Here is a 57,069-nt window from a genome sequence, read left to right as displayed (position 1 = left end):
ATTCCCAACGACCGGGTCACGCGCGTCGCCGAGGCGGAGCGGGCCACCTTCGTCGCGCGCAATCCGAAGTCGGCCGCGCTGGCCGAGAGCGCCGGGCGCCACATGCCCGGCGGCGTGCCGCTGCACTGGATGAAGGACTTCGGCACGCCGTTCCCGTTGGTGGTCGATCGTGCCGAGGGCGCCGAACTCGTCGACGCCGACGGTCACCTTATGGCGGATTTCTGCCTCGGCGACACCGGCGCCATGTTCGGCCACGCCCCCGCCCCCGTCGTCGCGGCGATCCGCGCGGCGGTCGGCGACGGCCTCACCGCCATGATGCCCTCGCCCGACGTGACCCGCGTCGGCGAGGGGCTCGCCGACCTGTTCGGCCTGCCGTTCTGGCAGGTGACCCAGACCGCCTCCGACGCCAACCGTGCCGTGATCCGCTGGGCCCGTGCGATCACGAAACGGCCGCGCCTGCTCGTCTTCGCCGGCTGCTACCACGGGCAGGTCGACGACGTCTTCGTCGCCCGCGACGAAGACGGCCGCACCGTCAACCGGCCGGGCCTGCTCGGTCAGGTCGTCGACCTCTCGGCGACCACGGTCTGCGTGCCCTTCAACGACCTTGCCGCCGTCGAGCGCGAACTCGCCCGCGGCGACGTCGCGCTGGTGCTGACCGAGCCGGCGCTGACCAACACCGCCATGGTACTGCCGGCGCCGGGCTTCCTCGAGGGTGTCGAGGCGGCCTGCCGCGCCGCCGGCACCCTGTTCTGCCTCGACGAGACCCACACGATCTCCACCGCCCGCGGCGGCTACACCCGCGCCCACGGCTTCGCGCCCGACTTCTTCGTGGTCGGCAAGCCGATCGCCGGCGGCCTGCCGGCGGCGGTGTTCGGCTTCACGGCGGCGGTCGAGGTGGCGATGCGCCGGGTCGACGCCGAGCGGCCGCACGGCTATTCCGGTGTCGGCACCACGCTCTCCGGCAACCGCCTCCAACTCGCCGCCATGCGCGCCTGCATCGAGGAGGTGATGACCGCGGACGCCTACGCCCACATGCTGACGCTCTCGGCCGTCCTCGCCGACGGCCTCGCCGCGGCGATCGCCCGCCACCGGCTGCCCTGGTCGGTGACCCGGCTCGGCGCCCGCGCCGAGATCGTCCATTCGCCGACCCCCCTCCTCGACGGTGCCCACGCCGCCCGCACGGTCGACCACGACCTCGAAGGGGTGATCCACCTCTTCCTTCTCAACCGCGACGTCCTGGTGACGCCGTTCCACAACATGACGCTGGTCTCGCCGGCGACGACGCGGGCTCATGTCGACCGCCTCGTCGTCGCCTTCGACCAGGCGCTCGACGCACTCGCCGGGTGAAGTCCACCATGTCCGCCGTCACGCTCGCCGAGGTCGCGGAGGCCGAGGCCTTCCTCGCCGCCAATCCGGACGTCGTCCAGGTCGAGTGCTTCCTGACCGATCCCTCCGGCGTCCAGCGCGGCAAGGTGCTGCGCCGCTCCGAAGTGCTCGGCGCCTATCGCAACGGCCGCCCGCTGCCCTGCTCGATCCTCTCGCTCGACATCCGCGGCGCCGACGTCGAGGAGACCGGCCTCGTCTGGGACGAGGGCGATTCCGACCGGGTCTGCCGCCCGGTCGCCGGCTCGCTGACGCGGGCGCCGTGGCGGACGACGCCGACCGCCCAGTTCCTGCTGACCTCCTACGAGACCGACGGTCGGCCCTCCGAGGCCGATCCCCGCCACGCCCTCGCCCGTGTCGTCGAGGCCTGCCATGCCGCCGGCTACCATCCGGTCGCGGCGGTCGAGACCGAGTTCTACCTGGTCGACGGCCGTGCCGCCGCCGAGGGCCGGCTGACGCCGCCGGCAGCCCCCAACGGCTTCCGCCCGACCGATCTGCAGGCCTATCTCGTCCAGGACCTCGCCGACTTCTCCGCCTTTCTCGACGACGTCTACGCCGCCGCCGACGCCGCCGGCCTGCCGGCGCGCACCTTGATCTCGGAATACTCGCCGGGCCAGCTCGAGATCGTGCTCGAGCACCGCACCGATCCGCTGCGCGCCGCCGACGACGCCATCCTGTGGAAGCGCCTCGTCAAGGGCGTCGCCGAGCGTCACGGCCATCTCGCCACCTTCATGGCCAAGCCCTACGCCGACTTCTCGGGCTCGGGCACCCACCTCCACGTCAGCTTCGCCGACGCCGAGGGCCGCAACCTGTTCGCCGGCGCCGAGCCGGCCGGCAACGCCCTCTTGCGCGCCGCCGTCGCCGGCCTCGAGGCGACCATGGCGGAATCGATGGCGTTGTTCGCGCCGAACGCCAACAGCTACCGCCGGTTCAAGCCGAACTCCTACGCGCCCGTCGGGCCGGCCTGGGCGATCGACAACCGCTCGGTGCCGATCCGCGTCACCGCCGGGCCGCCGCACACCCGCCACCTCGAGCAGCGCGTCTGCGGCGCCGACGCCAACCCCTATGTCGCGCTCGCCGCCGTGCTCGCCGGCATGCTGGAGGGCGTCGAGAAGGGCCTCGCGCCGTCCGAGCCGATCACCGGCAACGGCTACGCCCAGATCCCGCCGTCGCTGCCGCGCCACTGGCCGGACGCGCTCCGCCGCGCCCGCGCCTCCGACTTCCTGAAGCGCCGCCTCGGCGAGCGCTTCGTCGACGTCTTCCTCACGATCAAGGAAGCCGAGTGCGACCGCTTCTTCGCCGAGGTCTCGGACCGCGACCTCGCGTGGTACCTGCGCCTCGCCTGACTTGGGTCCCGCGGTCTTGATCGCATCGGCCGCCGCCCTTATCCAGGGACGGAGGCGGCCGGGCGCGGCAGGGGGCGCACGGCCGCGGGGCGGGAGCGGGTTCGAGCCTTCATGGCCAGGGTCGGGATCAGGGACGTCGCCGCGCGCGCGGGCGTCTCGGTCGGAACGGTGTCGCGCGTCATCAACGACCATCCCTCCGTGACGCCCGAGGTCCGGGCGGCGGTGAAGGCGATCGTCGCCGAACTCGACTACCGCCCCGACACCTTCGCCCAGAGCATGCGCCGGCGCACCAGCCGCACCGTCGGCGTCGTGGTGCCCGACCTCGCCAACCCCTTCTTCGCCGAGATCCTGCAGAGCGCCGAGCGCGCCGCCCGCACCGCCGGCCACGACGTGCTGTTCGTCTCCTCGCTGGAGGACCCGGACGCCGAGGCCGACCACCTGCGTACCCTCGCCGGCCGCAAGGTCGACGGCATCGTACTGGTCCCGAGCGACGGCGCGCACCGGATCGACCCGCCGAAGGGCGTCCGCCTCGTCCTGGTCGACCGCATGCTGCCGGGCTTTCCCGGCGTCTCCGCCGACCATCGCGGCGGCGCCCGCACGGCCGTCGAGCACCTGATCGGCCTCGGCCACCGCCGCATCGGCTGCATCGCCGGCCCCGCCGGCGCCGGGCCCGCCCGCGAGCGCCTCGAGGGCTATCTCGACGTGATGGCGCCGCGGATGCCGGCCGGCCCCGAGGCCGAGGGCCTCGTCGTCTACGGCCCGTTCGACTATTCCGGCGGCCGCCGTGCCGCCGCCTATCTGCTCGACCGCCCGGCCGCCGAACGGCCGACCGCGATCTTCGCCGGTTCCGACCAGCAGGCGATCGGCGCGCTGCGCGCCGCCGCCGACCTCGGCCTCGCCGTCCCGCGCGACCTCTCGGTGGTCGGCTTCGACGGCGTGCCGCTGTCCGACCTCGTCAACCCGCGCCTGACCACCGTGGTCCAGCCGGTCGCCCGCCTCGCCGGCGCCGCCGTCGAGATGATCCTCGGCACCCGCCCGCTGCCCCCGCCCGGCCAGCCGCTCCTGTTCGGCTGCGACCTCGCCGAACGCGAATCGACCGCGCCGCCGCCGGTCGCGGGCTGAACCGGGGCTCGCAATCCCGTACGAGCTGCCGACGAGTCCGGACTCGTGCGGGCAAGGTCCGGTTCCTCCCGCGGCGCGGTATCGGTTTCGCTTTGTCGGACGGCGGCGAGCGGCTATCAGGAACGCCCCCGGTCGGCGGTGCGGGATCCGTACCGTCGCCGCGACGTTCCTCCCGCGGCCGGGCCGCCGGGGTGTCGCGGCCGATCTCCCCTCGAGCGACGCGAGCCGCCGATGACACCGCCTCCGCCCCTCGACGACGATGCGCCGCCGCTCGGCGAACCGCTGGTCGACGCCGAGCTCGAGACCGATCCGCCACCGCCGCCGACGCCCGTGCCGGTTCCGGGCGGCCGTCTGCTCGTCGGCGCCGCGCTGGTGCTGGTCGCCTTCAACCTCCGGACCGTGTTCTCCTCGCTGTCCTCGGTGCTCCCCGACATCGCCCGCGACCTCGGCCTCGACGGCCTGTTCGTGGGCCTCGCCACCACGCTGCCGGTGCTCTGTCTCGGCCTGTTCGCGCCCTTCGCGCCCCGGCTCGCCATGCGCTTCGGCGCCGAGCGCGTGGTCCTCGTGGTACTGTTCCTGATCGCCGCCGGCGCGGCGCTGCGCGCCCTGCCGCTGCCGGCTGCGCTGCTCGGCGGCTCGATGCTGGCCGGCGCCGCGATCGCCTGCGGCAACGTCCTGCTGCCCGGCCTCGTCAAGCGCGACTTCCCCGACCGCGCCGCCCTGATGACCGGGCTCTACACCATGGCGCTCTGCGGCGGCGCCGCCGCCGCCGCGGGCCTGACCGTGCCGATCGAGCGCGCCACGGGATCGTGGTCGCTGGCGCTCGCCGCCTGGGCGCTGCCGGCGGCGGCCGTTCTGCCGCTGTGGCTGCCGCTGCGCCCGCCCGCCGGCGCCGCCGGGCGCCACGCCCGTCCGGCCGTACGCGGCCTGCTCGCCGATCCGCTGGCGTGGCAGGTCACGCTCTTCATGGGCCTGCAATCGGCGCTCGCCTATTCGGTGTTCGGCTGGCTCGCCCCGATCCTGCGCGACCGCGGCGTCGATCCGCTCACCGCCGGCGTCGTCGTTTCGGTGTCGGTGGCGTTCCAGACCGCGTCCTGCCTCGTCGCCCCGGCGATCGCCGTCCGCGGCCGCGACCAGCGCGTGATCGACGTCGTGCTGGTGGCCTTCGCCGTCGCGGGCCTCGTCGGCTGCCTGTTCGCGCCGCTGCCGGCGATGTGGGTGTTCGCCGCGGTGCAGGGCATCGGTCAGGGCGGGCTGATCGCCGTCGCCATGACGCTGATCGTGCTGCGCTCGCCCGATCCGCACGTCGCCGCCCAGCTGTCGTCGATGGCGCAGACCGTCGGCTACGTGCTCGCCTCCGGCGGTCCGCTGCTGGTCGGTCTGGTGCACGGCCGCACCGGCGGCTTCGCAGCGACGGTCTGGATCTATCTCGGCATCGGCGCGGTCGCCGCGGCCGCCGGCTGGGGCGCCGGCCGGGCCCGTCTCGTCAGGGTGCGTGCGGAGGTCTGACGCAAAGGCCGACATCTGCCGGGCCGGAGGGACCCCTCAGCGCGCCAGCAGCGCCTGGATGTCGGCCGCGCCGGCAGCGGAATAGTCGAGGTCGGCCTCGATGTGGTCGATGTGCTCGCGCATCAGCGCGCCGGCGAGCGCCCCGTCGCGTCGGCCGAGCGCCTCGACGATGCCGCCGTGCTCGTCGCGGGCGCAGCTCGACGCGCCGGAGCGGCCGTAGAGGGCGATCACCAGCGAGGATCGCGCCACCAGGTCGCGCAGGAAACGCGTGACGAGGTCGTTGCCGGCGATCGCCGCGATCATCAGGTGGAGGTCGCCGGAGGCGCGGATCTCGGCGCGCCGCGCCGTCGGACCGCGCTCGGCGATCGCCGCCGCCTCGCGGGCGAGATGGGCCTCGAGCGCCTCGACGTCGGCGGGACCGATCCGCTCGGCGGCGGCGATCGCGAGGCCCGGCTCGATCATCCGCCGCGCCGCGAAGACCTGGCGCGCCTCCTCCGGCGTCGGCCGGGCGACGAAGGCGCCGCGGTTGCGCTCGAGCGTCACCACCCCGCCGACCGCGAGCGCCTGCAGCGCCGCCCGCACCACCGTCCGGCTCGCACCGAAGGTGGCGCCGACTTCGTCCTCGACCAATCGCGTGCCCGGCGCCAGCCGCCGGTCGACGATGGCGTCGTAGAGGGCGTCGCGGATCGCGTCGCTGCGGGAGGAGGGGGTGTCGCTCGGCGCCGTCATCGGGTGGGATCTTCGCTCGTCGGCCGAGCATCCCCGCCGGGCCCGACCGCCGCAAGCGGGATCGCACACGATCGCCGCTCAAATTGTATACGATCTCGGGGTCGTGCCGGGGCAGTCGCCTCTATTTTGGGCGGCCCGTTTCCCGTGCAAATTCGTTCTCCCGCTCCGGCCCGCCCGAGAACGCCGCGTTTGCGCGCCTTCCCGCGGCCGAAACACGCTTGGCACATCGGTTGCTGATGGAGACCCCGTTCCTCGAGGGGTACCGCATGTCCAAGGCCGCCGACATCGAACTCGCCCTGGTGACCAAGCGCTACGGCACCACCACCGCCGTCGACGGGGTCAGCCTGAAGATCAAGGCCGGCACCTACTGCTGCCTGCTCGGCCCGTCCGGCTGCGGCAAGACCTCGACGCTCAGGATGATCGCCGGCCACGAGACCGTCTCGGACGGCGACATCCTGCTCGGCAACACCGTCGTCAACGACCTGCCGCCCGCCCGCCGCGGCACCGCGATGATGTTCCAGAGCTACGCCCTGTTCCCCCATCTCGATCTCGTCGACAACGTCGCCTTCTCCCTGAAGATGAAGGGCGTCGACAAGGCCGAGCGCCGCGAAAAGGCGCTCGCCATGCTGAAGCTGATGGAGATGGACGTCTACGCCGCGCGCCGGCCGGCCCAGCTCTCCGGTGGTCAGCAGCAACGCGTCGCGCTCGCCCGCGCCCTGATCACCGACCCCCAGGCGCTGCTGCTCGACGAGCCGCTGTCGGCGCTCGATCCCTTCCTCAAGGTGCGCATGCGCGCCGAGCTGAAGAAGCTCCAGGCCGGTCTCGGCATCAGCTTCATCCACGTCACCCACAGCCAGGAGGAGGCGATGGCGCTCGCCGACCTCGTGGTGGTGATGAACGGCGGCCGGATCGAGCAGGCCGCCCATCCGCGCGAGGTCTTCAACCGGCCCGCCACCGCCTTCGTCGCCCGCTTCATGGGCGAGCACGACGTGATCGAGGGCCGCGCCACCGGCCGCGCCGGCGACGACACCCGCTTCGAGGTGCCGGGCGGCGCCGTCTTCGCCGCCCCGACCGCCGCCGACAACGGCGCCCCGGTCGCGATCGCCATCCGCGCCGACAAGATCCGCCTCGCGGAAGGGGAGGCCGGCTACGGCTTCACCGGCCTCGTCTCGGCGGTCGAGTACCGCGGCGCCACCGTCCAGGTCTCGGTCTCCGCGCCGGGGCTCGAGGACTTCTCCGTCTCGCTCGACGAGGCGGACTTCTTCCGCACCCCGCTCGCCGTCGGCGACGCGGTGCCGTTGTCGTGGTCGCGCGAGCACGTCCACGTGCTGGCCTGACCGGGAAGGTCGAGAGGGGAGGGGCGGAACGCGCCCCGTCGAGACGAGAGCAGGGGATCAATCGATGACCGACACCACCAGGACGCCCGAGACCAAGGGCCTTTCGCGCCGCGCGCTGCTCAAGACCGGTGCCGCCGCCGTCGGCGTCGCCGCCGGTTCGGGCGCCATCACCGGCTTCCCGACGATCTGGGCGCAGAACATCAAGGACGTCACGCTGCGCCAGTTCGGCACCGGCGTGTCGAACATCAACGCCATCGCCGAGAAGTGCAAGGAAGACCTCGGCTTCACGCTCCAGATGACCGCGCTCGACTCCGACGCCGTCTCGCAGCGCGCCGTCACCCAGCCGGACAGCTACGACATCGCCGACATCGAATACTGGATCTGCAAGAAGGTCTTCCCGGCCGGCGTCATGCAACCGCTCGACGTGTCGAAGATGAAGTACTACGACAAGCTCGTGCCGCTGTTCATCAACGGCAAGCTGACGCCGGAGAGCACCATCGCCCAGGGCACGGCGCCGCACACCGTCGGCTTCGTCACCGGCGCGGATTCGGTCGAGTTCGCCAAGGAGCCGACCAACTGGCTCACCATGATCCCGACGATCTACAACGCCGACACCCTCGGCATCCGTCCGGATCTCGTCGGTCGTCCGATCAAGAACTGGAAGGACATCCTCGATCCCGCCTTCAAGGGCAAGACCTCGATCCTGAACATCCCGTCCATCGGCATCATGGACGCGGCGATGATCATGGAGTCCGCCGGCCAGATCAAGTACGCCGACAAGGGCAACATGACCAAGGAAGAGATCGACAAGACGATCGACTTCCTGATCGAAATGAAGAAGGGCGGCCAGTTCCGCGCCTTCTGGAAGACCTTCGACGAGTCGGTCAACCTGATGGCCTCGGGCGAGGTGGTGATCCAGTCGATGTGGTCGCCGGCCGTCGCCGCCGTCCGCTCCAAGGGCATCCCCTGCGTCTACCAGCCGCTCGAAGAGGGCTACCGCGCCTGGGGCGGCGGCATCGGCATCGCCAAGCACCTCTCCGGCCTCGAGCTCGAAGCCGCCTACGAGTACATCAACTGGTACATGTCGGGCTGGGTCGGCGCCTACCTCAACCGCCAGGGCTACTACTCGGCCTGTCTCGACACCGCCAAGCAGTTCATGGAGCCCTACGAGTGGGCCTTCTGGATGGAAGGCAAGCCGGCCGAGAAGGACATCCTCTCGCCCGAGGGCAAGGTCATGGAGAAGGCCGGTGCGGTGCGCGACGGCGGCTCCTTCTACGACCGCATGGGCAAGGTCGCCTGCTGGAACTCGGTGATGGACGAGGACCGCTACATGGTCCGCCGCTGGAACGAGTTCATCGCGGCCTGACGCCGCTTTCCCGGGGCGGCCGCCGGCCGCCCCGGGCCCCTCCCTCCACGGACCCGCAGGCGCCCATGACCCTCGCCTCCCGCATCGCGCCCTATCTCCAGGCGACGCCGCTGGCGGCGATCCTCGGGGTGTTCCTGCTCGTGCCGCTGCTCACCATCGTGATGGTGAGCTTCTGGGACTACGATTCGATCCGCATCTACCCGGATTTCGTCACCTTCAACTACGAGGAGACGCTGTTCTCCTGGGTGACCTGGAAGATCTATCTCAACACCATCAAGTTCGCCGTGATCGTCTGGGTGCTGACGCTGGCGATCGGATTCTGGGTGGCCTATTTCCTCGCCTTCCACGTCCGTTCGGTCGGCATGCAGCTGGTGCTGTTCCTGATCTGCACCGTGCCCTTCCTGACCTCGAACATCATCCGCATGATCTCGTGGATCCCGTTCCTCGGCCGCAACGGGCTCCTGAACCAGATGCTGATGCATCTCGGCGTCGTCTCGCAGCCGCTCGAGTTCCTGCTGTTCTCGGAATTCGCGGTCGTGCTCGCCATGGTGCACCTCTACACGCTCTTCATGGTGACGCCGATCTTCAACACCCTGATGCGCGTCGACCGCGCGCTGATCGAGGCCGCCCGCGACGCCGGCGCCTCCGGCGCCCAGATCCTCTGGAACGTGATCCTGCCGCTCGCCAAGCCCGGCATCGCCATCGGCTCGATCTTCGTCGTCACCCTGGTGATGGGCGACTTCGTCACCGTCCGCTTCATGTCCGGCGGACAGTCGGCCTCGGTCGGCCTGATGATGGCCAACCAGATGAGCCTGCTGCAGTACCCGGCCGCGGCGGCCAACGCGGTGGTGCTGCTCGCCGTGGTCCTGATCATCGTCGCCGGCATCCTCCGGATCGTCGACATCCGCAAGGAGCTCTGAGGCCATGAACTCCGAGAAACGCGGCCCCGGCTTCTACGCCCTCGCGGCCTTCTTCGCCCTGTTCGTGCTGTTCCTGTACGGGCCGCTGTCGACCATCGTCATCCTGTCCTTCCAGGGCCCGGACGGAGGCCTGACCTTCCCGATGAACGGGGCGTCGCTGCACTGGTTCGGCAACCTGTTCGAAAAGCAGGCGGTCGGCGACTTCGGCGGCTCGTTCACCCGCTCCTTCGTGCTCGGCCTGATGGTGATGGTGACGACGGTGGTGGTGTCGCTGCTCGGCGGCCTCGCCTTCCGCCGCCGCTTCGTCGGGTCGGCGGCGCTGTTCTACCTCGCGATCGCCAGCCTCGTGGTGCCCTCGATCCTGGTTTCGCTCGGCATCGGCCTGTTGTTCCAGGTCACGGGCCTCCGGCCGCAATGGTACTCCTCGGCCTTCGGCGCCCACCTGACCTGGACGCTGCCCTTCGGCCTCCTGATCATGTTCGCGGTGTTCAACCGCTTCTCGCCCGCCTACGAGGAGGCCGCCCGCGACCTCGGCGCCTCGCCCTGGCAGACCTTCGTCCACGTGGTGCTGCCGATGATCACGCCGCCGCTGGTCGGCGTCGGCCTCTTCGGCTTCTCGCTGTCCTACGACGAGTTCGCGCGCACGCTGATGACCGCCGGCTCGTTCAACACGCTGCCGCTCGAGATCTACGGCATGACCACCAACGTCACGACGCCGGTGCTCTACGCCCTCGGCACCGTGACCACCGCCTTCTCCTTCACCGTGATCCTCGGCGCGCTCGCCGCGATCGCCCTCGTCAACCGCCGCCGGGCCCGCGCCGCCAGATGAAGATCCTCGTCCTCAACCCCAACACCACGGCGTCGATGACCGAGACCATCGGCGTCGCCGCCCGCGCCGCCGCCGGCCCCGGTACAACCGTGGTCGCACGCACCTCGTCGATGGGGCCGGTCTCGATCGAGGGCTACTACGACGAGGCCTTCGCCGTGCCCGGCGTGATCACCGCCGCGGTCGAGGCGGAGGCGCAGGGCTTCGCCGCCCTGATCGTCGCCTGCTTCGACGACACCGGGGTCGAGGCGGCGCGCTGCCGCGTCGCCATCCCGGTGATCGGCATCTGCGAAGCCGCGCTGCTCGCGGCCTCCCCGCTCGCCAAGCGCATCGCCGTGGTGACGACGCTCGGCCGGGCGATCGTGCCGATGACCGAACTCGTGCACCGCTACGGCTTCGCCGAGCGCGTGAAGGTGTACGCCGCCGACATCCCGGTGCTCGCCCTCGAGGACCCGGCCTCCGACGCCCGCGCTCGGATCGAGGCCGAGATCACCCGCGCGCTCGACGGCGGCGCCGAGGCGATCTGCCTCGGCTGCGCCGGCATGGCCGACCTCGCCGACCGCCTTCAGGAGACGTTCGGCGTGCCGGTGATCGACGGCGTCTCCGCGGCCGTCACCGTCGCCGAGGGCCTCGCCCGGCTCGGCCGCCGCACCTCCAAGCGCGGCACCTACGCCCCCGCGATCCCCAAGCCCTACGTCGGCCAGCTCGCCGCCTTCGCGCCGGGCTGAGCGGCGGGCGGGCCCGGACGAATCGTCCGGGACGGCATCGTGATCGACCAGAACGAAAAGCCCGGCCGTTCGCACGGCCGGGCTCTGTCGCATTCGTCGCCGCCGGCAGGCCCGTCGGGACCTGCCGGCGGCCCGTTCCCGTCAGGGCACGAGGTCGAAGCGGTCGGCGTTCATCACCTTGACCCAGGCCGCCACGAAGTCCTCGACGAACTTGCCGGCGTTGTCGTCCTGGGCGTAGACCTCGGCGTAGGAGCGCAGCACCGAGTTCGACCCGAACACGAGGTCGACACGGGAGGCCGTCCACTTCGGCGCGCCGGTGGCGCGGTCGACGATGACGTAGCCGACGCCGTCGGCCTTGTGCCAGCTGTTGCCCATGTCGGTCAGGTTGACGAAGAAGTCCGTCGTCAGCGCGCCCTCTCGGTCGGTGAGGACGCCCTGCTTCGAGCCGCCGTAGTTGGCGCCGATCACCCGGAGGCCGCCGATCAGGACGGTCGTCTCGGGTGCTGTCAGGCCCATCAGCTGCGCCCGGTCGAGCAGCAGTTCCTCGGGGCTGACCACGTAGTCCTTCTTCTGCCAGTTGCGGAAGCCGTCGTGGATCGGCTCCAGCGGCGCGAAGCTCGCCGCGTCGGTGGTGGCGTCGGTGGCGTCGCCGCGACCCGGCGCGAACGGCACCGTCACGTCGTGGCCCGCCGCCTTGGCCGCCTGCTCGACGCCGACGTTGCCGGCCAGGACGATCACGTCGGCGACGCTGGCGCCGGTCGCCGCCGCGATCGGCTCCAGCACCGCCAGCACCTTGGCGAGGCGGGCCGGCTCGTTGCCCTCCCAGTCCTTCTGCGGGGCGAGGCGGATGCGGGCGCCGTTGGCGCCGCCGCGCATGTCCGAACCGCGGAAGGTGCGGGCGCTGTCCCAGGCGGTGGCGACCAGTTCGGCGACCGAGAGGCCGGAAGCCGCGATCTTCGCCTTCACCGCCGCGACGTCGTAGTCGGTGCGGCCGGCCGGCACCGGATCCTGCCAGATCAGGTCCTCGGCGGGCACGTCCGGCCCGATGTAGCGGGTCTTCGGACCCATGTCGCGATGGGTCAGCTTGAACCAGGCGCGGGCGAACACCTCGCTGAAGTAGGCGGGGTCGGCGTAGAAGCGCTCGGATATGGCGCGGTAGGCCGGATCCTTGACCATCGCCATGTCGGCGTCGGTCATGATCGGGTTGTAGCGGATCGAGGGATCCTCCACGTCGACCGGCTTGTCCTCTTCCTTGATGCCGATCGGCTCCCACTGCCACGCGCCGGCCGGGGACTTGCGCAGCTCCCAGTCGTAGGTGAACAGCAGGTAGAAGTAGCCGTTGTCCCACTTGGTCGGATGGGTCGTCCAGGCGCCCTCGATGCCCGAGGTCACGGTGTGGCGGCCCTTGCCGGTGGCGCCCGGGTTGGCCCAGCCGAAGCCCTGCTCGGTGACGTCGGCGCCCTCCGGACTCGCGCCCAAGAGCTTGGCGTCGCCATTGCCGTGCGCCTTGCCGACGGTGTGGCCGCCGGCGGTGAGCGCGACGGTCTCCTCGTCGTTCATCGCCATGCGGGCGAAGGTCTCGCGCACCTGCGCCGCCGTCTTCAGCGGGTCCGGCTTGCCGTTGACGCCCTCGGGGTTGACGTAGATCAGGCCCATCTGGACCGCGGCGAGCGGGTTCTCCATGGTGGAGGGCTCGTCGACGTTCTCGTAGCGGCCGTCGGAGGGGGCGAGCCACTCCTTCTCGGCGCCCCAGTAGATGTCCTTTTCGGGGTGCCAGACGTCCTCGCGGCCGAAGGCGAAGCCGAACGTCTTCAGGCCCATCGACTCGTAGGCGACGGTGCCGGCCAGGATCATCAGGTCGGCCCAGCTGATCTTGTTGCCGTACTTCTTCTTGATCGGCCACAGCAGGCGGCGCGCCTTGTCCAGGCTGACGTTGTCGGGCCAGGAGTTCAGCGGCGCGAAGCGCTGCGTGCCGGTGCCGCCGCCGCCGCGGCCGTCGGCGATGCGGTAGGTGCCGGCGGAATGCCAGGCCATGCGGATCATCAGCCCGCCGTAGTGGCCCCAGTCGGCCGGCCACCAGGCCTGGCTCTCGGTCATCAGGGCGTGGACGTCGCGCTTGATGGCGTCGAAGTCGAGCGTCCGGACGGCCTCGCGGTAGGAGAAGCCCTTCAGCGGGTTCGTCTTGGTGTCGTGCTGGTGCAGGATGTCGAGGTTGAGTGCATTCGGCCACCAGGACGTCGCGCTCTCGCTCGACTTGGTCAGACTCCCGTGCATCACCGGGCACTTGCCGGCCGGTTTAACGCCGCTTCCATCCATGACTGCCTCCTGGGGACAAGGCCCGGTCGCGCTTCTCTGCAGATTTGTCGCGATGCCGCCGTCGTACCCGACGAGCCGAACGGCCCGCCACGGTGTCGGTGCGGGAGGGATAGCAAACGGTTCCGATAAAGGACAATTGCATTTTCTGACCGATCCGATCAGATGCGCTGATGACGCCGATCACCATGAAACACCTCCGCTATTTCGACGCCCTCGCGCGCGCCGGCCATTTCGGCCGGGCCGCCGAGCACTGCGCGGTGACGCAGCCGGCGCTGTCGATGCAGATCAAGGAGCTCGAGGAACTGGTCGGCGCGCCGCTGGTCGAGCGCACCGCCCGCCAGATTCGACTGACCGGGCTCGGCGAGGCCTTCGCCGAACGCGCCCGCGGCATCCTGCGCGCCGTCGACGAACTCGGCGACCTCGCGCGGATGTCGCAGGCGCCGCTGATGGGCCGGCTCCGGATCGGCGTGATCCCGACCGTCGCCCCCTATCTCCTGCCCGCCCTCGTCGGCGAACTGGCGCGCGCCTATCCGGGCCTCGACGTCCGCCCGCGCGAGGCGGTGACGCGCAAGCTGATCGAGGACCTCGTGGAGGCGCGCCTCGACGCGGCGATCGTGGCGCTGCCGACCTCCGAGCCCTTCCTGGTCGAGATGGCGCTGCTCGAGGAGGAATTCGTGCTGGTGCGCCCCGCCGCCGACGCCCGGCGTCCGGTGCCGAGCGCGGCGAAGCTGCGCGAGATGCGCCTCTTGCTGCTCGAGGAGGGCCATTGCTTCCGCGATCAGGCGCTCGCCTTCTGCAACCTGTCGCCGCTGCGCGCGCCGCGCGATCTGATGGAGGGCAGTTCGCTGTCGACGCTGGTGCAGATGGTCGGTGCCGGCATCGGCGTCACCCTGGTGCCGGAAACCGCGCTCTGTGTCGAGACCCGGTCGGCCGACGTGTCGCTCGCCCGCCTCGGCGAGCCCAGGCCGACGCGCACCGTCGGCCTCGTCTGGCGCCGCAGCAGCCCGCTCGCCGACGACCTGCGTGAGCTTGGCGACATCGCCCGACGTGTCGCGTCGGACATCCGCGCCGAGGCGATCGACCTGCTGCTCGCCGGCGACCGTCGGGCGGTCGACTGATCGGAGGGTTTGCTGCGCCGGCGAAGGTCGAGCGGCGGCTTCGATGCGCTCGGAGAAGCGATCACGCCACATCTCGTCACCGACATACCGAGAAGAAGATTTCCCGTCGATAAGTAAAAACGAGTCGTCGCCAGCGAGAGGAAAGGCAATCGTCGCCTTCGATCTCCGCCTGCTGCGATGCGATATCAAGATGACGACGGCACCGTGCGCATCCGGGAGAACACGGATGCCGACGAGGTCTGCGTCCGTGCGAACGTCATCGTCGGTGTGACCTCTCGACGCACGATGCGACGAAGGACGTGCGTTCCGCTACCGCATCGCAGCAAGATCCGGCCCGGCACTCTTGCACCGCGGCCCGCCCCTTGCTTGAAAGGCTCGCCACGACCTTCCGCCCCTCCTCCCGGGGCCTCGAACCAGAGGACGTTCCCATGCTCGGCATCGGCCAGAAACTGCCCGCCTTCAAGGTCACCGGCGTCAAGCCCGGCTTCAACGCCCACCTCGAGAACGGCGAGAGCGCCTTCGAGGAGATCACCGACGAGAGCTTTCCGGGCAAGTGGAAGGTGATCTTCTTCTACCCGAAGGACTTCACCTTCGTCTGCCCGACGGAGATCGCGGAGTTCGCCCGGCTCGCCGGCGAGTTCTCCGACCGCGACGCCGTCGTGCTCGGCGGCTCCACCGACAACGAGTTCGTCAAGCTGGCCTGGCGGCGCGACCACAAGGACCTCGACCGCCTGCCGATCTGGCAATTCGCCGACACCAACGGCTCGCTGGTCGACGGCCTCGGCGTCCGCTCGCCCGACGGTGTCGCCTACCGCTACACCTTCGTGGTCGATCCGGACGGCACCATCCAGCACGTCTACGCCACCAACCTCAACGTCGGCCGCGCCCCCAAGGACACGCTCCGCGTCCTCGACGCGCTGCAGACCGACGAGCTCTGCCCGTGCAACCGCGAGGTCGGCGGCGCCACCCTGCAGGCGGCCTGACACCGAACCCTCGAAAGTTCCGCCTTGGCGGACCTTTCGAGGGCGAGGAGCGCTCGACCGGGCGCCGGCCATATGGCCGGAACCTCTCGAAGCCCCGACGCGGCCGGCGCCTCGCCGCCGGCCGTTCCTCCCCGCGAGCGTCGACCCGTCCGGGGCCGGCGCTCCGATCCCGCGCCGCCGAGAAGGCCAGATCCCATGAGCATCGAGACCCTGAAGGGCCGCATTCCCGACTTTGCCAAGGACGTGCGGCTCAACCTTTCCACCATGGCCGGCGACGAGTCGCTGACGCCGCGCCGGAAATACGGCCTGTTCCTGGCCTGCGGCATCGCCTCGCGCAATCCGCTGGTGCGCGACGCCCTCGCCGCCGAGGCCGAGGGCAAGCTGGCGCCCGCCGAGGCCGCCGCCGCGAAGTCGGCCGCGGCGATCATGGGCATGAACAACGTCTACTACCGCTTCCTGCACCTCGCCTCGGACCAGACCTTCCGCACGCTGCCGGCGCGGCTGCGGATGAACGTCCTCGCCAACCCCGGCGTCGACAAGCTGGACTTCGAGCTGTGGTCGCTCGCCGTCTCGGCGATCAATGGCTGCGGCCAGTGCATCGACGCCCACGTGGCGGCGCTGCGCGAGGGCGGCATGCCGGTCGAAGAGATCCAGACGGCGGTGCGCTACGCCGCGATCATCCAGTCCGCCGCGATCGCCCTCGAGGCCGCCGAGGTCGCCGCCGCCTGATCCGGTGCGCCGGCGCCGCGGCTGTTCCACGTGGAACGTCCGCCGCGCCGGCCCGACACGGGAAACCGACGGAGCCGGCACTGCATCGGTCGGATACGTCCGGCCGTGCGACCCGATGCCCGACGTGGCGAACGGCGGGGACATCGCGACCTGTCGGGTGACGGTCGACCACCTTTCGCGGCCGGTTCGTCCGACGGCGGCTCGGGGGTCGCAGCGTGGTGAGCGTGCTGCCAACCGATTGGGGAGCAGCTCGCGGTGACGCGTACGCCGACGTCGAGCTTCGCACCCCGTTGGTCCGGCCCCTGGACTCGGCGCGAGAGCGCGGCCTCGTCGGCAAATCGGCATCGCCAGTGCGCTCTCCCACCCTTGTCCATCGCATCCGGCCTGTTACGCTCGGACCGGTCGGGGGCGGCATTCCACGTGTCCGGGCTCTTCGCGCTTCGCCGGCCGCACGGGGCCGGCGGCTATGCGGCTTCGCGGCAGTCGGGCCGGCCACGGGGCCCGCGTCGCCGCAGGAATGGGGCGATGATGGGTTTCAGCGTCGAAGGTGTCATCGGTGATCTCGCCACGTCGGAGGACGCGGCGACGTCGATCGTGGTATCCGTAGATCTATATCTCAGTGACACGACAACGACAGGTCGAGCGAAGTACTTGATCATGTCGTGCCTCCGGGACCCGAGATTTTTCGGAACGGAGTACGGATTTTATCTCGTTTCGATGATCGCCAGGGAAATCAATGAATTCTCCGCCGACGAGGCTGAGGAGATTTCGCGCGCATTGCGATCGAACTGTGCAAATTACGTGAGCGATGAATGGATATTCTCGGCCGCGGAGGCAATCGGTATCATCTCGGACGAAGACCGGATTGTGGTCGACGAGGATTTCCGGAAATGTCGGCTGTGTTCCGATTTTGCACTTGTGATATCGCGCAAAACGCGGGGGGGGGCACATTGATGGATGCGCCCGATTACGGGCGTCCCGTCGACGGATCCGTTTGAAATAGGGAACGAGATCCGACGACAAGTCGGGCGGGAAGCAATGACCGGCGATCGCGCGCGGCTCCCTCGCCGGATACCCGAACGGGAAGCGATCCCGGGTACGCACCCGTTCCAACTTTCGGCTAAGCCGCTGATTTTCTTGAGATATGCTCTCTGCAAGAGAGAGTTGGTGGAGCCAAGGGGAGTCGAACCCCTGACCTCTTGAATGCCATTCAAGCGCTCTCCCAACTGAGCTATGGCCCCACACTGAGGTCGTCGCCGGTGTTGATCCGGCTTCGCTTTCGTCTTTCGCCCGAGGGCGCCGCCGGCTTGGGTTCCGGCTCGACGCGGCGGGATATACGGGGCATTCCGACGTCGATCAAGTCCTTTTTTCGCGCCGCGTGCGAGAGCCGGTTTTCCGCGGCGCCGACGGCGCGAGGAGGACGGCCGCTGCCTCCCCGGCAAACGAAAGGGGCGCCCCCCATGCGGAGGGCGCCCCCTGGATTCGCCGGGAAACCGGCCCGCCGTCACGCGAATCGCGCCGGGCGGGCCGCCGCCGTGGTCAGCGCTCTTCCTCGTCGGGCACGTCGCCGATGATGTCGGAGACGTCGCCGTCCTCCTCGTCCTCGGCCTCGAGGAAGGTGTCGTCCTCGCCGTCGTCCTCGATCTCGGCGTCCTCGATGTCGGGGACGTCGTCGCCGTCGGCCTCCTCGGCCTCCTCGAGGGGCACGAACTCCGGGCTGATGCCGACGTCCTCGTCCTCCTCGCGCTCGTCCTCCTCCTCCTCGGCCGCCGCCGCCGGGCGGGCCTTGGCGACCATGTGCGGGTCGAAGGGCGATCCGCAGCGCGGGCAGAGGATCGGGCTGTGGTTGAGGTCGTAGTACTTGGCGCCGCAGCTCGGGCAGAGGCGCTTGGTCCCAAGTTCGGGTTTCGCCACGGAGGGGCCTCTCGTGTCCAGGGAAATCGGGGCCGCAGATAGACCCAATTCCGCCGCCCCGTCAAATCAGAAATCCCCGGAAAGCCGGCTGCGGCGGCCGGAAACGTCGACGCCGCCCCGCGCGCGTGCTAGAGGCGGGCCCGATCGTTCCACGCACCCCCCGCGGGATCGCCGTCCGGGGGCTCCGCTCGAAGGCCTCGACAGACCCATGGGCTCCCACGCCGCCTCCCGTCCCCTCCGCGCCCGCGCCTCGGGCCCGCTCGCCGGCAGCCTGCGCGTGCCCGGGGACAAGTCGATCTCCCACCGTTCGCTGATGCTCGGCGCCGTCGCCCTCGGCGAGACGGTGATCGAGGGCCTGCTCGAGGCCGAGGACGTGCTGAACACCGCCGCCGCGATGCGCGCGCTCGGCGCCTCGGTCGAGAAGGGCGACGACGGCTGCTGGCGCGTCCGCGGCCTCGGCGTCGGCGGCCTGCTCGAGCCGACCGGCGTGATCGACTTCGGCAACGCCGGCACCGGCGTCCGCCTCACCATGGGCCTCGTCGCCTCCCAGCCGATCGCCGTCACCTTCACCGGCGACGCCTCGCTGGTGAAGCGGCCGATGCGCCGCGTGCTCGACCCGCTCGGCGCCATGGGCGTCGAGGTGATCGCCCGCTCGGGCGGCCGGCTGCCGCTGACCATGCGCGGCCCCGACACCCCGCTGCCGATCACCTACCGGGTGCCGATGGCCTCGGCGCAGGTGAAGTCGGCCGTTCTGCTCGCCGGCCTCGGCACGCCGGGCGTCACCACCGTGGTCGAGCCGGTGTTCACCCGCGACCACACCGAGCGCATGCTCGCCGGCTTCGGGGCCGCCATCGAGGTCGCCACCGACGCCGACGGCGTCCGCACGATCCGCCTCGAGGGCCGGCCCGAGCTGAAGGCGCAGGCGGTGACGGTGCCGGCCGATCCGTCGTCGGCCGCCTTCCCGATCGTCGCCGCCACGGTGGTGCCGGGCTCCGACGTCGTCGTCGAGGGCGTGCTGATGAACCCGGCGCGGATCGGCCTGATCGAAACCCTCCTCGAAATGGGCGCCGACATCACGGTGGTCGCCGAGCGGGAGACCGGCGGCGAGAAGCTCGCGGACCTGCGCGTCCGCCACGCCGACCTCAGCGGCGTCACCGTCCCGGCCGAGCGGGCGCCGTCGATGATCGACGAGTATCCGGTGCTCTCGGTCGCCGCCGCGGTCGCCGCCGGCGAGACGCGGATGCTCGGCCTCGAGGAGATGCGGGTGAAGGAATCGGACCGGCTCGCCGCGGTGGCCGCCGGCCTCCTCGCCAACGGCGTCGACTGCACCGAGGGCCACGACTTCCTGGTGGTGCGCGGCGGCGCCGTGCCGGGCGGCGGCCTCGTCGCGACGCATCTCGACCACCGCATCGCCATGAGCTTCCTGATCCTCGGCCTCGTCGCCCGCGCGCCCGTGACGGTCGACGACGCCGCGATGATCGCGACCTCCTTCCCGACCTTCGAGGCGCTGATGACCGGCGCCGGCGCCGTGTTCGAGCCCGCCGAGGGCTGAGCCGGCGCAGGAAGTCGCCCCACCGCCGCGGGCGTGGGGGCGACGCTTGCCGGTCCGCGCCGGGCGGTGCTATCGGGACCGGGGCGCCGTGGAGAAGGGAACGCCGTGATCATCGCCATCGACGGGCCCGCGGCCGCGGGCAAGGGAACGCTCGCCGAACGCCTCGCCGCCCACTACGGCCTGCCCTATCTCGACACCGGCCTGCTCTATCGGGCGATCGGCCGTCGCATGGCCGACGCCGGCGCGGATCTCGACGATCCCGCAGCGGCCGGCGCCTTCGCGCGGGCTCTCGCGCCCGAGCACCTCGGCGGCGACCTGCGCGGCCGCGAGGCCGGCGATCTCGCCTCGCGCGTCGCGGTCCACCCGCCGGTCCGCGAGGCGCTGGTGGCGTTCCAGCGCGCCTTCGCCGCCCGCCCCGGCGGGGCCGTGCTCGACGGCCGCGACATCGGCACCGTGATCTGCCCGGACGCCGACGTGAAGCTCTACGTCACCGCCTCGGCCGAGGTCCGCGCGCGCCGGCGCACCGACGAGCTCCTCGCCAAGGGGCGGGCGGTCGACTACGACCGCATCCTCGCGGAGGTCCGCGAGCGCGACGCCCGCGACAGCGGCCGTGTCGTCGCCCCGCTGCGCCCGGCCGACGACGCCGTGGTGATCGACACCAGCGACCTCGACCGCGACGGCGCCTTCGCCGCCGCCTGCGCCGCCGTCGACGCTCGGCGCACCCGCGCCTGATCCGCGTCGTCCCGGCGGGGGTGCCGCCGCTCAGCCGGCGGTCATCGCCTCGAGCCGGGTGACGATGCGGTTGAGCTCGGCCTGCTTGTGGATGCCGAGCTTGGCGAACACCGCCTTCAGCACGCTGCGCACGCTCTGCTCGGCGCAGCCGATCGCCTCGGCGGCCTCGCGCGGCGACAGGCCGGCGCCGACGGTGGCGGCGACGCGCGCCTCGCTGCGGGTGAGGCCGAGCAGGCGGAGCGAGGCGGAGAGGTCGGCGCGGGCCGGGCGGGCGAGATCCTCGACCATCACCAGCACGGCGCGGGCGGGGCCGCCGGCGAAGGGCCGGGCGGTCACGAACACCGGCCGGTCGTCGCCGCGCACCCGGAGCACCGCCTTGGCGATCGCCCGGCCGCCGACCGAGGCCGAGGCGCGGGCCTCGAGCAGCAGGCGGCGCAGCTGGGCGGCGTTGTCGGCGCCGTCGGCGACGAGGCGGCCGCCGAGGGCCGCGAGCACGTCCGGACCGTCGGCGAAGCGCTCGTTGGCGGCGAGCACGCCCTCGTCGGCGGCGACGACGCAGGCCGCCGCCGGCATCGCGTCGAGCAGGGCGGCGAGGCAGCGGTCGACCGCGGCGCGGTTGTCCGGCGCGGCGCGGCCGGCGTCGACGACGGGGTGGGCGGAGCGGCTGGCGACGAGGGTGAGCATGGCGGTCGGTCCTTCGGGTGCGGGGCGGGTTGCCTCGACGTCGAGGGATACCGGCGACCTGTCGCGGCCGATGTGGCTTTTGTCACACCACGCGCAGCGCCGCCCGACGCGACCTCGCGGGGACGGCGCGGGGTCAGCGACGCCGCCGAATGGACAATTGGCCGGCCCGATCACCGCACTTATTGTGCGGCGCGAGAAGACCACCCGTCCCGGATTCCCCGCCATGACCGACGTCCGCCCGCGCCGCAGCGTCCTCTACATGCCCGGCTCCAACGCCCGCGCCCTCGACAAGGCGCGCAGCCTGCCGTCGGACGCGCTGATCCTCGACCTCGAGGACGCCGTCGCGCCCGACGCCAAGGAGGTCGCCCGCACCCAGGTCGCCGACGCGGTCCGCGCCGGCGGCTTCGGCACGCGCGAAGTGCTGGTGCGCGTCAACGGCCCGGCGACGCCCTGGGGCGCCGCCGACCTCGCCGCGGCCGTCGCCGCCGCGCCCGACGCCATCCTCCTGCCGAAGGTTTCCTCGCCCGCCGACCTCGCCGCGGCCTCCGCCGTCGCCGACGCCGCCGACCCGGAGCGCCGGATCCGGCTGTGGGCGATGATCGAGACGCCGATGGCGATCCTCAACATCCGCGAGATCGCCGCCCACGCCGCCGAGCCGGGCTCGCGGCTCGCCGGTTTCGTGCTCGGCACCAACGACCTCGCCAAGGAGACCGGCGCCCGCCACGTTCCAGGCCGCCTGCCGATGCTGCCCTGGCTGATGACCGCCGTCGCCGCGGCGCGGGCCTACGGCATCGCCGTGGTCGACGGCGTCTACAACGACCTCGACGACGAGGCCGGCTTCGCCGTCGAATGCGCCAGCGCCCGCGACATGGGCTTCGACGGCAAGACGCTGATCCACCCGCGCCAGATCGAGGTCGCCAACCGCACCTTCACGCCCTCGGCCACCGAGGTCGCCTGGGCCGAGACCGTCGTCGCCGCCTTCGCCGTGCCCGAGGCCGCCGGCGTCGGCGCGCTCCGGGTCGACGGGCGCATGGTCGAACGGCTGCACGCCGAGATGGCCGCGCGCACGCTCACGCTGATGCGCGCCATCGCCGAGCGCGAGCTGACCGCCAGCGTCGCCTGAGCTCGGTGCGGGGATCGCCGGACCGCCCGCCGTTCACGCGATCGCGTCCGGCCGCGCGGACCGGCGGCGCTTGCGGCCGGCGGGCGGCGCGGGCATGGTCGGCGCCCTGCCGTGCCCTTCCCGGACTCCCTGCGCGATGAAACTCTACCGCTTCCTCACCGGCCCCGACGATGCCGCCTTCTGCCACCGCGTCACCGCCGCGCTGAACAAGGGTTGGCAGCTCGCCGGCCCGGCTTCGCTCACCTTCGACCCGGTCCAGGGCCGCGTGATCTGCGGCCAGCCCGTGGTCAAGGAGGTCGAGGGCGTCGACTACCAGCCGGACATGAAGCTCGGCGAGTGGTGACGGCCGGCCGTCGCGGGCCTGCGGCGATGCTTTCCGGCCGGTGAATACAGAGGACATAAAGGTATCTTTATGTCCTGATTGAAATGGATGGCGGACCGGCCTATAACCGGCGCCAGGCCGGGGGCGACGCGCGCCCGCCGGCATGCACCGTTTCAATCTCCTGGAGTACGGCCCATGGCCTTCACCGACTATCTCGTCAAGGACATCGGCCTCGCCGACTGGGGCCGCACCGAGCTCGACATCGCCGAGATCGAGATGCCCGGCCTGATGGCCGTGCGCGAGGAATACCGCGCCGCGCAGCCGCTGAAGGGCGCCCGCATCGCCGGCTCGCTGCACATGACGATCCAGACCGCCGTGCTGATCGAGACGCTGAAGGCGCTCGGCGCCGACCTGCGCTGGGCCTCCTGCAACATCTTCTCGACCCAGGACCACGCCGCCGCGGCGATCGCCGCCGCCGGCATCCCGGTGTTCGCCTTCAAGGGCGAGACGCTGAAGGAATACTGGACCTTCACCGACCGCATCCTCGACTGGGGCGACGGCGAGACCGCCAACATGATCCTCGACGACGGCGGCGACGCCACGCTGCTCGTCATCCTCGGCTCCAAGGCCGAGACGGATCCCTCCGTGCTCGCCGATCCGAAGAGCGAGGAGGAGGAGTATCTCTACGCCACGATCAAGGCCCGCCTCGCCAAGGACCCGACCTTCTACTCGCGCTGCAAGGCCGCCATCCGCGGCGTCTCGGAAGAGACCACCACGGGCGTGATGCGCCTCTACCAGATGCAGGAGCGCGGCGAGCTGCCGTTCCCGGCCATCAACGTCAACGACAGCGTCACCAAGTCGAAGTTCGACAACAAGTACGGCTGCCGCGAATCGCTGGTGGACGCCATCCGCCGCGGCACCGACGTGATGATGGCCGGCAAGGTCGCGGTGGTCTGCGGCTACGGCGACGTCGGCAAGGGCTCGGCGCAGTCGCTGGCCGGCTCGGGCGCGCGCGTGCTCGTCACCGAGATCGACCCGATCTGCGCCCTCCAGGCCGCCATGGACGGCTTCGAGGTGGTGACGCTCGACGACGCCGCCCCGCGCGCCGACATCGTCGTCACCGCGACCGGCAACAAGGACGTCGTCACCATCGAGCACATGCGCAAGCTCAAGGACATGGCGATCGTCTGCAACATCGGCCACTTCGACAACGAGATCCAGGTCTCGTCGCTGCGCAATTACAAGTGGAAGAACGTCAAGCCGCAGGTCGACCTCGTCGAGTTCCCCGACGGCAAGCGCATCATCCTCCTGTCCGAGGGGCGTCTGGTGAACCTCGGCAACGCCACCGGCCACCCGAGCTTCGTGATGTCGGCGTCCTTCTCCAACCAGACGCTGGCCCAGATCGAGCTGTGGACCCGCGGTTCGGCCTACGAGAACAAGGTCTACGTGCTGCCCAAGCACCTCGACGAGAAGGTCGCCGCGCTGCACCTCGCCAAGCTCGGCGCCAAGCTGACCCAGCTCTCCGACGAGCAGGCGTCCTACATCGGCGTGTCGCAGACCGGCCCGTTCAAGGCCTCGCACTACCGCTACTGATCCGCGTCGGCATCGGTCGCCCACCCGGCCCTCGTGCACCCCGGACGAAGATCTTCGTCCGGGGTGCAGTGTTGTCCACGAACAAATCAGGAACGTGTTTCGCCCGCGCCCGGTCAAGCGGGAAATCAGCGTGCCCTCTGCTTGCGGACTCTTTCGCCATCCGGCGGGGAGGCGGTATTTTCGAGGCGATTCGGAGACGGACCGCGGGGGCACGCGGGTCCGGCCGAGGTGCGGGGCGTTACGGTTTCCCGACGAACGGATCTTGTCGAGCGGCGGTGAAAGGACCGATGATGCCGGAATGCGGCCGGTTGCGGCGTTGGGTGGATCCGCGGTCCCTCGGCCGTCGCCTCGTCGGGACGACGCTCCTGACGCCGCTCGTCGCGGCGCCCGCGGCCGCGCAGGCGCTTCGCTTCTCCGCCGACGGCGCCATGGAGTTCGACAGCATCCAGGTCGCCTGGTTGTCGGCGCTGGTCGGTGCGGTCTGTTTCGCCGTCGTCAGCGCCGCCGCCCTGATCCGCGCCCGCGGCCGCGCCGAGGACGACCGCGCCAAGCTGATGGCCGAGGCCGCCGACCTCAAGCTCGCCGCCGACCGCGCCGAGGCCGTCCTCAACGGCGACGACCAGCGCGTCGTGATCTGGTCGTCGGCCCCCGGCGACGGTCCGGTGGTGATGGGCTCGCTGCCGAACGGCACCGGCGTGCCGCGCTCCAAGACCGCCTTCCTCGCCTTCGGCCAATGGCTCGATCCCACCTCCTCGGCCCTGCTCGAGGACCGGATCCGCGGCCTGCGCGAGCGCGGCGACGTCTTCTCCGACATCCTGCACACCACCGCCGGCACCTACGTGGAGGCGAGCGGCCGCGTCGCCGGTTCGCGCAGCTTCGTGCGCTTCCGCAACCTGACGCGCGAGCGCTTGCAGTACGTCGAGCTCGTCGACCGCAACGACCGCCAGCGCCGCGAGGTCGAGACCCTGCACGCCCTGCTCGAGGCGCTGCCGATGCCGGCCTGGGTCCGCGACCGCGACGGCCGCCTCGCCTGGGCCAACCGCGCCTACGCCCGCGCCGTCGAGGCGACCGACGGCAACCAGTCGGTCCAGCTCGGCCTCGAACTGCTCGACGGCGCCGGCCGCGACGCCGTCGCCGCCTGCCGCAACGAGGGCCGGCCGGTGTTCGAGAAGCGCCTCGCGGTGACGGTCGCCGGGGCGCGCCGCATCTTCGACGTGGTCGACGCCGCCACCATCGACGGCAGCGCAGGCATCGCCACCGACGCCAGCGAGCTCGAGAAGGTGCAGGCCGAGCTGCGCCGCACCCAGGAGAGCCACGCCCGCACGCTCGACCAGCTCGCCACCGCCGTCGCCATCTTCGGCGCCGACCGCCGGCTGAAGTTCTACAACGCCGCCTACCGCGCCCTGTTCGGCCTCGACACCGCCTTCCTGGAGTCCGGCCCCGAGGACGGCGCGGTGCTCGACCACCTGCGCACCCAGCGCAAGCTGCCCGAGCAGGCCGACTACCGGTCCTGGAAGCGCGACCTGCTCGCCTCCTATCAGGCCATGGAGGCGCGCGAGAGCTGGTGGCACCTGCCCGGCGGCCAGACCCTGCGCGTCATCGCCAACCCGCATCCGACCGGCGGCGTCACCTACGTCTACGAGAACGTCACCGAGCGGCTCGACCTCGAGAGCCGGTACAACGCCCTGATCCGCGTCCAGGGCGAGACGCTCGACCACCTTTCCGAGGGTGTCGCCGTGTTCGGCTCCGACGGTCGGTTGCGGCTGTGGAACCCGGCCTACGCCGCGCTGTGGTCGCTGCCGCCCGAGACCTTGGCGAGCCGGCCGCACGTCAACGAGATCGTCCAGCTCTCCGGCGGCGTCGCCGACGACCACGCCGCGTGGGATCGCGTGCGCACCTCCGTCACCGGCCTCGCCGAGACGCGCACCCGCGTCTCCGGCCGCCTGGAGCGGCGCGACGGCACCGTGGTCGACTACGTCACCGTGCCGCTGCCGGACGGAGCGACGCTGATCACCTTCGTCAACGTCACCGACAGCGTCAACGTCGAGCGCGCCCTGGTCGAGAAGAACGAGGCGCTCGAGGCCGCCGACCAGCTCAAGAACACCTTCATCCAGCACGTCTCCTACGAGCTGCGCTCGCCACTGACCAACATCATCGGCTTCGCCCAGCTGATCGCCGACCAGAACGCCGGTCCGCTCAACGAGAAGCAGCGCGAATACACCGGCTACATCGTCAACTCCTCGGCGGCGCTGCTCGCGATCATCAACGACATCCTCGACCTCGCCACCGTCGACGCCGGCATCATGGAGCTCGACCTTTCCGAGGTCGACATCGTCGCCACCGTCGAGGCGGCCACGGTCGGCGTCCGCGACCGCCTCGCCGAGGCGCGGATCGACCTCGTCCTCGACGTGCCCGCCGACGTCGGCACGTTCCAGGCCGACGAGAAGCGCGTCCGCCAGGTGCTCTACAACCTGATCTCCAACGCCGTCGCCTTCAGCCACGACGGCGGCCGCATCGAGGTGACCTGCCGCCGCGAGCCGCGCGAGGTCGTCTTCACCGTGCGCGACCACGGCCGCGGCATCCCCGAATCCTACATCGACGCGGTGTTCCAGCGCTTCGAGAGCCGCAACGCCGGCGCCCGTCGCCGCGGGCCGGGCCTCGGGCTCTCGATCGTCAAGAGCTTCGTCGAACTGCACGGCGGCAGCGTCGAGATCCTCTCGAGGGAGGGGGAGGGCACCACGGTGTCCTGCCGATTTCCCGTCGCCACGGGCATCGCCGCCGCCGCCGAGTGAGTGAGACCGAGCGCGGAAAGTTCCGCCCCGTGGTCGGAGCTTTCCGCGCGAGAAGCGCCCGACCGGGCGCCGGCCGAAAGGCCGAAACCTCGTGAAGTCCCGACGAGTCGGGACTTCACGAGTCAGATACGAGACCGGGCACGTCGCCCTGCCGCCGCCCCCCAGGGAGGACTCGATGCTGCTCGAGACCGTCGTCGTCGCGGACGAGGCCGGCACCACGCGCCTCGCCGAGGACGTCGCCGCCATCCTCGCGCCGGGCGACGTGATCGCCCTCTCCGGCGACCTCGGCATGGGCAAGAGCGCCTTCGCGCGCGCGCTGCTGCGCGCCCTCGCCGCCGACGACGTCCTCGAGGTGCCGAGCCCGACCTTCACGCTGGTGCAGACCTACGAGACGCGGCGGCTCGCCGTCGCCCATTTCGACCTCTACCGCCTCGGCGACGCCGGGGAACTCGACGAGATCGGCTTCGACGAGGCCATCCGTGCCGGCGCTGCCCTGGTCGAATGGCCGGACCGCGCCGCCGGCCGACTGCCGCGCGGCACCGTGCACGTCACGATTTCGCCCGGCGAGGCTTGCGACGGTCGCGTGTTCCGCTTCGAGGGCGACGATGCCGGCTTCGCCGCCCGCTTCGCCCGCAGCCGCCGCGTCCGTGCCCTGCTGGATGCCGCCGGCCTCGCCGGCGCCCGCCGCCGCCACGTCCAGGGCGACGCCTCCGCCCGCTCGCACGAGCGCGCCACCGCCCCGGACGGCCGCAGCCTGATGGTGATGACCTGGCCGAAGCGGCCTGCGCAGCCGCCGCTCCTCGACGGCCTCTCGTATCCCGACCTCGTCCACGTCACCGACGACCCGCTGAAGTTCGTCGCGGTGAGCGCGCTGCTCGAGGCCCGCGGCTTCCGCGCCCCGGTGGTGCGCGCCTACGATCCCGACCACCGCCTGCTCGTCCAGGACGACCTCGGCGCCGAAGGCATCCTCGCGGACGGCCGGCCGGTGCCCGAGCGCTATCTCGCCGCCGCCGAGCTGCTCGCCGAGAAGGACGCCGAGACTTGGCCCGACGTCGCGCCGCTGCCGGACGGCGGCGGCGTCGCGATCCCCGCCTTCGACACCCGGGCGATGACGGTCGAGCTCTCGCTCGCCCCCGACTGGTACGTCCGCCACGTCTCCGGCGCCGACTGCCCGCCGGAGGACCGCACCGAATTCGTGGCGCTGTGGGCGCCGCTGGTCGGGCGGCTGCAGCGCGCCGAGCGCGGCCTCGTGCTGCGCGACGTCCACTCGCCCAACCTGACTTGGCTCGGCGGCTCCGACCGCCGCCGCCGGCTCGGCCTGATCGACCACCAGGACGCCATGATCGGCCCGGCCGTCTACGACCTGACCTCGCTCGCCACCGACGTTCGCGTCGACGTGCCCCCGGAGCTCGCCGCCGCCATCCGCGACCGCTACTGCGCCGTCCGCGCCGAGCGTGGGCCCTACGACCGCGCCGCCTTCGACGAGGCCTTCGCGCTCGTCTCGGCCCAGCGCAACACCAAGATCCTCGGCGGCTTCGCCCGCAGCGCCGTGCGCGACGGCAAGACGACCTATCTCGGCCATCTCCCGAGGGTGCGACGTCTCCTCGCCGAAGCGCTGGAACATCCGGTTCTCGCGCCCTTGAAGCTCTGGTATGAACGGCGGGGTTTCCTGCCCTGATCCCGCCCCGATCGCCCGTCCCGAGACCGTCCGCTCCGACATGACCGCGCCGACCCGATTCCGCCCGAAGACCGCCATGGTGCTCGCCGCCGGTCGCGGCAAGCGCATGCGTCCGATCACCGCCACCACGCCGAAGCCGCTCGTGTCGGTGTCCGGCCGCAGCCTGATCGACCGCGTGCTCGATCGGCTGGTCGAGGTCGGCGTCGAGACCGCCGTCGTCAACGTCCACTACCTCGCCGACCTCGTCGAGGTGCACGTCGGCAAGCGCGTCCGGCCGGCGATCGTGGTCTCCGACGAGCGCCGGCGCCTGCTCGACACCGGTGGCGGCGTCGTCAAGGCGCTGGACGCGCTCGGGTCCGAGCCGTTCTACCACCTCAACTCCGACTCGATCTGGATCGAGGGCGCCCGGCCCAACCTCCAGGTGCTCGCCGAGCGCTGGGACCCCGAGCGGATGGACGCCATGCTGATGCTGGCCTCGACGGTGTCGAGCGTCGGCTACGAGGGCATCGGCGACTTCGAGATGGACAAGGCCGGCGTGTTGTCGCGCCGGGCCGAGCGCACCGTCGCCCCCTTCGTCTACGCCGGCGCGGCGATCATCGATCCCAAGGTGTTCGCCGGCTTCGAAGCCGAACCCTTCTCGCTCAACGTGATCTTCGACCGCCTGATCGCCTCCGGCCGTCTCTACGGCATGCGCATGGACGGCATCTGGCTCCACGTCGGCACGCCCGAGGCGATCGGCGAGGCCGAGGCCAAGATCGCCCTGTCGGCGGCCTGACGTCATGACGCGGCCGGCGCGCGTCTTCACCGTCCCGCCCGCGGCCCCCTTCCTGCCGACGCTGTCGCGTGCCCTGGTCGAGGGCGTGCTGGTTCCCGGCCTCGACGTCCGTGCCGATCCGATGGCGCTCGCGGCCGTCACCGTCTACCTGCCGACCCGCCGCGCCGCCCGGGCCCTCGCCGGCGCGCTGTCGGACGCGCTCGGCGGCGGCACCGTGATCCTGCCGCGCATCCTGCCGCTCGGCGACGTCGACGACGACCCGGTCGACGCCGTCGCCGACCCCGTCGGCCTCGACCTGCCGCCGACCATTCCGCCGGCCGAGCGGCTGGTCGGCCTCGCCCGGCTGGTCTCCGACTGGCGCCGCCACGTCACCGCCGACCGCCTGCTCACCCCGTCGGGCCAACCGATCGCGGTGCCGACCTCGGCGGCCGAGGCGCTGCACCTCGCCGCCGACCTGCTCGCGCTCGTCGATCAGGCCGCCGCCGAAGGCGTCGACTGGGCGCTCCTGAGGACGCTGGTCCCCGACGACCACGCCGCCTGGTGGCAGCTCACCGCCACCTTCCTCGAGATCGCCACCACCGCCTGGCCGGCCCATCTCGCCGAGCGCGGCGCGATCGATCCGATCGACCGCCGCAGCCGCATGACCCGCGCCATCGCCGCCCGCTACGACGCCGCCGGCTCGCGCGGCCCTGTGATCGCCGCCGGCTCGACCGGCTCGGTGCCGGCGACGGCGACGCTGCTCGCCGCGATCGCCCGGCTGCCGCGCGGCGCCGTCGTGCTGCCCGGCCTCGATCTCGACCTCGACGACGCCACCTTCGCCGACCTGACGCCCGACGGCGGTCCCGGCGTGCCGAGCCATCCCCAGGGCGCGATGGCGCGCCTCCTCGCCACCATCGGCATCGGCCGCGACGAGGTCCGGACGCTCGGCACGATCTCCGCGCCTGCCGCCGCCCGCGCCCGGATCGTCTCCGAGGCGCTGCGTCCGGCCGAGACCACCGAGCGCTGGCCGGCCGTGGTCGCCGGCCTCGACGCCGATGCGGCCGGTACCGCCGCCGCTCTCGACGGCCTCGCCCTGGTCGAGGCCGCCAACGAAGCCGAGGAGGCGCTCGCCGTCGCGGTCGCGCTGCGCGAGACGCTGGAGACCCCGGGCGCCACCGCCGCCTTGGTCACCCCCGACCGCGGCCTCGCCCGCCGGGTCGCCGCCGAGCTCCGCCGTTTCGGCGTCGAGGCCGAGGACAGCGCCGGCGAGCCGCTCGCCCGCACCCGCCTCGGCGTGCTCGCGCTGCTGGTCGCCGAGGTGGTCGCCGAGGGGGCGCCGCCGGAGAAGGTGGTGGCGCTGGTCAAGCACCCGCTCGTCCGCTTCGGCCTGCCGCCGGACCGCCTCGCCGCCGCCGCCCGCGCGCTCGAGGTCGCGGTGCTGCGCGGTCCCCGGCTCGCCGCGGGCGTCCGGCCGCTCGTCGCGGCGGCGGACGTGCTGTGCCGCGCCGGCCGCTCCGGCCTCGGCGTCCACCCGGCGGTCGCCCGGCTCGACGCCGCCGCGGCCGCCGACGGCCGCCGGCTCGCCCAACGCCTCGGCGACGCCCTGTCGCCGCTGGAGGACCTCGGCAGCCGGCCGGTCGACCTGCGGGTGCTCGTCGGCGCCGGCCTCGCCGCGCTGCGCGCCGCCGCCCGCGACGAATCGGGCTCCGACGAGGCGCTGTTCGCGGGCCCCGCCGGCTCCGCCTTCGCCGGGTTGATGGTCGAGCATCTCGACGCCCGCGGCGACGGCCTCGCGGTCTCGCCCGCCGAATGGCCGGGCGTGCTTTCCGCGCTCATGACCGGCCGGCTGGTCCGCCGGCCGGCCCCGACCGCCCGGATCGCCATCCTCGGCCCGCTCGAGGCCCGCCTCCTCGCCTTCGACCGGCTCGTGCTCGGCGGCCTCGAGGAGGGCGTCTGGCCGCTCGCCACCGACACCGGGCCGTGGCTGTCGCGGCCGATGCGCGCGGCGCTGGCCTTCTCGCCGCCGGAGGTCCGCATCGGCCTCTCGGCCCACGACTTCACCCAGAGCCTCGGCGGCCGCGACGTGGTGCTGACCCGCTCGGTCAAGCGCGAGGGTGCGCCGACGGTGGCGACGCGCTTCCTGCAGCGCCTGACCGGCCTGATCGGCGAGACGCGGACCGGCGTGCTCGCCGCGGCCGGCCGCCGTTTCGTCGCAATCGCCCGCCGGCTCGACGACCGTCCGGCCGAGGACCGCGCGGACCGGCCCCAGCCGAAGCCGCCCGTCACGGCGCGGCCGGTGTCGCTGTCGGTCACCGAGATCGAAACCTGGATCCGCGACCCCTACGCCATCTACGCCCGCCGCATCCTGCGCCTCGAGCCGCTGCCGGCGCTTGGCGAACGCCCGCATTTCGGCACCCGCGGCTCGGCGCTGCACGACATCTTCGCCCGCTTCGCGCTCGAGTGGACCGGCCGCCCGTTCGACGACGCCGCGGTGGCCCGGCTGGTTGCGATCGGCCGCGAGGTGTTCGACCGCGAGTTCGGCGCCTACCCCGAGATCCACGCCCTGTGGTGGCCGCGCTTCGTCGCCGCCGCGGACTTCGTCGTGCGGGACTTCGAGGCCGGCCGCGACGCGGTCGAGCGCCTCCCCGAGGTGGCGGGGGAGCTGAAACTGCCGGCCGGCGCGGGCGAATTCCGCCTGCGCGGGCGGGCCGACCGCGTCGACGTCCGCGCCGACGGCATGCTGTCGATCGTCGACTTCAAGACCGGTCAGGCCCCGACCGCCCGCCAGATCGCCACCGGCAACGCCCCGCAGCTGCCGCTCGAAGGCGCGATCGCCCGGCGCGGCGGCTTCCCGACCCTCGCAGCCGCGCCGGTCGCCGACCTAACCCACGTGGTGCTGCGCGGCATCCGCGGCCGCGACGACGTCGTGGTCTACGCCGGCTACGCCTCGAAGGACCTGACGCTGAGCCTCGAGGAAACCATCGACGAGGCCGAGCGCCGCCTCGCCGCCCTGGTCGCCGCCTACGCCGACCCGGACAAGGGTTATCTCTCGCGCGCCCATCCTTACCGCAGCGACGACGCCGGCCCCTACGACCACCTCGCCCGGGTGATGGAATGGTCGATCGGCGCCGACGGGGAGGACGGCGAATGAGCGCGGTGCCCCCGGAGACCGTCCGGCGCCAACGCCTCGCCACCGATCCCGGCGCCTCCGCCTTCGTGTCGGCCAACGCCGGGTCGGGCAAGACCTACGTCCTGACGCGCCGGGTGATCCGGCTGATGCTCGCCGGCTGCGATCCCGGCCGCATCCTCTGCCTGACCTTCACCAAGGCCGCGGCGGCGGAGATGGCCAACCGCGTCTTCGCCCTGCTCGGCCGCTGGGCCACCGTGCCCGACGCGGTGCTCGCCGCCGAGATCGCCGAGATCGAGGCCGCCGCGCCCTCGCGCGAGCGCCTGCTCGCCGCCCGGCGCCTGTTCGCCCGCGCCCTCGAGACCCCCGGCGGCCTCAAGGTCCAGACCATCCACGCCTTCGCCGAGGCGCTGTTGCAGCGCTTCTCGGTCGAAGCCAACCTCTCCGGCCGCTTCGAGGTGCTCGACGACCGCGCCGCCGCGTTGCTGCGCGCCGAGGCCAAGGCGCGCACCGTGCGCGAGACCGTGGCCGCGCCGGACGGCCCGGTGGCGCAGGCGCTCGCCGAGCTCCTCGCCGACACCGCCGACGACACCGTCGACCGCGCGCTGGCCGCCATGGTCGACGAGCGCGAGGCCTTCCTGGCCTGGGTTCGCCGCCACCACGACCTTGCCGCCGCGCTCGCCGCCTTGCCGGTCGAGCTCGGCGTGCCCGCCGGCACGAGCGAGGCCGACGTCGTCGCCGCCATCCCCGACGGTGCCTTCGGGCCGGGCCTGCTCGCCGAACTCCTGCCGGTGCTGGACGGCGCCGGTGCCAACTCCGTCAAGCTCGCCCGCGCCTTCCGCGACGCCCTCGACACCAGCCATCCGGAGGCCCGCGCCGAAGCCTGGGCGGCAGTGTTCTGCAAGGACGACGGCAGCCCGCGCAGCGCCAAGAGCGCGATCGTCAACGCCGTCGAGGCGGCGCTGCCCGGCACCCGCGAGCGCTTCGCCGCCGAAGCCGAGCGGATCGGCCGCCTGCTCTCCGCCCGCGCCGCCTTCGGCACGGCCCGGCGCACCGCCGCGCTCGCCCGCCTCGCCGACCGCACCATCGGCCACTACCAGGCCCTCAAGGCCGCCGCCGGCGCGCTCGACTACGACGACCTGATCCTGCGCGCGGCGACGCTGCTGTCGCGCTCCGACGCGGCCGCCTGGGTGCAGTACAAGCTCGACCAGGGCCTCGACCACATCCTCGTCGACGAGGCGCAGGACACCAGCCCGGCGCAGTGGCGGATCGTGCGGGCGCTCGCCGGCGATTTCTTCGCCGGCGAAGGAGCGCGCGGGCGCACCGTCCGCACCCTGTTCGCCGTCGGTGACGAGAAGCAGTCGATCTACTCGTTCCAGGGCGCCGCGCCGGAGCTGTTCGGCGCCACCCGCCGCGACGTCGCGGGCGAGGTGCGCGGCGCCGGCGGCGCCTTCCACCAGATCGAGCTGACGGTGTCGTTCCGCTCCGCGCCCGACGTGGTCAAGGGCGTCGACCGAGTCTTCGCAGCCCCGGAGGCCCACGCCGGGCTGACCTCGGGCGGCGGCGGCACCGTCCACGAGACCGTGCGCGGCGACGCGCCGGGCCTCGTCGAGGTCTGGCCCGAGACCGAAGCGGAGAAGGCGCCGGAGCCCGAGCGCTGGGAGGACCCGGTCGACCGCGTCGGCCGGGGCGGCGCCGACCGGAGGCTCGCCGAGCGCGTCGCCGACGAGATCGCCGGCTGGGTCGCCCGCGGCGAACCGCTCGGCGGCGAGGGCCGGCCGATCCGCCCCGGCGACGTTCTGATCCTGGTGCGCCGGCGCGGCCCCTTCGTCGAAGCGGTCAACCGGGCGATGAAGCAGCGCGGCCTCGCCGTCGCCGGCGCCGACCGGCTCGACGTCACCGGCCACGTGATCGCCGCCGACCTCCTCGCCGCCGCCCGGGTCGCGCTGCTGCCCGACGACGACCTCGGCCTTGCAGCGGTGGCGAAGTCGCCGCTGGTCGGCCTCTCCGAGGACGAGCTTTTCCGCCTCGCCCACGGTCGGACCGACGGCCTCCACGCCGCCGTCCGCGCCGCCGCCGCGGCCGGCGATCCCGCCGCCCGCCGCCTCGCCGACCGGCTGGACGTCTGGACCGCACGGGCCCGGCGGCTCGAACCGCACGCCTTCTTCGCCGAGATCGTCGGGCCCGACGGTGCCCGCGCCGCCTATCGCGCTCGCTTCGGCCGCGAGGCCGACGAGGTGATCGACGAGTTCCTCGGCCTCGTCTTCGCCTTCGAGGACCGCGAGACCGCCAGCCTGCAGGGCCTCGTCTGCCGGCTCGGCGACCTCGACGAGGAGGTCAAGCGCGAGGTCGACGCCGGCCGCGACGAGGTCCGCGTCATGACCGTGCACGGCGCCAAGGGCCTCGAGGCGCCGGTGGTGTTCCTGGTCGATCCCGGCGACGCGCCGTCGAGCGCCCGCCACGCCCCCGCGGTGGTGACGCTCGGCGACGCCCCCGGCGCAGCGCTGGTCTGGGTCCAGCCGGGTCTGAAGCCGCTGCCGGTCGCTGCCGAACTCGACCGCCACCGGATCGAGCAGGAGAGCGAATACCGCCGCCTGCTCTACGTCGGCCTGACACGCGCGCGCGACCGCCTGATCGTCGCCGGCATCCGCAGCGACCGCGTCCGGCCCGACGGCCGCTGGCACACGCTGGTGGCCGGTGCGCTCTCGGCCGAAGCGGAGGTGGTGAAGGACCGCGCCGGTGCGGTGACCGCCTGGCGCTGGCGCCTGTCGACGGCGAAGCGGCCCTTGCCCGGGGCCGGCGCCTCGGCCGTCGCCGCGCCCGCGCCGGAGCCGCCGCTGCCCGACTGGCTGTTCCGCCGCGCCCCGTCCGAGCCGGCGCCGCGGCTCTTGACGCCATCGTCGGCCGCCGAGCACCTCGGCGTCGCCGCGCCGGCCGGCCCGCGCCGCGACCCGATCGAGGCGGTCCGCCGGCCCGACGGCGAGGCCAGCTTGCGCGGCCGTCTCGTCCATCGCCTGCTCGAGGTGCTGCCCGAGATCGAGCCGGCCGAACGCGGTCCCCGCGCCGCCGCCTGGATCGCCCGCGAGGCGCCGGCACTCGATCCGGCCGAGCGCGACGGCCTCGTCGCCATGGCGCTCGGCGTCGTCGCCGATCCCGCCCTCGCCGACCTGTTCGGGCCGGCCGGCCGGGCCGAGATCGGCATCGCCGGCGAACTGGTCGACGCCGCCGGCGGCCGCGTCCTCGTCTCCGGCCAGATCGACCGCATGGCGGTCACCCCCGACGCGGTCCTCGTCGTCGACTTCAAGACCAACCGGGTGGTGCCCGACGCGATGCCGCCCGCCTATGTCGCCCAGCTCGCGCTCTACCGCCGCCTGCTCGTCGAGCGCGCGGGCGGCCGGAAGGTGCGCTGCGCGATCCTGTGGACCGAAACCGGCCGCCTCGACGAGGTGCCCGCCGCCGTGCTCGACGCCGCGGTCGCGGAAATCCTCACGCAGATGGGATCGTCCGGCCGGACCGGCCGTTCTTGACGGGATGCGGGGGCGCCCATAGGTTCGGTCGACTTCCGCCCCACCCGCGCCGGCACCGGCCGGCCGACATCCAGACGGCGGAATCGGAGTGACCGATGGCGACCAAGAAAGTGACCGACCAGACGTTCGACGCGGACGTGCTGGGCTCGTCGACCCCCGTGGTGGTGGACTTCTGGGCCGAGTGGTGCGGCCCCTGCCGCATGATCGCGCCGGCGCTCGACGAGATCGCCTCCGAGCTCGACGGCAAGGTCGAGATCGCCAAGCTGAACATCGACGAGAACGCCAACACCGCGATCAAGTACGGCGTCCGCTCGATCCCGACCCTGATCCTGTTCAAGGACGGCCAGCCGGCCGCCATGAAGGTCGGCGCCGCCCCCAAGGGCGTGCTGTCGGACTGGATCAAGACCGCGATCTGAGCCCGCGCGTCCGCGCGAAGGCGGAACACGAGCCCCCGGCGTTCCGCGCCGGGGGCTTCGTCGTTTCGGCCCCTTTACTTCGGTGGGGTGCCGTTGTCGTCGAGCACGGCGCCGGCGAGGTAGAGCGAGCCGCAGATCAGGATCCGCGGCGCCCTCTCGGGCGTCCAGCGCTCGGCGAGCAGGCGGAGCGCCGCCAGCGGGGTCTCGATCGGCTCGGCCGAGAGACCGGCCGCCCGCGCCGCCTCGGCGAGCGCCGCCGGGTCGCGCGAGGCGTCCGAATGCGGGATCGGCACGGTGAAGACGTGACGGACGAGGCCCTGGAACGGCGCGAAGAAGCCGGTGGGATCCTTGGTGTTCAGCATGCCGGCGATCAGGAACAGCGGCCGCTCGACCCGGTCCTCGAGGTCGGCCATGGCGCTCGCCACCACCTCGCCGGCGCCGGGATTGTGACCGCCGTCGAGCCAGATCTCCGCGCCCTTCGGCGCCGCGTCGACCAGCCGGCCATGGCCGAGCCGCTGCAGGCGCGCCGGCCAGTCCACCGTCTCGAGGCCGCGCTCGATCGCCGCCACCGGCACGTCGAGCCCGCTCGCCCGGAGCGCGGCGACGGCGCCGCCGGCGTTCTGGATCTGGTGACGGCCGGGCAGCCGCGGCCGCGGCAGGTCGAGGAGGCCGTCGTCGTCCTGGAACACCAGCCGGCCGCGCTCCTCGTAGGCGGTCCAGTCCTGGCCACCGATCAGCAGCGGCCCGGCGCCGACCCGGCGGGCGACGTCCTCGAACACGGCGCGGACCGGATCCGACGGCGGCTGCACCACGGCGGGCCGGCCGCGCTTGAAGATGCCGGCCTTCTCGAAGGCGATCTTCTCGACGGTGTCGCCGAGGAAGGTCTGGTGGTCGAGCGAAATCGCGGTCACCACCGAGACCAGCGGCGCGTCGATCACGTTGGTGCTGTCGAACCGGCCTCCGAGGCCGACCTCGAGCAGCAGGATGTCGGCGGGCACCTCGGCGAACAGCAGGAAGCCGGCGGCGGTCAGCAGCTCGAACAGGGTGATCGGCTCGTCGCCGTTGGCCTTCTCCACCCGCGCCAGCGCGTCGGTCAGCCGGGCGTCGTCGACGATCCGGCTGACGCCGGGCGCCTCGGCGAGGCGGAAGCGCTCGTTGAAGGTGACGAGATGCGGCGAGGTGTCGGTGTGGACCCGGTATCCGGCCGCCTCCAGCATCGCCCGGAGGAAGGCGACCGTGGAGCCCTTGCCGTTGGTGCCGGCGACGTGGAACACCGGCGGCACCCGCCGCTCGGGATTGCCGAGCGCGGCCAGCAGCCGCTCGATCCGGCCGAGCGTCAGGTCGAAGCCCTTCGGCCAGCGGGCCGACAGGCGGTCGATGATGGCGAGCGTCTCGGACATGCTGCGGGCGGAACTCCAGCGGCCGGGCTCCCGGGCCGCGGCGATCCGCGGCTCTTAGCCGAGACGGGCGGCCCGCGCCACCGGCGAAATCGCCGCTGCGACGGGCCGGAGGCGTCGTGTCGCGGTCACTCCGCGGCGAGCGCGGGCGTCGTCGCGTGGGCGGCCGGGGCGGCGACGGCCGGGGCGTGGGTGAGGGTGCGCAGCAGCCGCGCGATCGTCTCGCGCAGGGCGTGCCGGTGAACCACCATGTCGACCATGCCGTGGGCGAGCAGGTATTCCGAGCGCTGGAAGCCCTCGGGCAGCTTCTCGCGGATGGTCTGCTCGATCACGCGCGGGCCGGCGAAGCCGATCAGCGCACCGGGCTCGGCGATGTGGACGTCGCCGAGCATGGCGTAGGAGGCGGTGACGCCGCCGGTGGTCGGGTTGGTCAGCACGACCAGATAGGGCAGGCCGGCGTCGCGCAGCATCTCGATCGCCACCGTGGTGCGCGGCATCTGCATCAGCGACAGGATGCCCTCCTGCATGCGCGCGCCGCCGGAGGCGGAGAACATCACGAAGGGGGTCTTGCGGGCGACCGCCTCCTCCATGCCGCGCACGATCGCCTCGCCGGCGGCCATGCCGAGCGAACCGCCCATGAACTCGAAATCCTGCACGGCGGCGACCAGCGGCATCGTCTCGAGCCGGCCGGCACCGACGATCACCGCGTCGTCGCGGCCGGTCTTGGCGCGGGCGTCGCGCAGGCGGTCGACGTAGCGCTTCTCGTCGCGGAACTTCAGCGGGTCGGGCGTCACGGAAGGCAGGGCGATCGTCTCGTAGGCGCCGTCGTCGAACAGCGCCTGCAGGCGCCGGTCCGCCGGCATCCGCATGTGGTAGCCGGAATTCGGCACCACCCACATGTTTGCCTCGAGGTCGCGGTGGAACACCATCTCGCCGGTCTCGGGGCACTTGACCCAGAGATTCTCCGGAACCTCCCGCTTGGTGTTCCAGAGCGAGCGGATCTTGGGGCGGACGACGTTGTTGATCCAGTTCACGGGGCGTTGTCTCTCGACTTCGGGAGCCGCGGCGCCGTCACGGGGAACAAGGGGCGCGTGCGATCGTCCCGAGAGATGGGATGGTGCGTTCCTAGCACAAGCCCGCGGCCAAACGAAGGCGGGGCTCAGGCGAGGCGGCGGCCCCGGATGCGGTCGCGGGCGAGCCCGATCACCGGCTCGGTCAGGCGCGCGACCCCCACGGAGAGCACGAGGCCGGCGATGGCGCCGAGGAGCGAGGCGAACACGCCCGCGCCGAGCACCGCGCCGACCATCATGAGCGCGGTGTCGTGGTTGAGGTAGAGCGGATAGGTCTGCTCGCCGATCCGGCGGTCGAGCGCCGCTGCCGCCGAGCGGCCCGGCAGGCGGATCGTGGCGAGCGCGAACATCAGGATCACCAGCCCGCCGAACAGGGCGACCTGGGCCGGACCGTCGCGGAAGTGCCCGGTGTCGCCGATCGTCGGCGGCAGGTCGGCGATCCGGGCGGTCGACAGCGCCATCGCCGCGGTGGCGATCGCCACCAGTCCGAGCGTGACGAGCCGGTCGGCGGCGGCGCTGCGGCCGGCGAGCCGCTGCAGCGTCACGCCGAGCACGAAGAAGGGCACGAAGGCCGGCGTCGAACCGGCGGTGCGCTCGAAGGCGACGAGGCTCGCCGCGAGCAGGGCGACACCGGCCCACGTCAGCAGGCGGTCGAAGTCGATCCGGGCGATCCTGGCGGCGAGCAGCAGCGCGAACCAGGCGACGTAGAACGCCATCTCGATGCGCACCGCCCAAACCACCACGATCAGCGCCGGCACCGGCGCGTCGCCGGCGAGCCGCTCGCCGCCCGGCAGGGCCGCGGCGAGGTTGAGCGCCCAGATCCTGGGATCGGCGAGGTCGGCGAGGGCGAGCGGGGTGCCGTCCGCCGAGACCGCGCCGCCGAGCGCCAGCGTCGTCGCCGCGGCGAGGCCGAACACGGCGAGCGCCACCGCGTAGCTCGGCAGGATCCGCATCGCCCGGTTGGCGAGAAAGGCGACCGGACGGCGGGCGTAGACCAGCTGCGTGGCGTCCGCGATGACGTAGCCGGACAGCACGAAGAACACTAACACCGCGGTCGAGCCGAACTCGTAGGGCGCGACCGCGTCCAGGAAGGCGGCGGGCGCCAGCTGCGCGGCGACGTGCTGGAGCATCACCAGCGCCGCGAGCGCGAGGCGGAACGCGCCGAAGGGCGCGTAGCTGCGGTCGGTGCCGCTCCTGGTGGTCAGGCTGACGTCGGTCATGGCGCAGTCCCCGAAAGACGCGCCATGTTAGCCGATCGTTAGGATTTTACTCGAAGCACCTCGTATTAAGCCTAACCGGCGCGGGACGCCGCGCGCACGCCGGCCGCGAGCTCCTCGACGAGACCCGTCACCGCCGGCACGGTCCGCGCCGTCGCCCGGCCGTCCTCGAGGCTGTCGCGCACCGCGTTGACGAGGGCGGAACCCACCACCGCGCCATCGGCGGCCGCCGCGATGGCACGGGCCTGCTCGCCGGTGCGCACGCCGAAGCCGACCATCACCGGCAGGTCGGTGTGGCGCTTGATGCGCGCGACCGCGTCGGCGACGCGGGTCGGATCGGCCGAGGCGGTGCCGGTGATGCCGGTGATCGAGACGTAGTAGACGAAGCCCGAGGTGTTCGCGAGCACCGCCGGCAGCCGCTTGTCGTCGGTGGTCGGCGTGGCGAGACGGATGAAGGACACCCCGGCCTCGAGCGCGGGGATGCAGAGCTCGTCGTCCTCCTCCGGCGGCAGGTCGACGATGATCAGGCCGTCGACGCCGGCCGCCTTGGCGTCGGCGAGGAAGCGCTCGACACCGTAGCTGTAGATCGGGTTGTAGTAGCCCATCAGCACCACAGGCGTGGTGGCGTCGTCCGCGCGGAAGTCGCGCACCATCTGCAGCGTCCGCGCCATGGTCTGGCCGGCCTTGAGGGCGCGCAGCGTCGACGCCTGGATCGGCGGCCCCTCGGCCATCGGGTCGGAGAACGGCATGCCGAACTCGACGATGTCGGCGCCGGCCTTCGGCAGCGCCTTCAGGATCGCGAGCGAGGTGTCGTAGTCCGGGTCGCCGGCGGTGACGAAGGTGACGAGCGCGGGCCTGCCCTCGGCGGAAAGGGCGGCGACCTTGGCGTCGATGCGGGTGACGGGGCGGCTGGTCATGACGGCGGGCGGCGTCCTTGTTTGCACTGTTCTTTTCTGCGTCTGTCGGCCGCCGAACACGGCGTCAGGCGTTTTCCAAGGCCGCGAGCCGGGCCTTCAAGTCTTCGCTGTCCGCCAGCATCGATCCGAGTGTGGCGGTCAGCACATATTGCGAGGCCTCGCTGCGCTTTTCCATGTGATCGAGCCGCTGCGAGAGGATCGCGAACCGGGCGTTCACATCCTGCCGGAATTCCGCCATTTCCTTGCGGATCGCCTTCAGGTGCTCCAGGACCAGATTCTCGCCCTCGGTCATCTTCCGAACCTCGCCGACGCGCACGTTCCTGCACGGCAAGATAGCACGCGCGGGTGGCCGCTCACAGGTCGAAGCCGAGCAGCTTGCCGACGGTGAAGACGTCCTTGTCGCCGCGGCCGCAGAGGTTCATGACGACGATCTGGTCCTTGTCCATGGTCGGCGCCCGCTTGATCACCTCGGCGAGGGCGTGCGCCGGCTCGAGCGCCGGAATGATGCCCTCGAGCCGGGTCAGGAGCTGGAACGCCTCCATGGTCTCGGCGTCGGTGATCGGCACGTACTCGACGCGGCCCTGGTCCTTGAGCCAGGAATGCTCCGGACCGATGCCCGGGTAATCGAGACCGGCCGAGATCGAGTGGCCCTCGAGGATCTGGCCGTCGGCGTCCTGCAGCAGATAGGTGCGGTTGCCGTGCAGCACGCCCGGGCGGCCGCCGGTGAGCGAGGCGGCGTGGCCGTTGTAGACGTCGAGCCCGTGCCCGCCCGCCTCGACGCCGACGATCTGCACCGAGGCGTCGTCGAGGAAGGGGTGGAACAGGCCGATGGCGTTGGAGCCGCCGCCGACGGCGGCGACGATCAGGTCCGGCAGCCGGCCCTCGACCTCGAGGATCTGCGACCGCGCCTCCTTGCCGATCACCGACTGGAAGTCGCGCACCAGCGTCGGGTAGGGATGCGGACCGGCGGCGGTGCCGATCAGGTAATAGGTGGTCTCGACGTTGGTGACCCAGTCGCGGAGCGCCTCGTTCATGGCGTCCTTGAGGGTGCCGTGGCCGGCGGTCACCGGGTGCACCTCGGCGCCGAGCAGCTTCATGCGGAACACGTTGGGCGCCTGACGCTGCACGTCGGTCGCCCCCATGTAGACTTCGCAGGGGTAGCCGAAGCGCGCGCACACCGTGGCCGAGGCGACCCCGTGCTGGCCCGCGCCGGTCTCGGCGATGATGCGCGTCTTGCCCATGCGGCGGGCGAGCAGGATCTGGCCGAGGCAGTTGTTGATCTTGTGGCTGCCGGTGTGGTTCAGCTCGTCGCGCTTGAAGTAGATCTTCGCGCCGCCGAGATGGGCTGTCAGCCGCTCGGCGAAATAGAGCGGCGAGGGTCGGCCGGTATAGGTGGCGTTGAGCCCGTCGAGCTCGGCCTGGAAGGCGGGATCCTTCTTGGCGGCCTCGTAGGCGGCGTCGAGCTCCAGCACCAGCGGCATCAGCGTCTCGGCGACGTAGCGGCCGCCGAAGATGCCGAAATGGCCGCGCTCGTCGGGGCCGGTGCGGAAGGAGTTCGGCTTCGGGCTGTCCGTCATCTCTGCCTCGTCTGCCTCGTCGACGCGTCGGCCGCCCCGCGGGCGGCGTCCTCCGGTGGCGCGATCTCCGCCGCCGCCGCGCGCGCGGCCGCGACGAAGGCGCGGATCTTGGCGTCGTCCTTGACGCCGGGGGCGCTCTCCACCCCCGAGGAGACGTCGACGCCCGCCGGCCGCGTCCGTCGCACCGCCTCGCCGACGTTGGTAGGGCCGAGCCCCCCCGAAAGCAAGACGGGCGTGGCGAAGGCGGCGCCGGCGAGGAGGTCCCAGTCGAACGGCGCGCCGAGCCCGCCCGGCCGCGTCGCGTCCTTCGGCGGCTTGGCGTCGAACAGCAGGTAGTCGGCACTGCCGCGGTCGTGGTCGCGGGCGCGGTCGACGTCGTCGGCCGAGGCGATGCCGAGCGCCTTGGCGACCTTCAGGCGGGTGCGCGCCCGCACCGCCGCGACCCGCGCGACGTCCTCGCGGCCGTGCAACTGCACCACGTCGGGGCGGATCCGCGCCACCAGGGCGTCGAGGAGGGCGTCGTCGGCGTCCACCGTCAGCAGCACCACCGCGGCACGGCCGCGGGCGTGGTCGGCCAGCCGCGCCGCGGCGTCGGCGTCGACGTGGCGCGGGCTGCGGGCGAAGTGGACGAGGCCGATCATGTCGGCGCCGGCGTCGACGGCGGCGTCGATAGAGGCGGGCGTCGAGAGGCCGCAGATCTTGACGAGGAAGGGTGCGGACATGGTCGTTCCCGATCGCACGGATCGCGCCGGTTGTCGAGGTCGAGAGGTTTCGGCCGTACGGCCGGCGCCCGGTCGGGCGCTCCTCGCTCGCAAGGCTCGGACCGGAGGCCGGACCTTCGCGGGCTCGGCATCAGGTCGCCGTCGCGGCCCGGGCCCGGCCGCGCCACATCAGGAACGCGACCAGCAGACCCGCGACCGCGAGCACGGCCAGCGACACCAGCGGCCGGTACCAGAACCACGCCACCGCGATCACCACCGGCGCCGTCACCGCCGTCAGCACGGCCGCCACCAGCCCGGTGCCGAAGCCGACCAGCGAGCCGAGGAAGGGGATCACGTCGAACACCACCGACAGCGGCCCGAGCACCAGCGCGAAGCCGATCCAGGTCGCCAGCACGCCGACGAGGCGGATCACCCAGGTCAGGGTGGTGTTGGCGCTCTCGGCGTGGGCGAACATCACGTCGGCGGCCACGGTGCCGTCCTCGGCCATCAGGAGCGCGTCGCCGCTCTCGGTCTGGTAGGCGGAAAGGCCGTCGCCGGTCTGCCGCCCGATCGCGCTGACGGGTCCCGGCGGCACCGTGGCGAAGCGGATCCTGAGGTCGCCGACCGCGGGCCGGTCCGGATCGGTGCCGATCCGGACCTCGCCGCCGACGACTCGGGCGCGGCGGCCGTCGCCGAGTGCGGCGGCGAAGTCGTCGGCGCGGGCCGCGTCGACGGCGAGCGGGCGTTCGCTGCCGACCTGGTCGAGCACGCCCTCGTCGATCCGGAAGGCGCCGAGCCGGGCGCTCGCGGCCGAGACGGTGCGGCTCTCCACCGGCAGCGATGGGTTGTCGTGGCCGGATGGCTCGCGGAAGTCGGAGGAATCGATCCGCCCCTCCTGCCAGACCTTGTCGTAGCTGTAGGTGGTGACCGTCTCCTCGCCGCCGCCGAGGGTCTTGCGCGTCTCCGACTGCGAACTCTGGCGCCACTGGTACATCTCGACCCGGCGCACCAGCCGGATCGCGGCGGCCCGGACCGGGAAGACGTCGTCGGCGACCTCGCCGTCGAGGGTCACCGGCGCTGCGACGTGGACCAGCCGGCCCTCGTTCGCGCGGTCGATCGTGCCGGCGTCGACCGAGACCACGAGGCCCTTGCCCTCGGCGAGCGAGCGCGCCGTCGTCACCGCGCGGCCCTCGTTCCAGAACAGGCCGATCGTGGCGACGACCAGCAGCAGCAGCCCGAACACCACCCCGCCGACCGACCGCTTCAGCCGGCCGAACCACGACACCGACGTGACTTCCGTGAACCGATCGCGCGCCATCGCCTGCCCTCCGTCCCGGCGCGGAGATGAACAGGGCGCCGGACCCGGCGTCAACCGCCGTCCGAGGGGGATTTCGCGCGGGCGATCAGCCGGTCGCAACGCCGCGGCCGTCGGCCTCGAGGCGGAAGGCGGCGGCGAGCAGGGCGCGGGTGTAGGCCTCGCGCGGCGCCGCGAACACCTCGGCGGCCGGGCCGGCCTCGACCACCTTGCCGGCGCGCATGACGACGAGATCGTTGGCGAGCGCCTTCACCACCTTGAGGTCGTGCGAGATGAAGAGATAGGCGAGGCCGTGCTTCTCCTGCAGGGCGCGCAGGAGGTCGACCACCTGGGCCTGCACACTCATGTCGAGCGCCGAGGTCGGCTCGTCCAGCATCACGAACTTCGGGCTAAGCACCATCGCCCGGGCGATGGCGATGCGCTGGCGCTGGCCGCCGGAGAATTCGTGCGGGTAGCGGAAGCGGACGGCCGGGTCGAGGCCGACCTCCTCGAGGGCGGCGACGACCCGCCGCTCGCGCTCGGCCGCCGTCACGTCACGGGCGTGGATCTCGAGCCCCTCGCCGACGATGTCGGCGACCGACATGCGCGGGCTGAGCGAGCCGAACGGATCCTGGAACACCACCTGGATGTCGCGGCGGAGCGGGCGCATCTCCGCCGACTTCAGCCCGTCGATCGGCCTGCCGAGGAAGGCGATCCGGCCGCGGCTGCCGATCAGGCGCAAGAGCGCGAGGCCGAGCGTGGTCTTGCCCGAGCCGGATTCGCCGACGATGCCGAGCGTCTGGCCGGCGCGCACCGCCACCGAGATGCCGTCGACCGCCTTGACGTGTCCGACGGTCCGCCGCATCAGCCCGCGCCGGATCGGGAACCACACCTTGAGATCGTCGGCCGCCATGACGACGGGCGCCGTCGCGTCGGCCGCCGGCGGCTCGCCGCGCGGGGCGGCGGCGAGCAGGTGGCGGGTGTAGTCGTGCTTCGGCGCGGCGAAGACGTCCCGGGTCGGGCCGGCCTCGACGACGCGTCCCCCCGTCATCACGCAGACCCGGTCGGCGAAGCGCTCGACGATGCCGAGGTCGTGGGTGATGAACAGGATCGCCATGCCGTGGCGGGCCTGCAGGTCCTTAAGCAGCTTGAGGATCTGCGCCTGCACGGTGACGTCGAGGGCCGTGGTCGGCTCGTCGGCGATCAGGAGGTCCGGTTCGTTGGCGAGCGCCATCGCGATCATCACGCGCTGGCGCTGGCCGCCGGAGAGCTGGTGCGGATAGGCGCCGAGCCGGCTCTCGGGATCGACAATGCCGACCTCGGTCAGGAGCTCGATCGTGCGCGCCCGCGCCGCCGTGTCGCCGAGGCCCTTGTGCAGCTTCAGGATCTCGCCGATCTGGCGCTCGATCGTGTGCAACGGGTTGAGCGAGGTCATGGGTTCCTGGAACACCATGGTGATCTCGTTGCCGCGCACCTTGCGCAGCGCCGCGTCGTCGGCGGCGAGGAGGTCGCGGCCCTTGAACAGCACGCGACCGGACGGGTGGTGCGCGGCGGGATAGGGCAGCAGCTTCACCACCGACAGCGCCGACACCGACTTGCCCGACCCGGACTCGCCGACGATCGCCAGCGTCTCGCCGGCGGCGATCTCGAAGGACACGCGATCGACGGCGAGCGTCTCCCGCCCGTCCTGGCGGAAGGCGACGGAGAGATCCTGCACGGAGAGGAGGGGCGTGGTCATGGCGGCGGATCCAGGAAGGCCGTAACGGCAGCGTCGTCGAGGTCGATGCGCCGTTGCCCCGCGGCGAGCGGCAGGCGCAGATCGGCCGTGGCGACGGCGGTACAGGTGGAGAGGTCGGCGGTGGCGCGGTGGATCGCGTCGGGTAGCCGCAGGGTGCCGTGCCCGGCCCGCAGCTGCGCCGCGGCTTCGAGGACGGCCCGGTCGATCGGTGCGACGGCGAAGCCCTCGCGGGACACCAGGATGCTCCGGTAGAGCGCCGCCAGCGCGTCGTCGCCGCGCCGCAGCGGTCCGACCAGGACTTCCGACAGTGTGAGTTCGCTGGTGACGATGCGCAGGCGGGCGTTCTCCGCCGCGGTGAGCAGGCGGCGCGCGGCGTAGCCGGGACCGTCCGCGGTCTCGAAAGCCGCGATGAAGACGTTGGTGTCGAGATGGACGATCCGGTCGGGCACCCGTCAATCCTCGCCGTCGCGGACGTGCCGGACGTGGGCGACGATGCTGTCGGCCGTCGGGAAGTGGTTCCGGACCGCGGCGAAATGGCGGGAGAAATGGCCGGCCAGCCCGTCCTCGGCGGTTGCCCGGAGGTCGCGCACCGTCACTTCGACCGGGTGGTCGCCGGCGATGTCGCCGCGCACCTCGGCCGGCAGTTCGGTCGCCATGATCCGCCGGATCACCACCTTGTCCATGGCCGCATCCTCACCGGAACGTCTTGCGCGGGTCGAAGGCGTCGCGCACCGCCTCGCCGACGAAGACCAGCAAGCTTAGCATGGTCGCGATCACGAAGAAGCCGGTCAGGCCGAGCCAGGGCGCCTGCAGGTTGGCTTTGCCCTGGGCGAGCAGTTCGCCGAGCGAGGGCGACCCCGGCGGCAGCCCGAAGCCGAGGAAGTCGAGCGAGGTCAGCGTCGTGATCGACGAGCTCAGGATGAACGGCAGGAAGGTCAGCGTCGCCACCATGGCGTTGGGCAGGAGGTGGCGGATCATGATGGTGCGGTTCGGCACCCCGAGGGCGCGCGCGGCGGTGACGTATTCGAAGTTGCGCGCCCGCAGGAACTCGGCGCGCACGACGCCGACCAGCGCCACCCAGGAGAAGGCGAGCAGGATGCCGAGCAGGATCAGGAAGGACGGCGCCAGCACCGACGACAGGATGATGATCAGGTAGAGCGTCGGCATCGACGACCAGATCTCGATGAAGCGCTGCATCGTCAGATCGAGCCAGCCGCCGAAATAGCCTTGCACCGCGCCGGCGGCGACGCCGACCACCGACGAGATGCCGGCCAGCAGCAGGCCGAACAGCACCGAGATCCGGAAGCCGTAGAGCAGCCGCGCGATCAGGTCGCGGCCCTGGTCGTCGGTGCCGAGCCAGTTGAAGTTGCCGGCGACGCAGTTGCGGTCGTCGACCCCGGCCGGATAGGCCGAGCACAGCGTCGCGCGGTCGAGCCCGAGGGCGGGCGGCGAGGGTGCGGGCGTCGGGATCTCGTTGTTGACAGTGCCGTAGGAATAGCGGATCGGCGGCCACACCATCCAGCCGTTTTTCAGCACCTCCTCCTGAATGAAGGGGTCGCGGAAGTCGGTGGTTGCGAGGAAGCCGCCGAACTTTTCCTCCGGATAGTCCTTCAGGATCGGGAACAGGATCTCGCCCTTGTAGGACGCCACGATCGGCCGGTCGTTGGCGATCAGCTCGGAGCCGAGCGAGACCACGAACAGCGTCATGAAGATCCAGAACGACCACCAGCCGCGCCGGTTGGCGCGGAAGTTGGCGAAGCGGCGCCGGTTGAGCGGCGACAGCCAGCCCTTCTGGACCGGGGCGGCGATGGCGGGAGCGACGGCGGCCAAGCGTCAGACCTCGCGGCTGTCGAAGTCGATCCGGGGATCGATCAGGGTGTAGGTCAGGTCGGAGATCAGCGTCACCACGAGGCCGATGAGCGAGAAGATGTAGAGCGTGGCGAACACCACCGCATAGTCGCGGTCGATCGCGCTGCGGTAGCCGAGCAGGCCGAGACCGTCGAGCGAGAAGATCGTCTCGATCAACAGCGAGCCGGTGATGAAGACGCCGATGAAGGCGCCCGGAAAGCCGGCGATCACGATCAGCATCGCGTTGCGGAAGACGTGGCGGTAGAGGATCGCCCGCTCGGTCAGGCCCTTCATCCGCGCCGTCAGCACGTATTGCTTGCGGATCTCGTCGAGGAAGGAGTTCTTGACCAGCAGCGTCGTGGTCGCGAAGGCCGACACCGCCATGGCGGTCAGTGGCAGCGCGAGGTGCCAGAAGTAGTCGGCGAGCGCGACCGGGTCGGTGATCCAGCTCCAGAACGGCGTTCCGCCGTAGCGCTCCGACCACAGCCCGCGCAGCGGGAACCAGTCGAAGAAGTTGCCGCCGGCGAACAGCACGATCAGGAGGATCGCGAACAGGAAGCTCGGGATGGCGTAGCCGACCACGATCACCGCCGAGGTCCAGACGTCGAAGCGAGAGCCGTCGCGGACCGCCTTGCCGATCCCGAGCGGGATCGAGACGAGGTAGGAGATCAGCGTCATCCACAGCCCGAGCGAGATCGAGACGGGCATCTTCTCGAGCACGAGGTCGACCACGGGGATGTCGCGGAAGTAGCTGTTGCCGAAGTCGAAGCGGGCGTAATTCCACAGCATGGTCAGGAAGCGCTCGAGCGGCGGCTTGTCGAAGCCGAATTCCTTCTCGAGCTGCGCGATGAACTCCGGGTCGAGCCCTTGGGCGCCGCGGTACTTCGAGGACAGCCCGGCGTCGCCGCCGGCGCTGTCGGCACCGGCCTGCTGGCTGCCGAAGTCGTTGCCGCCGCCGGAGAAGCGCTCGGTGGCCGAGACGTCGGTGCCCTGCAGCTTGGCGATCACCTGCTCGACCGGACCGCCCGGCGCGAACTGGATGACGGCGAAGTTTACGGCCATGATCCCGATCAGCGTCGGGATCATCAAGAGGAGGCGGCGTAGGATGTAGGCGCCCATCTGGTGTCGTCGTTCCCCTTCGCTGCCGCGGGCGGCGTCCTTATCCCCGGCCGCTCCGGCGGCCGTCCGTCCGATGTCCGCGCCGGCTCAGCCGCCCTTGCCGAGCGCGGCGGCCTTGTCCGCGTCGATCCACCACGTGCTCTCGACCGGGAAGCCGTAGGCGGGCTTCTCGGCCGGCCGGCCGAACACGTCCCAGACCGCGACGCGGTGCGTGGAGGAGTACCAGTTCGGCACCCAGACATGAAGGGCGCGCAGCACGCGGTCGATCGCGCGGACGACGTCGACCAGCTCGCCGCGGTGCTTCACCTGCCCGGCGCGGGCGATCAGCGCGTCGATCGCCGGGACCGCGATGCCGGAGACGTTGTAGGATCCCGGCTGGTTTGCGAGGCGGGAGTGGAAGAAGCCGTCCAGGCTCTCGATCGGCGTCGGCGACATCGAGAAGGCACGGCCGATCACGTCGAAGTCGAAGTCCTGGGTGCGGCGCTGGTACTGCGAGCTGTCGACCAGCCGCACCGAGGCGTCGACGCCGATCGAGCGCAGGTTGCGCACGTACGGCGTCAGCACCCGTTCGTACACGGTGGACTCGATCAGGAACTCGAGCGTCAGCGCCGCGCCGGCACGATCGCGCAGCACCTCGCCGTCGCGCGTCCATCCGGCGGCCGCGAGCAGCTCGGCGGCCCGGCGGAGCAGCGTCCGGTCGCGTCCGGAACCGTCGGCGACCGGCGGCGACACGGCCGGCCCGAACACGCCCGCCGGCAGGTCGGCGCGGAACGACTCCAGCAGCACGGCCTCGGCGGGCGAGGGCGGACCGTCGGCGGCGAAGTCGGACTTCTGGAAGAACGAGGTCTGCCGCGCGTAGGCGCCGAAGAACAGGTTCTTGTTGGTCCACTCGAAGTCGAAGGCGAGGCCGATCGCCTCGCGGGTGCGCGGGTCGGCGAACTTGCCGCGGCGCAGGTTGAAGAACCAGCCCTGCATCGACGGGTTGGCCTCGGCGGCGATCTCCTCGCGCTTCACGCGGCCGTCGCGGATCGCCGGGAAGTCGTATTCGGTGGCCCAGGTCTTGGAGACGAACTCCTCGCGCAGCAGCGTCTCGCCCTTCTTGAACGCTTCGAAGGCGGCTTGGCGCTCCTTGTAGAACTCGACGCGGACGACGTCGAAATTATACTGGCCGCGGGAGACCGGCAGGTCCTTCGCCCACCAGTCCGGCACGCGTTCGTATTCGACGAAGGCGTGCTGGTCGAACCGGCCGACCTTGTAGGGGCCGGAGCCGAGGATCGGCTCCAGCGTCGCCGCGCCGAAGTCGCGCCCGTCCCACCAGGCCTTGGAGAACACGGGGAAGCCGGTCGCCTCCAAAGGTGCCGACAGGCTCTGCCGGCCGGTGAACGACAGTTCGACGATCCCGGCGTCGATCGCCTCGGCGTTCGCCATCTCGCGCAGGCCGTCGGCGAGATTGGGATGGCCCTTCGCCTTCAGGAGGTTGTAGCTGAAGGCGACGTCCTCGGCGGTGAGGGCGCTGCCGTCGTGGAAGCGGGCGTCGGGCCTGAGATGGAAGGTGTAGGTGGTGCCGTCCTCCGACACCTCGACCGCCTCGGCGAGGAGGCCGTAGACCGCGTCGGGCTCGTCGAGCGCGCGCACCATCAGGGCGTCGAAGCAGAGCTCGACGCGGGGCGCCGCCGAGCCCTTGATCACGAAGCCGTTCAGCGTGTCGAAGCCCTGCGGGTCCTGGTTGAAGTACCAGTTCGGCACGGTGAAGGGCAGCCGACCGCCCTTGGGCGCGTCCGGGTTCGCGTAGGCGAACCGGGTGAAGTCGGCCGGGTACTTCAGGTCGCCGAAGATCGACAGGCCATGACGGCGTCCGGCGGCGGCGAGGGCCCGACCGAACGGCGGCAGCGACGCCGCCGCGGCGAGCCCGGCGACGCCGAGACCGGCGAGGACGCTCCGGCGCGACACCGCGCCGGCCGAGAGGTCGATCGTGCGCCGCCTCATCCGTTGCCCCCGCCGCCGGTCGCCTTGGCCTTCTCCGCGCTCCACCACCACACGGTCGGGAAGCCGAAGCTGTATTCGGGCAGCTTGGCCGGCCGGTCGAAGCGGTTCCAGTAGGCGTAGCGATCGTAGTCGAGCGTCCAGCACGGGATGACGAAGTCGTGGGCGAGCAGGACGCGGTCGAGCGCCCGGGTCGCGGTGACGAGGTCGGCGCGGTCCTTGGTGAAGATCACCCGCTCGATCAGCTTGTCGATCGCGGGGTCGGCGATGCCGGCGTAGTTCTCCGAACCCTCGGTCCTCGCCGCCGCCGAGCCCCAGAAGCGGCGCTGCTCGTTGCCCGGCGACAGCGATTCGCCCCACACGTTCATGATCATGTCGAAGTCGAAGCTGCGGACCCGGTTGGTGTACTGGGCGCTGTCGACCGTGCGCACGTCGACCTTGATGCCGATCCGCTGCAGCGCCTGGGCGTAGGGGGTCATGATGCGCTCGTCGCCCGGGTTGTCGGTCAGGTACTCGATGGTGAAGGGTTCGCCCTTCGCGTTCACCAGCTTGTTGCCCTTGAACGTCCAGCCGGCCTCGCCGAACAGCCGCACCGCCTCGCGCAGGTTGTCGCGCGCCTTCTCGGTCGAGCCGCCGACGGGATTGGCATAGGCCGTCGTGAAGACCGACTCGGGGATCTCGCCGCGCAGCGGCTCGAGGATCGCCAGTTCGTCGGGCGAGGGCAGGCCGCGCGCGGCGAGTTCGGTGTTCTCGAAGTAGCTGGCGACGCGCTTGTACTGGCCGAAGAACACCGTGCGGTTGATCGTCTCGAAGTCGAAGGCGAGATTGAGGGCGCGGCGGACCCGCTGGTCGGCGAATTTGGCGCGCCTGAGGTTGGGCACGAAGGCCTGCATCACGCCGGAGGCCTTGCGCGGATAGGTCTCGAGCACGACCCGGCCGTCGGCCTTGGCCGGAAACTCGTAGGCGGTCGCCCAGGCCTTGGCGGAGTTCTCGGCGCGGAAGTCGATCTTGTCGGCCTTGAAGGCCTCGAGCAGCACGGTGGTGTCGAGGTAGCTGTCGAACTCGAGGACGTCGAAATTGTCCTGGCCGATCGCGAAGGGCTTCTTGGCGCCCCAGTAGTTCGGGTCGCGTTCCATCACCACCTTGCGGCCGGGATCGATCGAGCGGACCTTGTAGGGCCCCGAGCCCATCGGGGCCTCGAGCGTGGTCGAGCGGATGTCGCGCTTGCGGCCCGCCGCGTCGGTGCCTTCCCACCAGTGCTTCGGCAGCACGGTGAGCTGGCCGACGATGTGCGGCAGTTCGCGGTTACCGGGCGCGTCGAAGGTGAAGCGCACCGTCCGCGCGTCGACCGCCTTCGCGTCGACCACGTGGGAGAAGTAGTAGCCGACCTGCGGGTTGATCTCCTTGAGCGCGGACAGGCTCCAGACCACGTCCTCGGCGGTGACCGGCTCGCCGTCCTGCCAGCGGGCGTCGGCATCGAGGCGGTATTCGACCCAGGAATAGTCGTCCGGGAAGCGCAGCGCGTCTGCGAGGTGGCCGTAGGCGGCGGAGATGTCGAGCTCGTCGAGCGAGGGCGACATCAAGTCCTCGTAGACCAGCGACACGCCCGGCGCCGGATCGCCCTTCAGCGCGTTGTAGACGTTGGTGTTGTCGAAGCTGCCGTAGGTGCCGAGGCGGACCGTGCCGCCTTTCGGCGCGTCGGGGTTCACGTAGTCGAAGTGGGCGAAGCCCGGCGGGTACTTCGGCTCCCCGGTCAGCGCCGTGGCGTGGCGCCACGCCGGTTCGTCCGCCGCGGCGGCAAAGGGGACCTGCAGCACCGCCGCGAGCCCGACGACAATCCCGAATGCCCCGCCGATCCAGCGTCCCGCCGTCCTCGTGCCCACGTCGACCTCCGTGCCGTTGCTCCGCTGCGGAGCGTTCCATTCCCGCAGGCCGATTGCAAACGCGAATGCGTCGCGCCGGCGCCGGAAAGCCCGCTCCGCTCGTCATCTAGGGCGCCATCGCGCCGATCGCAGGGCGGGTCGCGGCGATCGGCGACGCGGCACTTGCTTTTTGTCGCCGGCCCGCCGATATGTGGCGCCGGGAGGTTGGCGGTGGACGTGCCACTCGCCGACCGGGTCAGGTCCGGAAGGAAGCAGCCCAGGTGAGCCGCGGCGCGGGTCATCAGTCGGCCTCCCACCTTTTCTCGACGATCCCCCGTCCGATGCTCCGGACCGACGCCGGCGGCGTCCGCCCGGGCCGCGGACGACGAGCCGCGGGGCGACTGCCAATGACGGACGAGACGCCCGGCGCCGAGCCGAAGCCCGCCGCCGGCGGCTACCGCGTGCTGGCGCGCAAGTACCGCCCGCAGAGCTTCGCCGACCTGATCGGCCACGGGCCGATGGTCCAGACCCTGCGCAACGCCTTCGAGACCGGCCGCGTCGCCCAGGCGTGGATGCTGACCGGCGTGCGCGGCGTCGGCAAGACCACCACCGCCCGCATCCTCGCCCGCGCCCTCAACTACGAGCTCCCCGGCCGCGCCGGCGGTCCGTCGGTCGACCTTTCCGAGGAGGGCGTGCACTGCCGCGCCATCATGGAGGGCCGGCACGTCGACGTCATCGAGATGGACGCGGCCTCGCACACCTCCGTCAACGACGTCCGCGAGGTCATCGAGGCGGCCCGCTACAAGCCGGTGTCGGCGCGCTACAAGGTCTACATCGTCGACGAGGTGCACATGCTCTCGGCGGCGGCGTTCAACGCGCTCCTGAAGACGCTCGAGGAGCCGCCCGAGCACGTCAAGTTCGTGTTCGCGACCACCGAGATCCGCAAGGTGCCGATCACGGTGCTGTCGCGCTGCCAGCGCTTCGACCTGCGCCGCATCGAGGCCTCCGTGCTGCAGGCCCATCTCGCCCGCGTCGCCGCGGCGGAGAAGGTCGAGGTCGCCCCCGAGGCGATCGCCCTCGTCGCCCGCGCCGCCGAAGGTTCGGTGCGCGACGGTCTCACCATCCTCGATCAGGCGATCGCCTACGGTGGCGACGACGGCGTCACGCCGGAGACGGTGCGCTCCATGCTCGGCCTCGCCGACCGCGAACGGGTGATCGACCTGTTCGAGGCGGTGATGAAGGGCGACGTCGCCGCGGCGCTGCGCGAACTCTCCGAGCAATACGACGTCGGCGCCGATCCGGCGGTGGTGCTGAGCGATCTCGCCGCCTTCGTCCACCTCGTCACCCGCATCCGCCACGTTCCCTCCAGCGCCGACGACCCGGCGCTGACCGAGGCCGAGCGCGTGCGCGGCCGCGCCTTCGCCGAAGGCCTGTCGGTGCGCGTGCTGTCGCGGGCCTGGCAGATCCTCCTCAAGGGCCTCGCCGAGGTGCAGACCGCCCCGCGGCCGCTGCCGGCCGCCGAGATGGTGCTGGTCCGCCTAGCCTACGCCGCCGACCTGCCGACCCCCGACGAGGCGATCCGGCAGCTGCGCGACGGTCTCGGCGCGCCGCAGCCCGGTCCCGGGCCCTCCGCCGGCGGTGGGGGCAGTGGCGGGGGTGGTGCGCAGGCGCAGGGCCGCGTCCTGCCGACGCTCGCCGCCTCGTCGCCGCGGCCGACGGCGCGCGCGCTGCCAGCTCGTGAGCCGGCCGCCCTCGTGGTCGCCTCCTTCGAGGACGCGATCCGCCTCGCCGAGCGCAACCGCGACGTCGGCCTCAAGTTCGCGCTGGAGCGCCACGTCCGCCTCGTCCGTTTCGAGGACGGCCGCATCGAGTTCAACCCGGTGCCGGGCGCCAACCCCGGCCTCGCCGGCGAGATCGGCCGCAAGCTGTCGCTGTGGACGAACCGGCGCTGGATCGTCGCGGTGTCCGGCGAGACCGGCGCGCCGACGGTCGCCGAGACGCGCGAGGCGACCAGGAGCCGCCTCGTCGACGACGCCCGCGCCGATCCGACCGTCGCCGCGATCCTCGCGCGCTTTCCCGGCGCCGAGATCGTCGACGTCCAGTTCCCCGACGCCGCGGGCGGCACCGGAGCCGCCGACGGCGGCTTCGACGACCTCGGCGACGCACCGCTGCCCGACCTCGACGGCTACGAGCTCGTCGAAGAGTTCGGCGACTTCGACGACTGATCCTTCCCCCGACGAGAGCGAGAGACGGCCATGTTCGGCGACCTCGGCAAGATGATGAAGCAGGCCCAGCAGCTCCAGGCCAAGATGGCCGAGGCGCAGGAGGCCATCCAGGCGATCGAGGCCACCGGCGCCGCCGGCGGCGGCCTCGTCACGGTGACCCTCTCCGGCAAGGGCGACCTGCGCACGGTGCGCGTCGACCCCTCGCTCGCCAAGGCGGACGAGGTCGAGATCCTCGAGGATCTCCTGGTCGCCGCCCACGCCGACGCCAAGCAGAAGCTCGACGCCGCCATCGCCGAGAAGATGTCGGCGGTCACCGGCGGCCTGCAGCTGCCGCCCGGCCTGAAGCTGCCGTTCTGACGATCGCCCCGCAGCCGGCGCACCCGCCATGCCCCGCAAGATCACCGGGCCCGAGATCGAGCGCCTGATCCAGCTCCTGGCGCGCCTGCCCGGCCTCGGTCCGCGGTCGGCGCGGCGGGCGACGCTGCAGCTCGTCAAGAAGCGCGAGCAACTGCTGGTGCCGCTCACCGAGGCGCTCGCCCGGGTGCGCGACACCGTCAAGATCTGCTCCTGTTGCGGCAACGTCGACACCGCCGATCCCTGCGCCGTCTGCACCGACCCGACTCGCGACCCCTCGGTGATCGTGGTGGTCGAGGACGTCTCGGACCTCTGGGCGCTCGAGCGCTCCGGCGCGGTCTCGGCGCGCTACCACGTGCTCGGCGGCGTGTTGTCGCCGCTCGACGGCGTCGGCCCCGACGACCTCTCGATCGCCGGTCTGGTCGACCGTGCCGCCGACCCGGCCGTGCGGGAGGTGATCCTGGCGGTCAACGCCACCGTCGACGGCCAGACCACCGCCCACTACGTCACCGACCGCCTCCGCGACCTGCCGGTCAAGGTCTCGCGGCTCGCCCACGGCGTGCCGGTCGGCGGCGAGCTCGACTATCTCGACGAGGGCACCCTCGCCGCCGCGATCCGGGCCCGCACGCCGTTCTGACGGCGGCGGGGTCGCCAGCGGGCGGTCGAGGGCGTAACCTCGGGCTCGACCACTGGAAACCCCTCCGCCGAACCCCTCGGACCCGCGCCGATGAACCGCTCCGTCCGCCTCGCCGCCGTGCCGCTGTTCGCCGGCGTCCCCGACGACGTCCTCGCCCGCTGGGAGGCCGCCTCCGCCCTGGTCTCGCACCCGGCCGGGCGCTGGATCGTCGCCCACGGCGAGGACGGCACCGACGTCTACGCCCTCGTTTCCGGCACCGCCCGGGCGATGACCTTCGGCGCCGACCGCGAGGTCATCCTCGCGGACCTTCGCGCCGGGGCGATCTTCGGCGAGATGTCGGCGATCGACGGCCGGCCGCGCTCGGCCAGCGTGATCGCGGTGTCCGACGTCGAATTGATGAAGATCCCCGCCGCGGTGTTCCTCGCCGCCGTCCACGAATCGCCCGCGGTCTGCGACCGGGTGCTGGCGCTGCTGGTCGGGCGCGTCCGTGCCCTCGACGAGCGC

At 72.0% G+C, this 57,069-nt stretch carries 47 protein-coding genes, 1 tRNA gene and 1 other RNA gene (2 of these 49 running past the window's edge); 29 read left to right on the top strand and 20 right to left on the bottom strand.

Going from position 1 to position 57,069, the window contains the following annotated elements; all coding sequences use genetic code 11:
• The 4 genes from EDD54_RS14630 to EDD54_RS14615 form a co-directional block, all read left to right on the top strand.
• A protein-coding gene (locus tag EDD54_RS14630) for an aspartate aminotransferase family protein (protein ID WP_126540347.1) crosses the window boundary here: on the top strand, window positions 1–1,347 show its 3' portion. The gene continues 18 nt to the left of window position 1, outside the view; only the last 1,347 of its 1,365 coding nucleotides appear in the window; the start codon falls outside the window, past its left edge; its stop codon occupies window positions 1,345–1,347.
• A gap of 8 nt (window positions 1,348–1,355) precedes the next feature.
• Complete coding sequence (locus EDD54_RS14625) at window positions 1,356–2,729, top strand: glutamine synthetase family protein (protein ID WP_126540346.1); 1,374 nt, start codon at window positions 1,356–1,358, stop codon at window positions 2,727–2,729.
• 111 nt (window positions 2,730–2,840) lie between these two features.
• The gene (locus EDD54_RS14620; protein ID WP_126540345.1) at window positions 2,841–3,851 is read left to right on the top strand and encodes a LacI family DNA-binding transcriptional regulator; all 1,011 of its coding nucleotides are present in this window, start codon (window positions 2,841–2,843) and stop codon (window positions 3,849–3,851) included.
• Between the two features lie 231 nt (window positions 3,852–4,082).
• Window positions 4,083–5,360, top strand: a complete 1,278-nt coding sequence (locus EDD54_RS14615; protein ID WP_126540344.1) for an MFS transporter — start codon at window positions 4,083–4,085, stop codon at window positions 5,358–5,360.
• A 36-nt stretch (window positions 5,361–5,396) separates the two neighbouring features.
• Here EDD54_RS14615 and EDD54_RS14610 read toward each other — a convergent pair whose 3' ends face one another.
• Window positions 5,397–6,089, bottom strand: a complete 693-nt coding sequence (locus EDD54_RS14610; protein WP_126540343.1) for a GntR family transcriptional regulator — start codon at window positions 6,087–6,089, stop codon at window positions 5,397–5,399.
• 266 nt (window positions 6,090–6,355) lie between these two features.
• Here EDD54_RS14610 and EDD54_RS14605 point away from each other — a divergent pair, with 266 nt between their 5' ends.
• The 5 genes from EDD54_RS14605 (at window position 6,356) to EDD54_RS14585 (ending at window position 11,266) form a co-directional block, all read left to right on the top strand.
• Window positions 6,356–7,426, top strand: coding sequence for an ABC transporter ATP-binding protein (locus tag EDD54_RS14605; protein WP_126540342.1), 1,071 nt, complete (start codon window positions 6,356–6,358; stop codon window positions 7,424–7,426).
• 64 nt (window positions 7,427–7,490) lie between these two features.
• Window positions 7,491–8,792: an ABC transporter substrate-binding protein gene (locus tag EDD54_RS14600; protein ID WP_126540341.1), complete on the top strand. Its 1,302-nt coding sequence runs from the start codon at window positions 7,491–7,493 to the stop codon at window positions 8,790–8,792.
• Window positions 8,793–8,857: 65 nt separating this feature from the next.
• Window positions 8,858–9,712: an ABC transporter permease gene (locus tag EDD54_RS14595; RefSeq protein WP_126540340.1), complete on the top strand. Its 855-nt coding sequence runs from the start codon at window positions 8,858–8,860 to the stop codon at window positions 9,710–9,712.
• A 4-nt stretch (window positions 9,713–9,716) separates the two neighbouring features.
• Entirely contained in the window at window positions 9,717–10,541 is an 825-nt protein-coding gene (locus EDD54_RS14590; RefSeq protein ID WP_126540339.1) for an ABC transporter permease, read from the top strand.
• Window positions 10,538–11,266, top strand: coding sequence for an aspartate/glutamate racemase family protein (locus EDD54_RS14585; protein WP_126540338.1), 729 nt, complete (start codon window positions 10,538–10,540; stop codon window positions 11,264–11,266). The genes EDD54_RS14590 and EDD54_RS14585 overlap by 4 nt, the downstream gene beginning before the upstream one ends.
• A 141-nt stretch (window positions 11,267–11,407) precedes the next feature.
• On the opposite strand, the gene katG is transcribed toward EDD54_RS14585, so the two are convergent.
• Window positions 11,408–13,582, bottom strand: coding sequence for a catalase/peroxidase HPI (katG, locus tag EDD54_RS14580; RefSeq protein WP_126540337.1), 2,175 nt, complete (start codon window positions 13,580–13,582; stop codon window positions 11,408–11,410).
• 170 nt (window positions 13,583–13,752) lie between these two features.
• Here katG and EDD54_RS14575 point away from each other — a divergent pair, with 170 nt between their 5' ends.
• The 4 genes from EDD54_RS14575 (at window position 13,753) to EDD54_RS14560 (ending at window position 17,366) form a co-directional block, all read left to right on the top strand.
• A complete protein-coding gene (locus EDD54_RS14575) occupies window positions 13,753–14,700 on the top strand; it encodes a hydrogen peroxide-inducible genes activator (protein ID WP_126540336.1) in 948 nt (315 codons plus the stop codon).
• Window positions 14,701–15,128: 428 nt separating this feature from the next.
• The gene (locus EDD54_RS14570) at window positions 15,129–15,683 is read left to right on the top strand and encodes a peroxiredoxin (protein ID WP_126540335.1); all 555 of its coding nucleotides are present in this window, start codon (window positions 15,129–15,131) and stop codon (window positions 15,681–15,683) included.
• A 195-nt stretch (window positions 15,684–15,878) separates the two neighbouring features.
• Window positions 15,879–16,412, top strand: a complete 534-nt coding sequence (gene ahpD / locus EDD54_RS14565; RefSeq protein ID WP_126540334.1) for an alkylhydroperoxidase, AhpD family — start codon at window positions 15,879–15,881, stop codon at window positions 16,410–16,412.
• Between the two features lie 525 nt (window positions 16,413–16,937).
• Window positions 16,938–17,366 carry a hypothetical protein gene (locus EDD54_RS14560; RefSeq protein ID WP_126540333.1) on the top strand — a complete coding sequence of 143 codons (429 nt, stop codon included), beginning with the start codon at window positions 16,938–16,940 and terminating at the stop codon, window positions 17,364–17,366.
• Window positions 17,367–17,577: 211 nt separating this feature from the next.
• Here EDD54_RS14560 and EDD54_RS14555 read toward each other — a convergent pair.
• Window positions 17,578–17,653, bottom strand: a tRNA-Ala gene (locus EDD54_RS14555).
• Window positions 17,654–17,951: 298 nt separating this feature from the next.
• Complete coding sequence (locus EDD54_RS14550) at window positions 17,952–18,326, bottom strand: TIGR02300 family protein (protein ID WP_126540332.1); 375 nt, start codon at window positions 18,324–18,326, stop codon at window positions 17,952–17,954.
• A 208-nt stretch (window positions 18,327–18,534) separates the two neighbouring features.
• On the opposite strand from EDD54_RS14550, the gene aroA reads away from it, so the two are divergent.
• On the top strand, window positions 18,535–19,878 hold the full coding sequence (gene aroA / locus EDD54_RS14545; protein WP_126540331.1) for a 3-phosphoshikimate 1-carboxyvinyltransferase: 1,344 nt from the start codon (window positions 18,535–18,537) through the stop codon (window positions 19,876–19,878).
• Between the two features lie 105 nt (window positions 19,879–19,983).
• On the top strand, window positions 19,984–20,610 hold the full coding sequence (locus EDD54_RS14540; RefSeq protein WP_126540330.1) for a (d)CMP kinase: 627 nt from the start codon (window positions 19,984–19,986) through the stop codon (window positions 20,608–20,610).
• A 30-nt stretch (window positions 20,611–20,640) separates the two neighbouring features.
• On the opposite strand, the gene EDD54_RS14535 is transcribed toward EDD54_RS14540, so the two are convergent.
• Window positions 20,641–21,294 carry a helix-turn-helix transcriptional regulator gene (locus EDD54_RS14535; protein WP_126540329.1) on the bottom strand — a complete coding sequence of 218 codons (654 nt, stop codon included), beginning with the start codon at window positions 21,292–21,294 and terminating at the stop codon, window positions 20,641–20,643.
• 223 nt (window positions 21,295–21,517) lie between these two features.
• Here EDD54_RS14535 and EDD54_RS14525 point away from each other — a divergent pair, with 223 nt between their 5' ends.
• From EDD54_RS14525 to trxA, 9 genes are all read left to right on the top strand, one after another.
• The gene (locus EDD54_RS14525; RefSeq protein ID WP_126540328.1) at window positions 21,518–22,417 is read left to right on the top strand and encodes an HpcH/HpaI aldolase/citrate lyase family protein; all 900 of its coding nucleotides are present in this window, start codon (window positions 21,518–21,520) and stop codon (window positions 22,415–22,417) included.
• 136 nt (window positions 22,418–22,553) lie between these two features.
• Window positions 22,554–22,760, top strand: a complete 207-nt coding sequence (locus EDD54_RS14520) for a DUF1737 domain-containing protein (protein ID WP_126540327.1) — start codon at window positions 22,554–22,556, stop codon at window positions 22,758–22,760.
• A gap of 174 nt (window positions 22,761–22,934) precedes the next feature.
• Window positions 22,935–24,332 carry an adenosylhomocysteinase gene (ahcY, locus tag EDD54_RS14515; protein ID WP_126540326.1) on the top strand — a complete coding sequence of 466 codons (1,398 nt, stop codon included), beginning with the start codon at window positions 22,935–22,937 and terminating at the stop codon, window positions 24,330–24,332.
• 320 nt (window positions 24,333–24,652) lie between these two features.
• Complete coding sequence (locus EDD54_RS14510; RefSeq protein WP_245515777.1) at window positions 24,653–27,124, top strand: sensor histidine kinase; 2,472 nt, start codon at window positions 24,653–24,655, stop codon at window positions 27,122–27,124.
• Between the two features lie 175 nt (window positions 27,125–27,299).
• Window positions 27,300–28,802 (top strand): tRNA (adenosine(37)-N6)-threonylcarbamoyltransferase complex ATPase subunit type 1 TsaE, encoded by a 1,503-nt coding sequence (tsaE, locus tag EDD54_RS14505; RefSeq protein ID WP_126540325.1) that lies wholly within the window; start codon window positions 27,300–27,302, stop codon window positions 28,800–28,802.
• A 40-nt stretch (window positions 28,803–28,842) separates the two neighbouring features.
• Entirely contained in the window at window positions 28,843–29,577 is a 735-nt protein-coding gene (locus EDD54_RS14500; RefSeq protein ID WP_126540324.1) for a nucleotidyltransferase family protein, read from the top strand.
• Between the two features lie 4 nt (window positions 29,578–29,581).
• Window positions 29,582–32,707, top strand: a complete 3,126-nt coding sequence (gene addB / locus EDD54_RS14495; RefSeq protein WP_126540323.1) for a double-strand break repair protein AddB — start codon at window positions 29,582–29,584, stop codon at window positions 32,705–32,707.
• On the top strand, window positions 32,704–36,210 hold the full coding sequence (addA, locus tag EDD54_RS14490) for a double-strand break repair helicase AddA (protein WP_166653456.1): 3,507 nt from the start codon (window positions 32,704–32,706) through the stop codon (window positions 36,208–36,210). The genes addB and addA overlap by 4 nt, the downstream gene beginning before the upstream one ends.
• A gap of 95 nt (window positions 36,211–36,305) precedes the next feature.
• Entirely contained in the window at window positions 36,306–36,626 is a 321-nt protein-coding gene (trxA, locus tag EDD54_RS14485; RefSeq protein WP_126540321.1) for a thioredoxin, read from the top strand.
• Between the two features lie 74 nt (window positions 36,627–36,700).
• Here trxA and EDD54_RS14480 read toward each other — a convergent pair whose 3' ends face one another.
• From EDD54_RS14480 to EDD54_RS14410, 15 genes are all read right to left on the bottom strand, one after another.
• Window positions 36,701–38,026, bottom strand: a complete 1,326-nt coding sequence (locus EDD54_RS14480; protein ID WP_126540320.1) for a bifunctional folylpolyglutamate synthase/dihydrofolate synthase — start codon at window positions 38,024–38,026, stop codon at window positions 36,701–36,703.
• A gap of 125 nt (window positions 38,027–38,151) precedes the next feature.
• On the bottom strand, window positions 38,152–39,057 hold the full coding sequence (gene accD, locus EDD54_RS14475; protein ID WP_126540319.1) for an acetyl-CoA carboxylase, carboxyltransferase subunit beta: 906 nt from the start codon (window positions 39,055–39,057) through the stop codon (window positions 38,152–38,154).
• Between the two features lie 125 nt (window positions 39,058–39,182).
• Window positions 39,183–40,313, bottom strand: coding sequence for an acyltransferase family protein (locus EDD54_RS14470; RefSeq protein ID WP_126540318.1), 1,131 nt, complete (start codon window positions 40,311–40,313; stop codon window positions 39,183–39,185).
• A gap of 71 nt (window positions 40,314–40,384) precedes the next feature.
• Complete coding sequence (trpA, locus tag EDD54_RS14465) at window positions 40,385–41,227, bottom strand: tryptophan synthase subunit alpha (protein WP_126540317.1); 843 nt, start codon at window positions 41,225–41,227, stop codon at window positions 40,385–40,387.
• 64 nt (window positions 41,228–41,291) lie between these two features.
• Window positions 41,292–41,519: a hypothetical protein gene (locus tag EDD54_RS14460; RefSeq protein ID WP_126540316.1), complete on the bottom strand. Its 228-nt coding sequence runs from the start codon at window positions 41,517–41,519 to the stop codon at window positions 41,292–41,294.
• A 61-nt stretch (window positions 41,520–41,580) separates the two neighbouring features.
• Window positions 41,581–42,804: a tryptophan synthase subunit beta gene (gene trpB / locus EDD54_RS14455; RefSeq protein WP_126540315.1), complete on the bottom strand. Its 1,224-nt coding sequence runs from the start codon at window positions 42,802–42,804 to the stop codon at window positions 41,581–41,583.
• A complete protein-coding gene (locus EDD54_RS14450; RefSeq protein ID WP_126540314.1) occupies window positions 42,801–43,526 on the bottom strand; it encodes a phosphoribosylanthranilate isomerase in 726 nt (241 codons plus the stop codon). Before EDD54_RS14450 ends, trpB begins: the two co-directional genes overlap by 4 nt.
• A 130-nt stretch (window positions 43,527–43,656) precedes the next feature.
• Window positions 43,657–44,823 carry a TMEM43 family protein gene (locus EDD54_RS14445; protein WP_126540313.1) on the bottom strand — a complete coding sequence of 389 codons (1,167 nt, stop codon included), beginning with the start codon at window positions 44,821–44,823 and terminating at the stop codon, window positions 43,657–43,659.
• 85 nt (window positions 44,824–44,908) lie between these two features.
• Window positions 44,909–46,537, bottom strand: coding sequence for an ABC transporter ATP-binding protein (locus EDD54_RS14440; protein ID WP_126540312.1), 1,629 nt, complete (start codon window positions 46,535–46,537; stop codon window positions 44,909–44,911).
• Window positions 46,534–46,986 carry a type II toxin-antitoxin system VapC family toxin gene (locus EDD54_RS14435; protein WP_126540311.1) on the bottom strand — a complete coding sequence of 151 codons (453 nt, stop codon included), beginning with the start codon at window positions 46,984–46,986 and terminating at the stop codon, window positions 46,534–46,536. The genes EDD54_RS14440 and EDD54_RS14435 overlap by 4 nt, the downstream gene beginning before the upstream one ends.
• A 3-nt stretch (window positions 46,987–46,989) precedes the next feature.
• Window positions 46,990–47,220 (bottom strand): hypothetical protein, encoded by a 231-nt coding sequence (locus EDD54_RS14430; RefSeq protein WP_126540310.1) that lies wholly within the window; start codon window positions 47,218–47,220, stop codon window positions 46,990–46,992.
• A gap of 10 nt (window positions 47,221–47,230) precedes the next feature.
• A complete protein-coding gene (locus tag EDD54_RS14425) occupies window positions 47,231–48,367 on the bottom strand; it encodes an ABC transporter permease (protein ID WP_126540309.1) in 1,137 nt (378 codons plus the stop codon).
• A 3-nt stretch (window positions 48,368–48,370) separates the two neighbouring features.
• Complete coding sequence (locus EDD54_RS14420; RefSeq protein WP_126540308.1) at window positions 48,371–49,504, bottom strand: microcin C ABC transporter permease YejB; 1,134 nt, start codon at window positions 49,502–49,504, stop codon at window positions 48,371–48,373.
• 87 nt (window positions 49,505–49,591) lie between these two features.
• A complete protein-coding gene (locus EDD54_RS14415; protein ID WP_126540307.1) occupies window positions 49,592–51,490 on the bottom strand; it encodes an extracellular solute-binding protein in 1,899 nt (632 codons plus the stop codon).
• Window positions 51,487–53,370, bottom strand: coding sequence for an extracellular solute-binding protein (locus tag EDD54_RS14410; protein ID WP_126540306.1), 1,884 nt, complete (start codon window positions 53,368–53,370; stop codon window positions 51,487–51,489). Before EDD54_RS14410 ends, EDD54_RS14415 begins: the two co-directional genes overlap by 4 nt.
• 199 nt (window positions 53,371–53,569) lie before the next feature.
• Here EDD54_RS14410 and ffs point away from each other — a divergent pair.
• The 5 genes from ffs to EDD54_RS14385 form a co-directional block, all read left to right on the top strand.
• Window positions 53,570–53,666, top strand: an RNA gene (gene ffs, locus EDD54_RS14405) — signal recognition particle sRNA small type.
• A 90-nt stretch (window positions 53,667–53,756) separates the two neighbouring features.
• Complete coding sequence (locus tag EDD54_RS14400) at window positions 53,757–55,574, top strand: DNA polymerase III subunit gamma/tau (RefSeq protein ID WP_208112204.1); 1,818 nt, start codon at window positions 53,757–53,759, stop codon at window positions 55,572–55,574.
• A 30-nt stretch (window positions 55,575–55,604) separates the two neighbouring features.
• Entirely contained in the window at window positions 55,605–55,931 is a 327-nt protein-coding gene (locus EDD54_RS14395; RefSeq protein ID WP_126540304.1) for a YbaB/EbfC family nucleoid-associated protein, read from the top strand.
• Window positions 55,932–55,959: 28 nt separating this feature from the next.
• Entirely contained in the window at window positions 55,960–56,565 is a 606-nt protein-coding gene (gene recR / locus EDD54_RS14390; protein ID WP_126540303.1) for a recombination mediator RecR, read from the top strand.
• Window positions 56,566–56,655: 90 nt separating this feature from the next.
• Window positions 56,656–57,069 carry the 5' portion of a Crp/Fnr family transcriptional regulator gene (locus EDD54_RS14385; protein ID WP_126540302.1) on the top strand. The gene runs 264 nt beyond the window's last position, so only the first 414 of its 678 coding nucleotides appear in the window; its start codon is at window positions 56,656–56,658; its stop codon lies beyond the right edge, outside the window.

Source organism: Oharaeibacter diazotrophicus, assembly GCF_004362745.1.
Classification (GTDB): domain Bacteria; phylum Pseudomonadota; class Alphaproteobacteria; order Rhizobiales; family Pleomorphomonadaceae; genus Oharaeibacter; species Oharaeibacter diazotrophicus.
This window is presented reverse-complemented; position numbering and strand designations above follow the sequence as displayed.

Excerpts from the sequence above, each read along its gene's own strand:
- ahpD (WP_126540334.1), top strand. The coding sequence starts at position 15,879 with ATGAGCATCGAGACCCTGAAGGGCCGCATTCCCGACTTTGCCAAGGAC.
- EDD54_RS14420 (WP_126540308.1), bottom strand. The coding sequence starts at position 49,504 with ATGGGCGCCTACATCCTACGCCGCCTCCTCTTGATGATCCCGACGCTG.
- katG (WP_126540337.1), bottom strand. The coding sequence starts at position 13,582 with ATGGATGGAAGCGGCGTTAAACCGGCCGGCAAGTGCCCGGTGATGCAC.
- EDD54_RS14595 (WP_126540340.1), top strand. The coding sequence starts at position 8,858 with ATGACCCTCGCCTCCCGCATCGCGCCCTATCTCCAGGCGACGCCGCTG.
- EDD54_RS14600 (WP_126540341.1), top strand. The coding sequence starts at position 7,491 with ATGACCGACACCACCAGGACGCCCGAGACCAAGGGCCTTTCGCGCCGC.
- EDD54_RS14500 (WP_126540324.1), top strand. The coding sequence starts at position 28,843 with ATGACCGCGCCGACCCGATTCCGCCCGAAGACCGCCATGGTGCTCGCC.
- EDD54_RS14470 (WP_126540318.1), bottom strand. The coding sequence starts at position 40,313 with ATGACCGACGTCAGCCTGACCACCAGGAGCGGCACCGACCGCAGCTAC.
- tsaE (WP_126540325.1), top strand. The coding sequence starts at position 27,300 with ATGCTGCTCGAGACCGTCGTCGTCGCGGACGAGGCCGGCACCACGCGC.
- addA (WP_166653456.1), top strand. The coding sequence starts at position 32,704 with ATGAGCGCGGTGCCCCCGGAGACCGTCCGGCGCCAACGCCTCGCCACC.
- EDD54_RS14460 (WP_126540316.1), bottom strand. The coding sequence starts at position 41,519 with ATGACCGAGGGCGAGAATCTGGTCCTGGAGCACCTGAAGGCGATCCGC.
- EDD54_RS14585 (WP_126540338.1), top strand. The coding sequence starts at position 10,538 with ATGAAGATCCTCGTCCTCAACCCCAACACCACGGCGTCGATGACCGAG.
- EDD54_RS14625 (WP_126540346.1), top strand. The coding sequence starts at position 1,356 with ATGTCCGCCGTCACGCTCGCCGAGGTCGCGGAGGCCGAGGCCTTCCTC.
- EDD54_RS14395 (WP_126540304.1), top strand. The coding sequence starts at position 55,605 with ATGTTCGGCGACCTCGGCAAGATGATGAAGCAGGCCCAGCAGCTCCAG.
- EDD54_RS14615 (WP_126540344.1), top strand. The coding sequence starts at position 4,083 with ATGACACCGCCTCCGCCCCTCGACGACGATGCGCCGCCGCTCGGCGAA.
- EDD54_RS14560 (WP_126540333.1), top strand. The coding sequence starts at position 16,938 with ATGATGGGTTTCAGCGTCGAAGGTGTCATCGGTGATCTCGCCACGTCG.
- EDD54_RS14610 (WP_126540343.1), bottom strand. The coding sequence starts at position 6,089 with ATGACGGCGCCGAGCGACACCCCCTCCTCCCGCAGCGACGCGATCCGC.
- EDD54_RS14480 (WP_126540320.1), bottom strand. The coding sequence starts at position 38,026 with ATGTCCGAGACGCTCGCCATCATCGACCGCCTGTCGGCCCGCTGGCCG.
- EDD54_RS14535 (WP_126540329.1), bottom strand. The coding sequence starts at position 21,294 with ATGCTCACCCTCGTCGCCAGCCGCTCCGCCCACCCCGTCGTCGACGCC.
- EDD54_RS14605 (WP_126540342.1), top strand. The coding sequence starts at position 6,356 with ATGTCCAAGGCCGCCGACATCGAACTCGCCCTGGTGACCAAGCGCTAC.
- EDD54_RS14440 (WP_126540312.1), bottom strand. The coding sequence starts at position 46,537 with ATGACCACGCCCCTCCTCTCCGTGCAGGATCTCTCCGTCGCCTTCCGC.
- EDD54_RS14415 (WP_126540307.1), bottom strand. The coding sequence starts at position 51,490 with ATGAGGCGGCGCACGATCGACCTCTCGGCCGGCGCGGTGTCGCGCCGG.
- addB (WP_126540323.1), top strand. The coding sequence starts at position 29,582 with ATGACGCGGCCGGCGCGCGTCTTCACCGTCCCGCCCGCGGCCCCCTTC.
- trxA (WP_126540321.1), top strand. The coding sequence starts at position 36,306 with ATGGCGACCAAGAAAGTGACCGACCAGACGTTCGACGCGGACGTGCTG.
- EDD54_RS14525 (WP_126540328.1), top strand. The coding sequence starts at position 21,518 with ATGACCGACGTCCGCCCGCGCCGCAGCGTCCTCTACATGCCCGGCTCC.
- EDD54_RS14620 (WP_126540345.1), top strand. The coding sequence starts at position 2,841 with ATGGCCAGGGTCGGGATCAGGGACGTCGCCGCGCGCGCGGGCGTCTCG.
- EDD54_RS14400 (WP_208112204.1), top strand. The coding sequence starts at position 53,757 with ATGACGGACGAGACGCCCGGCGCCGAGCCGAAGCCCGCCGCCGGCGGC.
- ahcY (WP_126540326.1), top strand. The coding sequence starts at position 22,935 with ATGGCCTTCACCGACTATCTCGTCAAGGACATCGGCCTCGCCGACTGG.
- EDD54_RS14450 (WP_126540314.1), bottom strand. The coding sequence starts at position 43,526 with ATGTCCGCACCCTTCCTCGTCAAGATCTGCGGCCTCTCGACGCCCGCC.
- recR (WP_126540303.1), top strand. The coding sequence starts at position 55,960 with ATGCCCCGCAAGATCACCGGGCCCGAGATCGAGCGCCTGATCCAGCTC.
- trpA (WP_126540317.1), bottom strand. The coding sequence starts at position 41,227 with ATGACCAGCCGCCCCGTCACCCGCATCGACGCCAAGGTCGCCGCCCTT.
- aroA (WP_126540331.1), top strand. The coding sequence starts at position 18,535 with ATGGGCTCCCACGCCGCCTCCCGTCCCCTCCGCGCCCGCGCCTCGGGC.
- EDD54_RS14520 (WP_126540327.1), top strand. The coding sequence starts at position 22,554 with ATGAAACTCTACCGCTTCCTCACCGGCCCCGACGATGCCGCCTTCTGC.
- EDD54_RS14430 (WP_126540310.1), bottom strand. The coding sequence starts at position 47,220 with ATGGACAAGGTGGTGATCCGGCGGATCATGGCGACCGAACTGCCGGCC.
- trpB (WP_126540315.1), bottom strand. The coding sequence starts at position 42,804 with ATGACGGACAGCCCGAAGCCGAACTCCTTCCGCACCGGCCCCGACGAG.
- EDD54_RS14445 (WP_126540313.1), bottom strand. The coding sequence starts at position 44,823 with ATGGCGCGCGATCGGTTCACGGAAGTCACGTCGGTGTCGTGGTTCGGC.
- EDD54_RS14590 (WP_126540339.1), top strand. The coding sequence starts at position 9,717 with ATGAACTCCGAGAAACGCGGCCCCGGCTTCTACGCCCTCGCGGCCTTC.
- EDD54_RS14570 (WP_126540335.1), top strand. The coding sequence starts at position 15,129 with ATGCTCGGCATCGGCCAGAAACTGCCCGCCTTCAAGGTCACCGGCGTC.
- EDD54_RS14575 (WP_126540336.1), top strand. The coding sequence starts at position 13,753 with ATGACGCCGATCACCATGAAACACCTCCGCTATTTCGACGCCCTCGCG.